Source organism: Micromonospora halophytica (assembly GCF_900090245.1).
Taxonomy (GTDB): Bacteria; Actinomycetota; Actinomycetes; order Mycobacteriales; family Micromonosporaceae; genus Micromonospora; species Micromonospora halophytica.
The window spans coordinates 114,829-170,747 of record NZ_FMDN01000002.1 but is presented as its reverse complement, the minus strand read 5'-3'; the positions used below and the strand labels follow the sequence as shown (position 1 = coordinate 170,747).

Genomic DNA, 55,919 nt, shown 5'->3' with positions numbered 1-55,919 from the left:
CGCTGTTCCGGCCGGCCACGGTCAGCTACTCGGCGGCCGGCGACCGGGCCGCGACCTGGTGGGCCGACGGCGTCGAGGGCCAGGGGTACGCCCAGCGTTTCACCCTGCACGGCCCGGACGGCCTGGTTCTGCCCGCCCGGGTGGCGCTCCCCGGCCGGCACAACGTGGCCAACGCGCTGCTCGCCGTCGCCGCGCTGGTGGCCGCCGGGGTGGACCCGGCGACGGCCGCGGCCGGGGTGGCCGCCTGCGGCGGCGTGCCGGGGCGGCTGGAGCTGGTCAGCGGCGACGCGCCGGTGCGCGGCGTGGTCGACTACGCGCACAAGACCGACGCCGTGGTGGCCGCGCTGGCCGCGCTGCGCGAGATGAGCGGCGGCCGGCTGATCTGCGTGATCGGCGCGGGTGGCGACCGGGACCGGGGCAAGCGGCCGGTGATGGGCGCCGCCGCGGCGGAGGGAGCGGACGTGGTGCTGGTGACCGACGACAACCCGCGCACCGAGGACCCGGCCGCGATCCGGGCCGAGGTGCTGGCCGGGGCGTACGCGGCGGGCACGGCCGCCCGGATCATCGAGGTGCCGGGGCGGCGGGCGGCCATCGGCGAGGCGGTCCGCCTGGCCGAGCCCGGCGACACGGTGGCGCTGCTCGGCAAGGGGCACGAGCGCGGCCAGGAGGTCGGCGGCGAGGTGCACCCGTTCGACGACCGGGTGGAGCTGGCGGCGGCGCTGGGCGCCCGCTTCGGTGACCTGGCGGGTCGCCGGTGATCCCGCTGAGCCTGGCCGAGGTCGCCTCGGCCGTCGACGGGCGGCTGGCCGCCGCCGATCCGGACGCCCGGGTCACCGGTCCGGTGGAGTTCGACTCCCGCAAGGTCGCCGCCGGGGCGCTGTTCGTCGCGTTTGCCGGGGAGAGGGTCGACGGGCACGACTACGCCGCCGCCGCGGTGGCCGCCGGCGCGGTGGCGGTGCTCGGCACCCGCGAGGTGCCCGGGGTGCCGATGGTGCTGGTGGACGACGCGCTGGACGCGATGGGCCGGCTGGCCCGCGCGGTGGTGGACCGGCTGCCGGAGCTGACCGTGATCGGGTTGACCGGCTCGTCGGGCAAGACCAGCACCAAGGACCTGATCGCCCAGCTCACCGTCCGGCTCGGTCCGACGGTGGCGCCGCCCGGGTCGTTCAACAACGAGCTGGGGCATCCGTACACGGCGTTGCAGGCCACGCCGGAGACCCGTTTCCTGGTGCTGGAGAAGGGCGCCCGGGGGATCGGGCATGTGCGCTACCTGTGCGAGGTGGTGCCGCCGCGGATCTCCGTGGTGCTCAACGTCGGGGTGGCGCACCTCGGCGAGTTCGGCTCGGTGGAGAACATCGCCCTGGCCAAGGGGGAGCTGGTCGAGTCGCTGCCGGCCGACGGGCTGGCCGTGCTGAACGCCGACGACCCGCTGGTCGACGCGATGGCCGCGCGTACCGCCGCCCGGGTGGTCCGGTACGGCGAGGCGGCGCACGCCGACGTCCGGGCGGTCGACGTGACCCTCGACGACCGGGGCCGGCCGTCGTACACCCTGGTCACCCCGGAGGGGAGCGCGCCGGTGCGGCTGGGCCTGACCGGCCGGCACCAGGTCTCCAACTCGCTCGCCGCCGCGGCGGTGGCCCGGGAACTGGGGATGGCACCGGCCGAGGTCGCCACGGCCCTGGGCGAGCTGGGGTTGGTCTCCACCCGTCGGATGGACGTCTTCGAGCGGCCCGACGGGGTGACCGTCATCGACGACTCGTACAACGCCAACCCGGCGTCGATGGCGGTGGCGCTGCGCGCGCTGGCCGGCATGGGCCGGGGCGGGCGGACGTTCGCCGTGCTGGGCTACATGGCCGAGCTGGGCGAGTACGAACGCGAGGGACACCGGGAGGTCGGCCGGCTCGCGGCCGAACTCGGTGTCGACCGGCTGCTCGTGGTGGGTGAGCCGGCCGCGCCGATCCACGAGGGCGCGACAGCGGTTAGTGACTGGGGAGGAGAGTCGGTGCTGCTCACCGATCAGGCGGCGGCCGTCGAGGTGCTGCGCAGCGAGCTACGACAGGGCGACGTCGTCCTGGTGAAGGGCTCCCGGTACCGCACCTGGGAGGTGGCCGACGCGCTGCGCGCGGACGCCGCCGGTGAAGGGGTGACGGAGTGAGGGCGGTCATCGTCGCCATCGGCGTGGCGTTCCTGGTCTCGCTGCTGGCCACCCCGATCGCGATCAAGGTGTTCGCCCGGCTCAAGGCCGGCCAGCCGATCCGCTCAAACCTCGGGCTCGCCAGCAATGAGGGCAAGAAGGGCACGCCGACGATGGGCGGCGTGGTCTTCATCCTGGCCACGGTGATCGCGTACGTCGCCGGCCACCTGGCGTTGACCACCCTGCCGGACGCGCAGATCGCCCAGGTGGAGCCGACCATCACCGCGCTGGTGCTGCTGGGGCTGATGGTGTTCTCCGGCGCGGTCGGTTTCATCGACGACTTCCTCAAGGTCCGCAAGCGGCACAGCGGCGGGCTCAACAAGCGCGGCAAGCTCGCCGGCCAGATCCTGGTCGGCGCGGTCTTCGGCGTGGTGGCGCTGTACTTCCCGAGCAGCATGACCGACGCCAGCGGCGCGACGACCAACACCGAGACGGTGGGCAGCACGACGCTGAGCTTCATCCGGGACATCCCGGCGCTGGAGATCGGCAAGATCGCCTCGGTGATCGTGATCATCTTCGTGGTGATGGCCGCGACCAACGGCGTGAATCTCACCGACGGCCTGGACGGCCTCGCCACCGGCGCCTCGGTGATGGTCCTCGCCGCGTACGCGCTGATCGCGTTCTGGCAGTACCGCCACTGGTGCGCCGACCCGAACTACACCGCCAACCCGGACAACTACTGCTACGCCGTCCGGGACCCGTTGGAGATCGCGCTGATCGCCGGGGCGGCCGCCGGGGCCTGCGTGGGCTTCCTGTGGTGGAACACCTCGCCTGCCCGGATCTTCATGGGTGACACCGGGGCGCTCGGCCTGGGCGGCCTGATCGCCGGCATGGCGATGTCCACCCGGACGATCCTGCTGCTGCCGATCATCGGCGGGCTCTTCGTGATCATCACGATGTCGGTGGTGATCCAGATCATCTCCTTCCGGACGACCGGCAAGCGGGTGTTCCGGATGTCCCCCCTGCAGCACCACTTCGAGCTCGCCGGCTGGAGCGAGGTCAACATCGTGGTGCGGTTCTGGATCATCGCGGGCATCGCCGTGGCCATCGCGCTCGGCCTGTTCTACAGCGACTTCCTGGCCAGCATGGGCTGAGTCGGCGCGACGCGCACGGGGGTCCCTCATAGCCGAGGGGCCCCCGTTTCGCATTTCGACACGCCGACCGGGCCGAACGACCGGAACGGGCCCACCGCAACCGCGATGATGGGCACGTGGGGGAGGACAGAACGAACGGCACGACGACGGAGGTCCCGCCCCGGCGGGGCGCGGGCGCGGGGCGTACGACGGACCCGCCGGCGGCGCTCGGCGGCCTGGACGCCGCCGGGAGCCTGGCGGCACTGCGCGGCCTGCTGGCCCGCCCGTTGGCCTCCTACTACCTGCTGCTCTCCAGCGCCGGCCTGCTGCTGCTGATCGGCCTCACCATGGTCTTCTCGGCGACCAGCGTGAAGGACTACGCCGAGGACGGCGACGCCGCCGCCTCGGTGACCAAGCAGGCCATCTTCGCGGTGATCGGCATCGTCGCGTTCTGGGCCTGTCAGCGGCTGCCGGCCAGCACCTTCCGGTCGCTCGGCCGGCCGGTGCTGGCTGCGGCGGTGGTGCTGCTGCTGGTGCTCAACGTGCTGCTGGCCCTGGACTCGCTGTTCAAGATCAAGGCGCTCGGGCCGCTGCGGGCCAACCTGCTCTGGCTCTACCTCGGCCCGATCCAGGTGCAGCCCTCCGAGCTGGCCAAGCTCGCGTTGGTGCTGTGGGGCGCGCACGTGATCGCCCGCAAGGGCGCCGCGCTCGGCTGGTGGAAGGAGTTGGCCACCCCGCTCTTCCCGGTGGTCGGGCTGCTCTTCGTGCTGGTCGGCTACAACGACCTGGGCACCATGCTCTGCCTGCTGGCGATCGTGGTCGGGCTGCTCTGGGCGGCCGGGGTGCGGCTGCGGGTCTTCGCCGTCCTCTCCGCCGTGGGCCTGCTCGGCATCGGCGTGCTGGTGGCGGTGGCCTCGCTCGGCGCAGGTTCCGGCGCCGTCGGCGAGGAGAACTACCGGCTGGCCCGGTTGACCTCGTTCATCAGCTCGCCCGACCCGGCGACCTGCCTGGAGACCGGCTGCTGGCAGCTCGTCCAGGCCCGTAACGCCATCGAGCACGGCGGCTGGTTCGGCGTCGGGCTGGGCAAGAGCAGCGCGAAGTTCGGCTGGCTGCCGGCGGCGCACAACGACTTCATCTTCGCGGTGATCGCCGAGGAACTCGGGGTGGTCGGCTGCACCGTCATCCTGGTGCTCTTCGCCGTGCTCGCCTACACCGGACTGCGCATCGCGCGGCGGGTCGAGGACCCGTTCCGCCGGCTCGCCGCCGCCGCGATCACCGCCTGGCTGGCCGGCCAGGCCGTGATCAACATCGGTGGCGTGATCGGCCTGCTGCCGCTGACCGGCGTGCCACTGCCGTTCATCTCCGACGGCGGCAGCGCCCTGGTCGTCACGCTCGCCGCGGTCGGCATGCTCGCCTCGTTCGCCCGCGCCGAGCCCGACGCGGCGCGAGCCCTGCACGCCCGTCCGCCCGCCCGATGGGTCCGACTAGTGTGGGCCCCGTTGCCGCCGCTTCCCGGCCGGCGCCGCCGGCCGGCGGCGCCACCGGCTGCCCGAGGGTCCGTGCCCCGGTCGCGTGGGCGGCGCGAGGACGACCAGGCCGTGCCGCGCGGCGCCCGGCAGACCCGGGCCCGGGGCGGCTCGGCGAGCGAGAGGAGACGCTGATGGGTCCGCTGCGTTCGGTGGTGCTCTGCGGAGGGGGCACGGGTGGGCACATCTACCCGCTGCTCGCCTTCGCCGACTGCCTGCGCCGACACGACCCGGGCGTCCGGATCACCTGCCTCGGCACGCCCAAGGGCCTGGAGAACGAGCTGATCCCGCCGGCCGGGTACGACCTGCGGCAGATCCCGGCCTACCAGCTGCCCCGGTCGGTCAACATGAGCCTGGTCCGCACCCCGGACCGGATGTGGAAGGCGGCCCGCGCCGCGGGCAAGGTGATCGACGAGGTGCAGGCCGACGTCGTGGTCGGCTTCGGCGGGTACGTCTCCGTCCCCGGCTACCTCGCCGCCTGGCGGCGGGAGATGCCGATCGTCATCCACGAGGTGAACGTGCCCCCGGGCGTGGCCAACCGGCTCGGCATGAAGTTCACCAGGAACGTCGCGGTGGGCTTCCCGCACCAGCCGGCACAGTCCGAGGCGCTGCGCGACGCCCGGGTGGTCGGCGTGCCGCTGCGCCGGGGCATCGCCGCCCTCGACCGGGCCGCTCTGCGCGACGCCGCCCGGGCCCACTTCGGACTCCGTCCCGACCTGCCGGTGCTCTTCGTCGCCGGCGGCTCGCAGGGCGCCCGCTCGATCAACCTGGCGGTCTCCGGCGCGGCCAAGGAACTCGCCCGCAACGGCGTGCAGGTGCTGCACGTGATGGGCGCCCGCAACGAGCCGGTGCCGGTCCCCACCGACCTGCCGGTGCCGTACGTGGCCCTGCCCTACCTGTCCGAGATGGAGCTGGGCTACGCCGCAGCCGACCTGATGCTGGCCCGGGGTGGGGCGATGACCTGCGCCGAGGTGGCCGCGATCGGGCTGCCCACCATCTACGTGCCGTACCCGCACAGCAACCAGGAGCAGAAGCGCAACGCGCTGCCCGTGGTCGAGGCCGGCGGCGGGCTGCTCGTCGACGACGCCGAGCTGACCCCGGCCTGGCTGGAGCGCACGGTGATCCCGCTGATCCGGGACCCGCGCCGGCTGCACGCGATGGGCGCGGCCGCAGCCGCCTACGGGCGGCGCGACGGCGACGTCGCCCTGCTCAACTTCGTCTACGAGGCGGTGGCCCGATGACACCGGCCACCGCGACCGGAAGGTACACCTCATGAACACCGCGCAGTTCACCCCGGCCGGCACGCTCACCGCCGAGGACCTGGGCCGGATCCACCTGATCGGGGTGGGTGGGGTCGGCATGAGCGGCCTGGCCCGGCTCTTCCTCACCCGTGGCCTGCCGGTCTCCGGCAGCGAGCTGCGCGAGTGGCCCTCGCTGGCCGGCCTGCGCGCGCTCGGCGGGGCGATCCACATGAGCCACGAGACGTCGAACCTCGACGGCGTGGACACGGTGGTCTACTCCTCCGCCATCCCGCAGGACCACCTGGAGATGGTCGAGGCCCGTCGGCGTGGGCTGCGGGTGCTGCACCGCTCCGAGGCGCTCGCCGCGGCGATGACCGGTCGCCGTACGGTGGCGGTCGCCGGGACCCACGGCAAGACCACCACCACCTCGATGGTGACCATGGTGCTCCAGCAGGCCGGCACCGACCCCTCCTTCGTCATCGGCGGGGAGATCTCCGAGGTCGGCTCCGGCGCGCACCACGGCACCGGCGAGCACTTCGTGGTCGAGGCCGACGAGAGCGACCGCTCGTTCCTGATCTACCGCCCGTACGTGTCGATCATCACGAACATCGAGGCGGACCACCTCAACACCTACGGGGACCTGGCCAACCTGGAGGCGGCCTTCGCCGAGTTCGCCCGGCTCACCGACCCGGAGGGGTTCATCATCACCTGCGCCGACGACGCGGGCGGGCGGCGACTGACCGAGACGCTGCGCGCCGAGGGCCGCCGGGTGTGGACGTACGGCGAGGCGGCCGACGCCGACCTGCGGCTGAGCGGGATGGCCTCCTCCGCCCGCGGCGTGCGGTACCTCGCCGAGATCGAGGGCCGTTCGCTGGGCGAGATCCGGTTGCCGGTCCCCGGCCGGCACATGGGCCTCAACAGCGCCTCCGCGGTGCTCGCCGCGTACCTGCTCGGGCTGCCGGTCGAGGCGGCCGAGGTGGCGCTGGGCGCGTTCCCCGGGGTGCGGCGGCGCTTCGAGCGCAAGGGGATCGCCGACGGGGTGCTGGTCTACGACGAGTACGCGTACCACCCGACCTCCATGACGCTGGCGTTGCAGACGCTGCGCGAGGTGGCCGGTGACGGCCGGCTGATCGTGGTCTTCCAGCCGTACCGGCTCTACCGCACCCGGGACCTGCAGGCCGAGATCGCCGCGGCGCTGGGCATCGCCGACGAACTGGTGCTGCTGGAGGTCTTCGGCCCGGGCGAGCTGCGCCAGCCGGGCGAGGGCTCGGCCGCGCTGATCGAGGCCGTGCCGCTGGACGCCGCGCACAAGGTCTTCGTCGACTCCTGGGACGACGCCCCGGTCGAGGTGGCGAGGCGGGCCCGCCCCGGCGACGTGGTGGTGACCATGGGCGCGCCGCCGATCTCGCTGATGGGTGACCAGCTCCTCGACGCCCTGCTGGCCCGGACCGGGGGCGCCGCCGCCGGCACGACGGCCCTCGGCGCGGCCGTCGGCCCGGACGGCGCGGCCTCCGCCGCCGGATGAGCCCGGGCCCGGCGCGGGGCCGGACCGCCGGTGCGGACGGCGGCGGCCCCCGGCGCGGGCCGGTGCGCCGTTGGCAGCTCGTCCGCGCCGGCAGCGACGCGGTCCCGCCGTCCGCCCGGCGGTTCATGGCCCGGGCCCGGCAGCGCCGGATGCGGGCCGCCCTGCCGTGGGCGGTGGCCGGCGGTGTGGCCGCCCTTGCCGGCCTGGTCGCCTGGGCGCTGCTCGGCACCGGCCTGTTCGGGGTACGCGAGGTGCGGGTGGTCGGGGCGGACCTGGTCACCCCGGTGCAGGTGCGGGACGCGGCGGCGGTGCCGGACGGCGTTCCACTGGCCCGGGTGGACCTGGCCGCGACCGCCCGCCGGATCGGCGCGCTGGCCCCGGTCGAGCGGGCCGCGGTGACCCGGGACTGGCCGGACACGTTGGTGGTGACGGTGGTGGAACGCACCGGCGTGGCGGCGGTGCCGCAGGGCGACCGGCTCGTCGTCGTCGACGCGAGCGGGGTGGTGTTCCGCACGGTGCCCAGCGCGCCGGACGGGCTGCCGGTGGTCCGGCTCGCCACCCCGGGGCCGGACGACCCGGGCACCCGGGCCGCGCTGGACGTGCTGGCCGTGCTCACCCCGCAGTTGCGCGCGCAGCTCACCGAGTTGACCGTGGAGGGCCTGGCCCGGATCAGCCTCACCCTGCGCGGCGACCGTACGGTGGTCTGGGGTGACGCCACCCGGGGCGTGGACAAGGCGCGGGTCGCCACCGCGCTGCTCGGTCGCAAGGCCGACACGATCGACGTCAGCGCGCCGGACGTGGTGACCTTCAAGTGAGGTCCACCGGGAACGTGAGCCGTCACGCTCCGGGCGGCGACACGCCGGAAAGGTCCTTGGCTCTCGGCGTGGAGGCGCTTACGTTGCCCCGAAGAGGATCAGTGGTTGACATAACTGTAAGCCTCTAGTAGAGGGTGAGGGTTTACCCCTGCACTCCACTGGTGACAGCAGTCGTCGACCGCTGGTCTGGCCTCGCCGTACCCGGTCGGCCGAGCCAATCTCGAAGGGAAAGGACCGGAGATGACACCTCCGCACAACTACCTGGCGGTCATCAAGGTCGTCGGCATCGGCGGTGGCGGCGTCAACGCCGTCAACCGGATGATCGAGGTTGGGCTCAAGGGCGTCGAGTTCATCGCGATCAACACGGACGCGCAGGCGCTGCTGATGAGCGACGCCGACGTCAAGCTCGACGTCGGCCGGGAACTGACCCGGGGGCTCGGCGCGGGCGCCAACCCGGACGTCGGCAAGAACGCCGCCGAGGACCACCGCGACGAGATCGAGGAGGTCCTCAAGGGAGCCGACATGGTCTTCGTGACCTGCGGCGAGGGCGGCGGCACCGGCACCGGCGGCGCGCCGGTCGTGGCCAACATCGCCCGCAAGCTCGGCGCGCTCACCATCGGCGTGGTGACCCGGCCGTTCTCCTTCGAGGGCAAGCGCCGCCAGGTGCAGGCCGAGGCCGGCATAGACGAGCTGCGCAACCAGTGCGACACGCTGATCGTCATCCCGAACGACCGGCTGCTGGCGCTCGGCGACCGCAACATCAGCATGATGGACGCCTTCCGCACCGCCGACCAGGTGCTGCTCTCCGGTGTCCAGGGCATCACCGACCTGATCACCACGCCGGGTCTGATCAACCTGGACTTCGCCGACGTCAAGAGCGTGATGAGCGGGGCCGGCAGCGCGCTGATGGGCATCGGCAGCGCCCGCGGCGAGAACCGCGCGGTGGAGGCCGCCGAGGCGGCCATCTCCAGCCCGCTGCTGGAGCAGAGCATGGACGGCGCGCGGGGCGTGCTGCTCTCCATCGCCGGCGGCTCCGACCTAGGCCTGTTCGAGATCAACGACGCCGCCCAGCTGGTCACCGACGCGGCGCACCCGGACGCGAACATCATCTTCGGCGCGGTGATCGACGACGCGCTCGGCGACGAGGTGCGGGTCACCGTCATCGCGGCCGGGTTCGACGGCGGCACGCCGGCGTACAAGGCGGCCGAGGCGCCGCGCAAGACCAACCAGAACCAGCCGGCGCCGCAGACCCCGCCGGTGACGCCGCCGTCGACCCACCCGGCGCCGCAACAGTCGCCGCGCCGGGTGCTCTTCGACGACGTGGACGTGCCCGACTTCCTCAAGAACGGTTCCTGAGCGCCGCCGATGACCGACCAACCCGCCACGGTACGGCCCGACCGGCGTGCCGAGCTCGCCGCCGGGCTGGCCCGGGTCCGTACCCGGATCGCCGACGCCTGTGCCGCCGCCGGCCGGGACCGCGCCGAGGTCACCATGATCGCGGTCACCAAGACGTACCCGGCCGGCGACGTGGTCGCGCTGGCCGGGCTCGGGGTGACCGACGTGGGGGAGAACCGTGACCAGGAGGCCGCGCCGAAGGCGGCCGAGGTGGCGGCGGCCGGGGTGACCGCCCGCTGGCACTTCATCGGCCAGCTGCAACGCAACAAGGCCCGCTCGGTGGTCCGCTACGCCGACGTCGTGCACTCGGTGGACAGCGTCCGGCTGGCCCGGGCGCTCGACGCCGCGGCGGCCACCGGCCGGGACCGGGTGCTGGAGACCCTGGTGCAGGTGAGCATCGACGGCGACCCGGCGCGCGGTGGCGCGCTGCCCGACTCCGCCGACCCCGACCGGGGCCTGGAACGGGTGGCCGAGGCGCTCGCCGGGGCGGCGGGGCTGCGGCTGTCCGGGCTGATGGCGGTGGCGCCGCTGGGTTGGGAGCCGGAGCGGGCGTTCGCCCGGCTCGCCGAGGTGGCGCAGCGTTTCCGGGAGCGTCACCCGGAGGCGACCGTGCTCTCGGCGGGGATGAGCGGCGACCTGGAACAGGCGATCGCGTACGGCGCGACACATGTCCGCGTCGGCAGCGCGTTGCTCGGAATGCGTCCCACGCTGCGGTAGCCTGACCGCGATAGAAGCAAGTTACATCAGTGTTGTTCAGGAACGGCGTCCCTGTGCTCGGGGGGCCACGGCGGGCGGCCGCGAAACGTCCGTCGGGGGATTGCCGGACCGATCCGGTGGGCATGGAATGTCCATTCGCGATCAAGGCGACACGGCACGGGGGTGCGTGCCGCACGGCGGACGGAAGGGCGCGGGATGGGTGCACTGCGCAAGGCGGGGGTCTGGCTCGGTCTCGTCGAGGAGGACGACGAGCGGGTCTACGACGACGGTGGCTACGACAAGCCGGGCTACCGTGAGTCGCGGTACCGGTCGAGCCGGTACTCCGAGGAGTTCGCCGACGACGATGACGACGACGCGGAGGAGCAGTTGGCGCCGCGGCCGCGGCTGGGTGAGCGGGGCCGGCTGACCGAGCGCTCGGCGAGCCGGGCGGCGGAGGCCGAGCGGGCCGACGACGAGCGTCCGGAGCGCGCCGAACGGTCCAGCGTCCGCTCGATCACCCGCTCCGGCTCGGGGGAGACCTCGGGCGCGCTGACGTACCACACCCGGGACAACCTCGCCCTGGCTCCCCAGGTCCAGCCGCGTGAGCGTGCGGTGGCGGCCGAGGAGGAGCAGCGGTACCAGATCACCACGCTGCACCCGACCACGTACCGGGAGGCGCGCACCATCGGCGAGCACTTCCGTGACGGCGTTCCGGTGATCATCAACCTCACCGAGATGGACGAGGCCGACGCCCGCCGCCTGGTGGACTTCGCCGCCGGGCTCGCCTTCGGGCTGCGGGGTACGATCGAGCGCGTGACCAACCGGGTGTTCCTGCTCTCACCGGCCAACGTCCAGGTCACCGCGGAGGACAAGGCCAAGATCGCTGAGGGCGGCTTTTTCAGCCTGAGCTAGTCCGCCCGACCGAGGGACGTCGCCTGCCGTGTTGTCGATCGTGCTGCAAGTGTTGTACCTGATCCTGTACATCTTCCTAATCGTGCTGTTGGCCCGATTCGTCCTCAGCGCCGTCCTGCAGTACGGTCGCCGGTGGCAACCGGGGCGCGGAGCGTCCGCGGGACTGGAATCCGTGTGGAGCGTCACTGATCCGCCTCTCAAGGCGTTGAGGCGTGTGATCCCTCCACTGCGAATTGGTACCGTGAGCATCGACCTGGCCTCCCTTGTGCTCCTGGTTATCCTGTTCGTGCTGATGGAGTTCGTGTTGAAGCGGTTGATCATCGGCTGAGGCGCCGATGACCTGCCGCTACGCGGCCGCAACTGACCCGAGGAGTTTCGATGCCGCTGACCCCGGCCGACGTCCACAACGTCGCCTTCAAGAAGCCGCCGATCGGCAAGCGGGGGTACGACGAGGAGGAGGTCGACGCCTTCCTGGACGAGGTCGAGCGTGAGCTTGCCCGTCTGATCGAGGAGAACAACGAGCTGCGCGCCCAGGTGGAGCGCGGCGGTCGTGGCGGCGCTCCGGCCGGCCCCGGCGGCGACGCCCGTCTCGCGGCCGAGCTCAACGACGTCAAGGCCCAGCTCGACCGGGTGCAGCGCGACAAGGCCGCGGCCGAGCAGGCTGCGCGGGCGATGCAGGCCGAGCTCGAGCAGGTCCGTGCCAGCGGTGGCCCGGCCAACACCGGCGACGGCGAGCAGCAGGCGCTGCGGGTGCTGATGATGGCCCAGCGGACCGCCGACGACCACGTCTCCGACGCCCGTCGCGAGGCCGACCAGCTCCTCTCCGAGGCCCGGTCGAAGGCCGAGGAGGTCACCCGCGAGGCCCGTGCCAAGGCCGACGCCCTGGAGCGCGACGCCCGCCAGCGGCACCAGGAGGCCATGGGCGGCCTGGACGCCAAGCGCACGGCGTTGCAGAAGCACATCGAGGAGCTCAAGCAGTTCGAGCGGGAGTACCGCACCCGCCTGAAGGCGTACCTGGAGAGCCAGCTGCGCGACCTCGACGGTCGCGGCCAGGGCCTGGAGGCCGAGATGACCCGAACCGAGGGCGGTCGTGCCGTCGGTGGCAACGGGCTGGCCGCCGCGGGCCTCGCCGGCTCGTACGGCGGCGGTCGCTCCGGCGCTCTCGAAGCCGGTCGCTGATTGACGGTCGGCGGCCGTCACCCGACGACCGCCGACCGCGCCACAACTGACCCGAGGCGGCGGGGGTGAGCCCGTGATGGTCGCGAGCCTGGTGCTCATCCTCGTCGCTGTCGTGCTGCTGGTGTTCGGTCTCGCCGACGGCTCCAGCACCCTGTTGATCAGTTCCATCGCGGCCAGCCTGTTGGCCGCCGTCGCGTTGGTGGCCGGCGCCCGCCAGGTGGCCGCCGCCCGGGCGACGGGGGACCGGGCCGGACCGCGCGCCGGCCGGGGCTTCCCGGGTACGTCCCGCAGTTCCGCTGCACCGGCCGCCCAGGCCGTGGCGGAGCCGGAGATCCCCGTCCAGCACGTTCCCACGACGTTCGGCACCGGTGGCGACGGGTGGCGGCAACCGCCCGAGCCGCCGGTGACCGCAGCCGACGGCGTCGGCCCGTGGGAGCCGTACGCCGAGGCGCCGTGGGAGCCGGAGACCGTGGCCACCCGTCGCGCACCGGCCGACGACGACGCCCGGGTGGGGGAGTCCGACGTGGCGTCGGCGCGCTCCGGGGACGGTGATCTCGGCGGGCCCTGGGAGTCGGTCAGTCCCGCGCCGGGGCCGTCCTGGCGCGACGGGCAGGACACCGGGTCGTGGCGGGCCGAGCCGACGGGTGACGTGGGGCCCGACGACGAGCCGGAGGTCCAGTACGTGTCGACCGTCGACGCCGCCCGGGTAGCCCGGCTCGACACCGAGGTGCGGGTGGTCGACGGCCGCCCCCGCTACCACCTCTCCTCCTGCCCGCACCTGTTCGGGCGGGACCATGAGCCGCTGCCGGTCTCCGAGGCGGTGTCGCTGGGCTTCAGCCCGTGCGCGGACTGCGCCCCGGACACCGCCCTGCTCGCCGACGCCCCGCCGAGCTGAGCCGGATGCCGGTCGAGGAGACGCTCACCGTCGCCGTACGGGTCAAGCCCGGGGCGTCCCGTGCCCGGGTCGGCGGCCGGTTCGACGGCCCGCACGGCCCCGCCCTGGTGATCGCCGTGAACGCCCCGGCGGTCGACGGGCGGGCCACCGAGGCGGCCCGCCGGGCGCTCGCCGCCGCGCTGGGCGTACGGCCGTCGGCGGTGTCGCTGCGCGCGGGCGCGGCCAGTCGGGACAAGCTCTTCCACGTCGAGCGGGCCACCGGCGAGGTGGCCGACGCGTTCCGTCGGCTGCGCGACGGATCGGACGCGTGACGGCGCCGAGGGTCGGTCGCCCGTGACGCCCGGGCTCGAGCTCGCGCTGCTGCTCGGGGCCGCCGTCCTGCTGGTGGCCATCGCCGCGGTCCGGTTCTCCACCCGGCTCGGCGTGCCGAGTCTCCTGGTCTACCTGGCGCTCGGCGTGGCGATCGGGGAGTCCGGTCTCGGCATCCGCTTCGACGACGCCGAGCTGACCCGGGTGCTGGGCTTCTGCGCGTTGATCGTGATCATCGCGGAGGGCGGGCTCACCGCGCGGTGGAGCACCCTGCGTCCGGTGCTCGGGCTGGCCGCGGCGCTCTCCACGGTCGGGGTGCTGGTCAGCATCCTGGTGGTCGGCCTGGTGGTACACCTGCTGCTCGGGCTGGACTGGCGGTTGGCCCTGCTCTACGGCGCGGTGCTCTCCTCCACCGACGCCGCGGCGGTCTTCGCCACGCTGCGCCGGCTGCGGCTGCCGCCCCGGCTGGTGGCCGCCTTGGAGGCCGAGTCCGGCATGAACGACGCGCCGGTGGTGATCCTGGTGGTGCTGCTGTCGGCCGGCACCACCGAGGGCCACCCCTGGTGGTACGAGGTGCTCCTGGTCGGCTACGAGTTGGGGATGGGAGCGGCGGTCGGCGTGGCCGCCGGGATCACCGGGCGGTGGGCGCTGCGCCGGGCGGCGTTGCCCTCGTCCGGGCTCTACCCGATCGCCGTGGTCGGTTTCACCGTGCTGGCGTACGCCGCCGGTGCGGTGCTGCACGCCTCCGGCTTCCTCGCCGTGTACGTGGCCGGCGTGCTGCTCGGCAACGCCCGGCTGCCGCACCGGCAGGCGATCCTCGGCTTCGCCGACGGGTTGGCCTGGCTGGCCCAGATCGGGCTCTTCGTGCTGCTCGGCCTGCTGGCCACGCCGGGCCGGCTGTCCGGGGCGGTGCTGCCGGCCGTGCTCGTCGGGCTGGCCCTGCTGCTGCTCGCCCGGCCGCTGTCGGTGCTGGCCGCCGCGCTGCCGTTCCGGATGAACCTGCGCGAGCAGGCGTTCCTGTCCTGGGCGGGGTTGCGCGGGGCGGTGCCGATCGTGCTGGCCACCATTCCGTTGTCGGAGCGGGTGCCGGGGGCGGACCAGCTCTTCGACGTGGTCTTCGTGCTGGTGGTGATCTTCACGTTGTTGCAGGCCGGCACCCTTGCCCCGGCGGCCCGCCGGTTGCGGGTGACGGCGCCGGCCGAGCCGGCGGAGATCCGGGTGGAGACCGCGCCGCTGGAACGGATGCGGGCGGACCTGCTCCAGTTGGAGGTGCCGGCGGGTTCCCGGTTGGTCGGTGTGCACGTGGACGAACTGCGCCTGCCGGTGGGCGCCTCGGTGACCCTGGTGCTGCGCGACGGAACCGGTTTCGTCCCCGGCCCGGACACCCGGTTGAAGATCGGCGACAGTCTGCTGATCGTGGCCGTCGCGGGGGTACGCGACGAGGCCGAGCGGCGGTTGCGGGCGGTCAGCCGGCGCGGTCGGCTGGCCAGGTGGTTTGGCGAGTACGGGGAGGATCGTGACGGCTGATCTGCTAGCGTTCCTTTTGCCCCGATTGGGGCTTACTCAGGGCTGAATAGCGGTGCGATGGTGCGGCACGTTGTCGGACGCCTGTACGTTCCGTATTCTTGCCAATCTCCGGAGTGCGTGGTCCTCGTTGCCACGCGCCCGTTTTGTTACATGGGGGCGCCAGGCCGGTGGCCCCTGCCCGGGCACCGCCGATCGCCGCGCTGAGCGGCTGAGGGAGCTGACGATGGCGAAGCCAGCCGACACCAGGACCGCCGGTCGTAAGCCTGCGCCGAAGGCCACCCGCAGCGCGGCGGAGACCGAGAAGATCCGGGCGGCGCTGGCGGCCCGCCGGGACGAGCTGCGCGCCGAGTACGATCAGACGCTGAGCGAGATCACCGAGCTGCAGCGCGACCGGCTGACCGACTCGGCCGGGGACGACCAGGCCGACACCGGCAGCAAGACGCTCGAACGCGAGCAGGAGATCTCTCTCGCCAACAGCATCCGGGAACGGATCACGCAGGTCGAGCGGGCGTTGGAGCGGCTCGACGAGGGTGGCTACGGGTGGTGCGAGCGGTGCGGGAACCCGATCCCGGTGGAGCGGCTCGCCGCCTTCCCGTCGGCGACCCTCTGCGTGACCTGCAAGCAGCTGGCGGAGCGGCGCTGAGATCCGCTCCCCGCTGACCGCGTAGGACGGCGATCCGTCGCCGTCGGACAAGTCGATGGGGAGTCGATGACCACAGCACCGACCGCCGGATCCGGCACCGCTGAGCCGGGCGGCGGCACACCCCGCCGCCGGGCGGTCGTGGTCCTGGTCAGCATCGCCATGGTGGCCCTGCTGGCCGACCTGCTCACCAAGCACCTCGCACTGCTCAGCCTGGACGACCGGCCGCCGGTGCGGCTGCTCGGCGGCGCCGTCTACCTCACGCTGACCCGCAACAGCGGGGCGGCCTGGAGTATCGGCTCCGACCACACCTGGGTGTTCCCGCTGATCACCATCGGCGTGGTGGGCTGGATCGCCTGGATGGCGCTGCGGCTGCGGTCGCTGCCGTGGGCGGTCTCGCTCGGCCTGGTGCTGGGCGGGGCGCTGGGCAACCTCGTCGACCGGATCTTCCGCGCGCCCGGGTACTTCGTCGGGCACGTGGTGGACATGGTCAGCCTCTTCGACCCGTACGGCCGGGTCTGGCCGGTGTTCAACCTGGCCGACAGCGCCCTGGTGTCCGGGGTGGTGCTGGCCGTGCTGCTGGAGTTGACCGGCCGGCAGCGTGACGGCAGCCGCATCGGCAGGGACGACGGCAAGCGCGCCGAGGCCACGCCGGCCGAGGCCGAGCAGCGGGGGCGGGCGTGACCTCGGTCTTCGCCGCAGGCGGCGACCACCGTTCCCTCCCCGTCCCGGACGGTCTCGACGGCATGCGCCTGGACCAGGCCCTCGCCCGGCTCTTCGGGCTCTCCCGCACCGCGGCGGCGGCCCTGGTCGACGCCGGGGACGCGCTGGTCGACGGCGTCGTGCGGGCCAATTCGCACAAGGTCAAGGCGGGCTCCTGGCTGGAGGTCACGCTGCCGGCCCCGGCCGCCCCGCCGACGGTGGTGCCGCAGGCGGTGCCCGGGCTGACCGTGGTCTACGCCGACGACGACATCGTGGTGGTCGACAAGCCGGTCGGGGTGGCCGCCCACCCGAGCCCCGGCTGGACCGGGCCGACCGTGATCGGCGGCCTCGCCGGCATCGGGCACCGGATCTCCACCAGCGGCGCCGCCGAGCGGCAGGGCGTCGTGCACCGGCTCGACGTGGGCACCACGGGCGTCATGGCGGTGGCCAAGAGCGAGCAGGCGTACACGGCGTTGAAGCGGGCGTTCAAGTACCGCGAGGTGGAGAAGCGCTACCACGCCGTGGTGCAGGGCCACCCGGATCCGCTGCGCGGCACCATCGACGCCCCGATCGACCGGCACCCGCACCACGACTACCGCTGGGCGGTGGTCTCCGGCGGCAAGCCCAGCATCACCCACTACGACACGCTGGAGGCGTTCCCCGCGGCCAGCCTGCTCGACGTGCGGCTGGAGACCGGGCGGACGCACCAGATCCGGGTGCACTTCTCGACGCTGCGGCACCCGTGCGTGGGCGACCTCACGTACGGGGCGGACCCGACCCTGTCCGCCCGGCTCGGGCTGAGCCGGCAGTGGCTGCACGCCCGCTCGCTGAGCTTCCTGCACCCGCGTACCGGTGACCAGGTGACCTTCGTCAGCGAGTACCCGGACGACCTGGCGCACGCGCTGTCGGTGCTGCGCGACTGACGTGCCCGAGCCGACCCGACCCGGGGACGGGCCGCCCGCCGACCCGACCCCGCCACCCGCCGGCCCGGTCCGGCGCGGCCGGCCCGGGTGGCTGGGCACGGCGGCGGTCCTCTGCGCCGGGGTGGTGCTGCTCACCGCGGGCTGGGCCGGACGCCGGGACGAGCCGGTCGGCGACCGCACCGTCGGCGAGGTCACCCGGGTCGGGGTCCGCCAGGGCGACGCGATCCCGGAATACGTCCGGACCGCCGGCGCGGAACTCGCCGCGCTGCCCACGGACGGGCCGTCCGCGTACGCCCTGGTCTCCTTCGACGGCTACCTCGCGCCGGGCAGGCTGCCGGTGCTGCTGGCGGACACGGCGGTCGTCGAGGTGGTGACGCGGGTGCCGCTGCCCGACCGGCAGACCGAGGTGGTGCACCTGCCGGCCCAACTGCTGCCGCAGGACGTCGTCGCCGGCATGTCGGCGCTGGCCGACCGGAAGGACCGGGAGGCCGCCGACCAGCGGACCCGGGCGGCCGGTGCCACCGACGTCGAGCTGCGCCGGGTGTACGACAGCGGGGCGCAGGTCGCGGCCGGGGAGGCGCGGGCCTATCGGAGCGGGTGCGGTTGCGTCTACGCTGCGGTGGTCCGCGCCGATCCGGTGGCGCTGCGCGCGCTGGCCGCCCGGCCCGGCGTCCGCGTGGTCGACCCGGCCCCTGAGGTACGTCGCCTGGACCGGACGGTCTTCACCCCGCCGCTGCCCGAACAGCGGGACGTGGTGCGGCCACCGGTGGACGCCGCGCTGGTCCCGACCGGCCCGCCGGTGGGCGATTCGTCGGAAGCGGCACCGGGCGTGATCGGGTCCTCACCCGCAGCTTCCGTCGGGGCGGGAGCCCCGGCACCCGCTCCGACTTCGTAGGACGTGGTCGCCGGGGGTGGCCGGTCGGGGGTGGGCGAGGATGGCCGACGGGGGATGTGCGCAGACAGGTGTGGTCCGAATAGGGTTTCGTTCGTAGCCTGTCAGGCGGAGATCGATGGCGCGGGGAGGGCGAGCCTTGGACGGCACCGAGACCGGCTGGGGCCGGTCGGCCGAACCGGCACCACGATGGCGCGCGTTGCTCGACCGTGCCCGCCTCGGCGGCCGCACCGCCGAGCAGGCGGAGGCCGACCGCCGGGCGGAGGAGCCGCTGCCGGCGCGGGACCCGCTGCCCCGGCGCGGGTCGGGCAACGGGTGGTCGGGGCGGGCCTCGGCCGCCGTGCCGCCCGCCCAGCCGACGTACGGCGCGGACCCGGGTTACCGCGCGGAGGCGAGCTACCGGGTCGACCCGGCCTACCGGGCCCAGCCCTCCTACCCGCCCGACCCGGGCCACCGCGTCGATCCGGGCCACCCGCCGGAGCCGGTGGCGGAGTCCCGGTACGCGCTGTTGGACAACGGCTACCGACACGAGCCGCCCCCGCCCGAGTCCCGGTACGCGCCGCTGCTCGACGAGGGCTACCGCCCCGGGTACGCGCCGGCCGAGCCGACCTACCCGCAGCAGCCCGGGTACCGGGCCGGGCCGAGCTATCCGGTCGAGCCGGCGTACCCGCCGGAGCCGGCCTACCCGCCCGCGGTGACGGCCGACCGGAGCTACCCGGCGCGGATCGAGCCGGCCCGGATCGAGTGGCGCCCGCAGACCCCGCAGGACGAGCAGGAACGGGCCGCCGGCATCCTCCGCCGGGACCTGGGCACGCCCCGGGTGCTCGCCTTCGCCAACCCCAAGGGCGGGGTGCACAAGACCACCGCCACCGTGCTCGCCGCGGCCACCGTCGGCAGTGTCCGGGGTCGTGGCGTGCTGGCCTGGGACGACAACGAGCTGCGCGGCACCCTCGGGCTGCGCGCCGGCAGCGCCCGGCACGCCCGGACCATCCGGCACCTGATCAGCGACCTGGCGCACATCGAGATCCGCGACGGCGCCGACCTGCTGGAGGCCCTGGACGACTACCTGCGGCACGCCTCCGACGGCTCGTACGACGTGCTGGCCGGCGAGGAGAGCCCCCGCTTCGCCCAGCGGCTGGACCAGTTCACCGTCAAGCGGGTGCTGGAACTGCTGCGCCGCACCCACGACGTGGTCTGCGTGGACACCGGCAACAACGTGGAGAGCGCCAACTGGCGGACGGTGATGCACGCCGCCGACCAGCTCGTGGTGACCACCGTGCCCCGCGAGGACGCCGCGTTCAGCGCCGACTGGATGCTCGACCTGCTGCACGAGGTGGGCATGGGCGACCTGGCCGACAACGCGGTGACCCTGATCTCCTGCCCCACGCCGGGTCGCTCGTCGCTGCAGGACGACCTGGAGCGCCACTTCGCCACCCGGACCAGGGCGGTCGCCGTGGTGCCGTACGACCCGGCGTTGGAGACCGGCTCCTCGATCGAGTATCACCAGCTCCAGCCGGAGACCCGGCAGGCGTGGCTGCGCGCCGCCGCGGTGATGCTGGAGCCGTTCGCCCGCTGAGGGGGGTGTTGGGCCACCGACGCCCCACCGCGCCGCTGCGCCTGAGAAGATCGTCGGGTGAGCCCGGACACCCCCGATCCGCACCGTCCCGACGAGCCGGGCCGCGCCGCTGCGGCACCCGCCGACCCCACCGGCGCCGCCCATCCGCCGGCCCCCGCCGCCGGAACGCCGGCTCCGACCGCCCCGCAGGATCGGGGCGTCCCGCCGACCGTCACGCCCGTCGGCTGGGCCCAGCCCGACGCGCCGCCCGCCTCCGGTACGCCCGCCGGGGCCTGGCCGCCCCCGGGGCTCACCTGGCCGCCGGCGTACGCCGCTCCGGCGCAGCCGCGCGAACCGGTCCGGCGCACGCTCGCGATGGTCGCCGTCACCGTGCTCGGGCTGACCGCGCTGGGAGTGCCGCTCGGCCTGCTCTGGGCCGCCGTCGCCCCGGACACCCCGGTGGTGAAGACCGCCGACGGGGCCGTCTACGGGCAGCCGCAGCCGGAGCAGCCAGTGGCCGCCGACGGCTGGTTCAGCCTGCTCGGGCTCGGCTTCGGGGTGCTCGCCGCGATCGGGCTCTGGGTGGTGTTGCGTCGCCGCCGGGGGCCCGCCGTGCTCGGCGCGACCGCCCTGGGCGGGCTCGGCGCCGCGCTGGTCGCGTGGCAGCTCGGCCGCCGCATCGGGCTGGCGACGTACCAGCGGCTGCTGGAGACCGCACCGGACGGCCAGGCCTTCACCAAACCGGCCGACCTGCGCGCCGGCGGACTGGAATGGTTCGTCGTCCCGTACGGCAGCCTGCTGCTGCCCGCGTTCGGCGCCGCCGTGACGTACACCCTGCTGGCCGGCTGGTCGCGCTGGCCGTCGCTGCGTCCGGAACCGGAGCTGCCCGGGCTCGGCGGCGTGCCGGTGGGCCCGGCCTGGCCCGGGCCGGCCCCGGGGTCCGGCCCCGGTGGCCCGGTCGGTACGGGGCCGCTGGCTGGTCCCGGTGACACCGGACCGACCGGCGGACCGGGTGGGTTCAGTTGGGGGTCGGGGGCGACGCCAGCTCCGACAGCGGCACCGGAACCGCCCGGACCTGGCGCAGCAGAGCCGCCTCGCGGTTGAGCAGCCGCAGCTCGGCGCGCAGCCGCGCGGCGGTGTCGTCGACGGCGAGCAGCCGCTGCCGGTCGGCCACGGTCAGCGCGGCGGTCGCCGCCACCAGGTGTGACAGCACCGTCGGGTCCTCCGGGAGCTGCTCGGAGACCTCCTGCTCGCCGGGGCGGACCAGGGCCAGGTACTGCCGGAAGACCGCGATCACCCGGGCCGCGAGCAGTTCGGTGACCTCGTCGGTGCCGGTCGGCTCGGGCAGCCACTGGACCTCGGCGGTCAGGTACGGCGCGGCGGCGTGGTCGACGTCGGCGATGCGGAACCGCCGCCGGCCCACGGTGACGATGTCGAAGCCGCCGTCGTCCAGCTCGGTGACCTGCCGCAGCTCGGCGGTGCAGCCCACCTCGTGCAGGGTCACCTCGCCGCCGGGGACGGCCCGACCGGCGGCCGGGGCGACCTCCCAGCCGGTGCGGATCGCGACCACACCGAACTCACGGGGTGCCCCCGCGGGCCGCCCGACCAGGTCGCGGATCAGGGTGCGGTAGCGCTCCTCGAAGATGTGCAGCGGCAGCACCAGACCGGGGAAGAGCACCGTTGCGAGCGGGAACACCGGCAGCCGTGCGGTCACATGTCCGAGCGTAGCCCGATCCGTCGCGTCCGGCGTGTCCCGGCTCACCGTCCCGCCGTCCGGGCGGCGAGGGCCGCCTGCGCAGCCGCCGCCTAGACTCGCAAGCGTGTTGAATCGGATCGACCTGCGCGGCGGGGTCCGTGACCCGCGCCGCCTGCTGCCCCGTGCCCAGCTCGACGTCTCCGTGGCCGTCGAGCGGATCCGCCCCCTCGTGGAGGCGGTCCGCGACCATGGGTACCCGGCGATCCGGGAGGCCAGCGAGCGGTTCGACGGGGTCAGCCCGGAGGTGCTGCGGGTCCCCGCCGAGGTGATCGCCGAGGCCGAGGGGACGCTGGACCCGCAGGTGCGGGCGGCGCTGTTGGAGTCGATCACCCGGGCCCGGAAGGTGCACGCCGACCAGCGCCGCACCGACCACACCACCCAGGTCGTGCCGGGCGGCACGGTCACCGAGCGCTGGGTGCCGGTCGACCGGGTCGGCCTCTACGTCCCCGGTGGCCTGGCCATGTACCCGTCGACCGTGGTGATGAACGTCGTTCCGGCCCAGGCCGCCGGGGTGCGCTCGCTGGTGGTGGTGAGCCCACCGCAGAAGGAGAACGGCGGCCTGCCCGACCAACGGGTGCTCGCGGCCTGCGCGCTGCTCGGCGTCGACGAGGTGTACGCCGTCGGCGGCGCCCAGGCGGTGGCGATGCTCGCGTACGGCGCGGCGGTCGACCCCGAGGGCGCTCTGCGGTGCGACCCGGTCGACATGATCACCGGCCCGGGCAACATCTGGGTCACCGCCGCCAAGCGGCTGCTGCGCGGCGTGGTCGGCATCGACGCCGAGGCGGGCCCGACCGAGATCGCCATCCTCGCCGACGACACCGCCGACCCGGCGCACGTCGCCGCCGACCTGATCAGCCAGGCCGAGCACGATCCCCTCGCGGCCAGTGTCCTGGTCACCCCGTCGGTCGCGCTGGCCGACGCGGTCGACACGGAGCTGGCCCGGCAGGTGCCGGCCACCAAGCACGTCGAGCGGGTGAGCACCGCGCTGGGCGGCGAGCAGAGCGGCATCGTGCTGGTGGACGACCTGGAGGCGGGGCTGCGGGTGGTCGACGCGTACGCGGCCGAACACCTGGAGATCCAGACCGAGAACGCCCGGGAGTGGGCGATGCGGGTCCGCAACGCCGGGGCGATCTTTGTGGGCGCCTGGGCGCCGGTGTCGCTCGGCGACTACTGCGCCGGCTCCAACCACGTACTGCCCACCGGCGGCTGCGCCCGGCACTCCTCCGGGCTGTCGGTGCAGTCCTTCCTGCGTGGCGTGCACCTGGTGGAGTACACCCGGGAGGCGCTGCGCGAGGTGGCGCCGCACGTGGTCACCCTGGCGACGGTGGAGGACCTGCCCGCGCACGGCCAGGCGGTCAGCGTCCGGTTCGCGGGGGAGACGCCGTGACGACGCTGGACGACCTGCCGCTCCGCGACGACCTGCGCGGCCTGAAGCCGTACGGGGCGCCGCAGCTCGACGTCGCGGTGCGGCTGAACACCAACGAGAACTCCTACCCGGTGCCCGAGCCGGTGGTCGAGGCGATCGGCAAGGCCCTCGCGGCCGAGCTGCGTGCGCTCAACCGTTACCCGGACCGGGACGCGGTGGCGCTGCGCGCCGACCTGGCGGCGTACCTGGGTCACGGGCTCACCGTCGAGCAGGTGTGGGCGGCCAACGGCTCCAACGAGATCCAGCAGCAGCTGCTCCAGGCGTTCGGCGGCCCGGGGCGCAGCGCGCTCGGCTTCGTCCCGGCGTACTCGATGCATCCGCTGCTGGCGCTCGGCACCGGCACCCGGTGGATCCCGGCCGCCCGTGGGGTGGACTTCGGGCTCACCGTCGACGAGGCGGTGGCCCGGGTCCGCGAGCACGCGCCGGACGTGGTCTTCCTCTGCTCGCCGAACAACCCGACCGGCACCGCGCTGGACCCGGCGGTGGTCGCCGCGGTGCTCGACGTCGCGCCCGGCATGGTGGTCGTCGACGAGGCGTACGCCGAGTTCGCCCGCCCCGGCACGGTCAGCGCCCTGGCGGTGCTGCCCGGCCACCCGCGGTTGGTGGTGACCCGGACGATGAGCAAGGCGTTCGGTTTCGCCGGTGGCCGGCTCGGCTACCTCGCCGCCGACCCGGCGGTGGTGGCGGCGGTGCAGCTCGTCCGCCTGCCGTACCATCTCTCGGCGCTCACCCAGGCCGCCGCCCGCGCGGCGCTGGCGCACCGCGACGCCCTGCTCGGCACCGTCGACGCGATCATGGCGCAGCGGGACCGGATCGTCGCCGAGCTGCGCGCCCGGGGCCACCGGGTGGCCGACAGCGACGCCAACTTCGTGCTCTTCGCCACCGGCGGCGACCAGGCGGTGGCCTGGCGGACCCTGCTCGACGCGGGCGTCCTGGTCCGGGACGTCGGCCTGCCCGGCTGGCTGCGGGTCACCGCCGGGACCCCCGCCGAGACCGACGCCTTCCTCGCCGCAACGGAGAAGCTCCAGTGGGAGCGCGAGAAGTGAGCTTGCGAGCCCCGCAGACGCGACCGAAAGGTAGGCAATGAGTCGCACCGCCCGGATCGAGCGGATCACCAAGGAGACCAACGTCCTGGTCGAGCTCGACCTCGACGGCGCCGGCAGGGCCGAGATCAGCACCGGCGTCGGTTTCTACGACCACATGCTGCACCAGATCGCCCGGCACGGCGGCTTCGACCTCACCGTCCGCACGGTCGGCGACCTGGAGATCGACGCCCACCACACGATGGAGGACACGGCGCTCGCCCTGGGCGCCGCGTTCGACCAGGCGCTGGGGGACAAGGCCGGCATCCGGCGGTACGGTTCGGCCACCGTGCCGATGGACGAGGTGCTGGTCCGGGCCGCGGTCGACCTCTCCGGCCGGCCGTACGTGGTGCACGACGAGCCGGTCCTCGCGCCGTACATCGGCCCGGTGTACCCGACCAGCATGACCCGGCACATCTGGGAGTCCTTCGGCCAGTCGGCCCGGATCACCCTGCACGTGGACGTGCTGCGCGCGGCCCGTCCCGGCGGCCACCCGGACGCCCACCACGTGGTGGAGGCGCAGTTCAAGGCGGTGTCCCGGGCACTGCGCGAGGCCACCGCGATCGACCCGCGCAACGCGGGCGTGGTGCCCAGCACGAAGGGCGCGCTCTGATGAGCGCGAGGAGTGCAGCGCAGCGGAGCCCCGCAGTCGCGAATGAAGGGGAGCGCTGATGAGCGCGAGGAGTGCAGCGCAGCGGAGCCCCGCAGTCGCGAATGAGGGAGAGCTCTGATGGGCCCGGTGCTGCCGACGCTGCTGCTGATCCTGGCCGGGCTGCTGGTCGGTGGGACGTGGTCCCTGCACCGGCAGGGCGCGCCGCGTGGCGCGGTGGTGATCACCGGTCTGCTCGCCGTGCTGGCGACCATCGGCGGGGTGCTCTGGCTGCTGCCCGGGGAGGGTTCATGAGCGGGCTGGTCATCGACAGGCCGAGCGAGGTGGCCCCATGAGCAGGCGGATCGTGGTGCTCGACTACGGCTCGGGCAACCTGCGCTCGGCCGAGCGCGCGCTGGAGCGCGTCGGCGCCGACGTGACCGTCACCGACGACCTGGTTGCCGCCGCCGAGGCGGACGGCCTGGTGGTGCCGGGCGTGGGCGCGTTCGCCGCCTGCATGGCGGGGATCGAGGAGCTCGGCGCGGGGCCGGTGATCGCCGAGCGGGTCGCCGCCGGTCGTCCGGTGCTGGGCATCTGCGTCGGTATGCAGGTGCTCTTCGCGCACGGCGACGAGCACGGGGTGGTCACCAAGGGCCTCGGCCTGCTGCCCGGTGGGGTGACGAAGCTGCCCGCCGAGCGGCTGCCGCACATGGGCTGGAACACCGTCGACGCGCCCGCCGACTCGGTGCTCTTCGCCGGCCTGCCGGCCGACAGCCGGTTCTACTTCGTCCACTCGTACGCGGTGAACGACGTCGCCGGGCTGGTCGCGTCCGGCGCGACGGTCACCACCGCCCACCACGGGACGGACTTCGTCGCCGCGGTGGAGCGGGGCGCGCTGTCGGCCGCCCAGTTCCACCCGGAGAAGTCCGCCGACACCGGTGCCGTGCTGCTGCGCAACTGGCTGGCCACGGTTGACTGAGTCCGTCGCCCGTCGATCTGCCGCCGGGTCCGGCCGGGCCGGGGCACGCGCCGCACGGCGCCGCCCGTCCGCCGGGTCGTCCCGGCCCGCCCTGCCGGGGGCGGTCCGGTGAGCAAGGAGCGGGCGCGTCGACGCGCGGCGCGCGAGGCCGAGGCCGCCCGGGAACGCGTGGCACGCCAGCGCACGGTGGCCCGTCGGCAGCGTCGCCGGGCCCTGGTACGTCGGCTCACGCCGCAGTGGCGGCGGGGCCGTACCGGGCGGCTGGCTCGGCGTACCCGGGGGGAGCGGGCCGCCATCGTGGGGCTGACCCTGGTGGCCCTGTTCGGCATCTGGGCGTTCGTCGACGACCTGGCGCTGCGCCTGGTGCTGGTCGTCCTGCTGCTGCTGGTCCTGCCGGCGATCGTGGTGATCGCGCTGGACCGTCGGATCTGACCGAGGAGAAGAGAGTTGAGCCTCACCCTGTTGCCCGCCGTGGACGTCGCTGACGGCCAGGCCGTCCGCCTCGTGCAGGGCGCCGCCGGCAGCGAGACCGCGTACGGCGATCCCCTGGAGGCCGCGCTGGCCTGGCAGTCCGACGGCGCCGAGTGGATCCACCTGGTCGACCTCGACGCCGCGTTCGGCCGGGGCTCCAACGCCGCGCTCCTGGCCGACGTCGTCGGCCGGCTCGACGTGCGGGTCGAGCTGTCGGGTGGCATCCGCGACGACGCGTCGCTGCGCGCCGCCCTCGCCACCGGGGCCGCCCGGGTCAACATCGGCACCGCCGCCCTGGAGGATCCCGAGTGGTGCGACCGGATCTGCGGCGAGTACGGCGATCGCGTGGCGATCGGTCTGGACGTGCGGGGTCGTACCCTTTCGGCCCGGGGCTGGACCCGCGACGGCGGTGACCTGTGGGAGGTGCTCCAGCGGCTGGACAAGGCGGGCGCGTCGCGGTACGTGGTCACCGACATCACCAAGGACGGCACCATGCGTGGGCCGAACCTGGACCTGCTGCGTGAGGTCTGCGCCCGCACGGACGCCCCGGTGATCGCCTCCGGCGGCGTCTCCGCGCTGGACGACCTTCGGGCGCTGGCCACCCTGGAGCCGGTCGGGGTGGAGGGCGTGATCGCCGGCAAGGCGCTCTATGCCGGGGCGTTCACCGTGGCGCAGGCGCTGGAGACGCTGCGGGCCGTGGCGTGACCGAGGCCGCCGTGCCGGGTGGCCCGACCGTCACCCGGCTCGGTTCGGGCGGCCCCTGGGAGGCGCGGTACGGCTACTCCCGGGTGGTGCGGGTCGGCGACCGGGTGCTCACGGCCGGTTGCACGTCGACGGTCGACGGGGAGGTCGCCCACGTCGGGGACGCCGCCGCCCAGACCGCCCAGGCGTTGCGGATCGCCCTGGACGCGCTGGCCGAGGTGGGCGCGTCGGTGGCCGACGTGGTCCGTACCCGGATGTACGTGGTCGACCGGCGCTACGCCGACGAGGTCGGCCGGGCGCACAACGCGGTGTTCGGCGCGGTCCGTCCGGCGGCGACGATGGTCGTGGTGGCCGGGTTGCTGCACCCCGACCACCTGGTCGAGGTGGAGTTGGAGGCGTACCTGGCCGCCGCCTGAACCGTGCTCCGTGCCGCCCCGTCCCGCCGTGTGCGGGGCGGGGCGGTGTTGCTTCGGGTGGGGTGCTCCGGCTGTGGCGGTGGCCACGTCACGGCCAGATCGATTGTGCACAACTTAATTGCCCGCTACGGTTCTCGCCGTGACCGATGATCTGGTGCTGCGTCGACAGGTGTGCTTCGCGCTCTACGCCGCGTCGCGCGCCCTCACCGACGTCTACCGGCCCATCCTCGACGAGTTCGGCCTGACCTACCCGCAGTACCTGGTGCTGCTGGTGCTCTGGGAGCGCGGCGACGACGCCCCCACGGTCTCCGAGCTCGGGGCCGCGCTGCGGCTGGACTCCGGCACGCTCTCCCCGCTGCTCAAGCGGCTGGAGGCGGCGGGCCTGGTGGTCCGGACCCGCTCGGCGCGCGACGAGCGACGGGTCGAGGTGGGGCTCACCGCCGACGGTGTGGCCCTGCGGCAGCGGATGGACGAGGTGCCGCTGCGGGTCGCCCGCGCCACCGGCCTCGGCGAGGCCGAGCTGATCGCCCTGCGCGACACCCTCACCCGGGTCACCGAGACGATCCACCGACAGAAGGAGCAGTGATCCCCGTGCAGGTGCTCTACACCGCGTCCGCGCTCGCCACCGGCGACGGCCGGGACGGCCACGTCCGTACCTCCGACGGCACCCTCGACCTGGACCTGGCGATCCCGAAGGAGATGGGCGGCGCCGGCGGCGCGGCCAACCCGGAGCAGCTCTTCGCGGCCGGCTACGCGGCCTGCTTCCACTCCGCGCTGCGCCTGGTCGCCCGCAAGGCCAGGGCGGACGTCTCGGGCTCGGTCGTCGAGGCAGAGGTGGGCATCGGCGGAGACGGCAACGGTGGCTTCGGCCTGGCCGTCACCCTCGTGGTGGACCTGCCCGCCGTCGAGCGGGCCACCGCCGAGCAGTTGGTCGAGGCGGCCCACCAGGTCTGCCCGTACTCCAACGCGACCCGGGGGAACATCCAGGTCGCCCGCGTCGTCCGCGAGGCCGCGTCGGCCTGAGCGCCACCGCAGGGCCGTCGACACCTCGGGTACGAAAGGACGAACTCCGATGAGCACCAACCGTGAGATCCACCTGGCCTCCCGCCCCCAGGGCTGGCCGACCGCCGACAACTTCCGCCTCGTGCAGACCGAGGTGCCCACCCCCGGCCCCGGCCAGATCGTGGTCCGCAACCAGTTCATGTCGGTCGACCCGTACATGCGGGGCCGGATGAACGACGTCAGGTCCTACGTCCCGCCGTTCGCGCTCGACGCCCCGCTCGACGGTGGCGCGGTCGGTGAGGTGGTGGCGAGCGAGGCCGACGGGATCAAGCCCGGCGACACCGTGCTGCACGGTCTCGGCTGGCGCGAGTACGCGCTGCTCGACGCGAAAGCGGCCCGCAAGGTCGACCCGAGCGTCGCGCCGGTCAGCGCGTACCTCGGCGTGCTCGGCATGACCGGTCTGACCGCGTACGCCGGGCTGCTCGACGTGGCCGGGATGAAGCCGGGGGAGACCGTCTTCGTCTCCGGCGCGGCCGGCGCGGTGGGCAGCATGGTCGGCCAGATCGCCAAGCTCTCCGGCGCCGGCCGGGTGGTCGGCAGCGCCGGCTCGGCGGCCAAGGTCGAGCGGCTGGCGGCGCTCGGCTTCGACGCCGCCTTCAACTACCACGACGGCCCGGTGCGCGACCAGCTCAAGGCCGCCGCCCCGGACGGCGTCGACGTCTACTTCGACAACGTCGGCGGTGAGCACCTGGAGGCCGCGATCAGCGCGATGAGGCTACACGGCCGGGCCGCCATCTGCGGCATGATCGCGCAGTACAACTCCACCGAGCCGCCGGCCGCCCCGCGCAACCTGGCGCTGCTGATCGGCAAGCGGCTCACCCTGCGCGGCTTCCTCGTCGGCGACCACGGCCACCTGCGCAAGCAGTTCGTCGCGGACATGGCCGGCTGGCTGCGCGACGGCAGCATCTCGTACGACGAGACGGTCGTCGAGGGCATCGAGAACGCCCCGGAGGCGTTCCTCGGCGTGCTGCGCGGCGACAACCTGGGCAAGATGCTCGTCCGGCTCTGAAGCCCGACCCGGTGCGCGGCGGTGGCCGGCCTCACAGGCCGGTCACCGCCGCGTGCGCGTTGGATAGGCTCACCACATGACGGTGGCGGTACGGGTGATCCCGTGTCTGGACGTGGACGCCGGTCGGGTGGTCAAGGGGGTCAACTTCGTCGACCTGCGCGACGCCGGTGACCCGGTGGAGCTGGCGGCGGCGTACGACCGCGCCGGCGCGGACGAGTTGACCTTCCTCGACGTGACCGCCTCCTCCAGCGACCGGGGCACCATGCTCGACGTGGTCCGGCGCACGGCGGAGTCGGTGTTCATCCCGCTCACCGTCGGCGGTGGCGTCCGGCAGGTCGCCGACGTCGACACCCTGCTGCGCGCCGGGGCCGACAAGGTCGGCGTGAACACCGCCGCCATCGCCCGGCCGGAGTTGATCGCCGAGATCGCCGACCGGTTCGGCCGGCAGGTGCTGGTCCTCTCGCTGGACGTGCGGCGGGCCCCCGCGGGCATTACGCCGAGCGGCTTCGAGGTGACCACCCACGGCGGGCGCCGGGGCACCGGCATCGACGCGGTCGAGTGGGCCCGGCGCGGCGCCGAGCTCGGGGCGGGGGAGATCCTGCTCAACTCGATGGACGCCGACGGCACCAAGGCCGGCTTCGACCTGGCGCTGATCCAGGCGGTCCGCGCGGTGGTCGACGTGCCGGTGATCGCCAGCGGTGGCGCGGGCGCGGTGGCGCACTTCCCGCCGGCGATCGGCGCGGGCGCGGACGCGGTGCTCGCGGCCAGTGTCTTCCACTTCGGTGAGCTGACCGTCGGTGAGGTCAAGGACGCGCTGAAGGCCGCCGGTCACCCCACCCGCTGAGCCTCAGCGGCCGGTGCGGCCCTCCGGTGAGCGGCGCGGCGCCGGGATCGACCGGACCAGGTACTCCTGCACCGCGGCGGCGTGGTCGTCCTCCGGCAGGTGCCAGTCGGCGTCGCCCGGTGCGGTGTGCCGGCGCACCAGCACCCCCTGAACGCTGTCCACCGTGGTCCCCACGCCCGCGCTCGGCCTGGTCCGCCAGAGCCGCTCGCCGTCCGGGGTGATCCGGAACCAGCCGTCGCTCACGCTCACCAGCCCCGCACCGACCAGCCGGCGTACCGCCGTCTCGACGTCGTCCCGGTCCGGGATGGCCTGGTTGAGGTGGTCCGCCGTGGAGATGACGTCAGCGAGCCGGACGCCCTCCGGGCGCCGCGAGTCGGCCGCCCGGCGGTGCCGCCCCGCGCCGCTCGCGATCACCAGTGACACGAAGATCCATGCGTCCGTCCAGCGCCATCCGTTCTCCCCCATGCAGGAATGATGCCCGGCGATGTCGGCGGAGGAAACACCTACTTTCCCGCTGGGGCATCGGTGCAGGTCAGGGGAGTGGGGTGCCGGGGTGTGCCGGCCACGGGCCGGGGCGTCACCGTGAAGATCGGGGTGAACACCTGCACCAGCGGGCCGATCGCGAGCGCGTACGCGACCGTGCCGAGGCCGGCGGTGCCGCCGAGCAGCGCGCCGCAGGACAGCACGAGCACCTCGATGGCGGTGCGGACCAGCCGTACCGACCAGCCGGGGCGGCGGGCGACGATCCCGGTCATCAGTCCGTCGCGCGGGCCGGGGCCGAGGTCGGCGCCGAGGTAGAGCCCGGTCGCGGCGCCGTTGGCGACGATGCCGGTGACCAGCAGGCTGATCCGGGCGGGCAGCGGCAGCCCGGTGGGGAGCAGGGCCACGGTGGCGTCCACCGCCAGGCCGATCACCACGACGTTGCTGACCGTGCCGAGTCCGGGCCGTTGCCGCAGCGGGATCCAGAGCAGCAGCACCGTCGCGCCGACCAGGATGCTCGCCGTGCCCACCGAGACGCCGGTCTGCCGGGACAGCCCCTGGTGGAAGACGTCCCACGGGTTGAGCCCGAGCCCGGAGCGGATCATCAGGGCCATGCTCACGCCGTAGAGGACCAGCCCGGTGTAGAGCTGGGTCAGTCGCCGTACCGGCCGGTGCCGGAGATTGCCAATCACTGCCACACATGCCAACCTAGGGGCCAATCCTGGCAAGAATAGAGCCAATATCGGGGAGGTGGCCGTGACCAGTCAGGTGCGTGGCAGCCAATTGGCGCGACTGCTCGGACAGTGGCACGCACTGCCGGGCCGTCGCCGCAGCCCGGACTACGCCGCGCTCGCCGCCGCGGTCCGCGGCCTGCTCGCCGACGGCCGGCTCCCGCTGGGGGTACGCCTGCCGGCCGAGCGGGAACTCGCCGAGGCGCTGCGGATCAGCCGTACCACGGTCACCGCCGCGTACCGGCAGTTGCGTGAGACCGGGCACCTGGCCAGCCGGCGCGGCGCGGGCAGCTGGACGATGCTGCCCGGCACGCACCGGGTCGCCAGCACCGGGCTCTGGACCCCACTGGACGACCGCGACATGATCGACCTCGGGGTCGCCGCGCTGGCCGCCCCGCCCCAGCTCGTCCCGGCGGCCCGGGCCGCCACCGAGGACCTGCCCCGCTACCTCGGCGGCGCCGGCTACCACCCGACCGGGATCATCGAGCTGCGCGAGGCGATCGCCCGGTCGTACACCGATCGGGGGCTGCTCACCAGCGCCGAGCAGATCATGGTGACCAGCGGCACCCAGCACGCCCTCGACCTGGTGCTGCGACTGGCGCTGGCCCCCGGCGGCAACGTCCTGGTGGAGTCGCCCACCTACCCCAACGCGCTGGCCGCGCTCTCGGCCCGCCGGGCCCGGATCGCCACCCACGGCCTCGCCGCCGACGGGGCCGGGTGGGACGCCGACCTGCTGCTGGGCAGCATCCGGCAGACCCGGCCCAAGCTGGCGTACCTGATCCCCGACTTCCAGAACCCGACCGGTCACCTGATGCCCGCCGACCTGCGCGAGCGGGCGGTCGCCACCGCCCACGCGGCCGGCACCGACCTGGTCGTCGACGAGTCCTTCGTGGACCTCCCGCTGGACGGGACCGTGCTGCCCCCGCCCACCGCCGCCTTCGACCGGCACTCCCGGGTGATCTCCATCGGCGGCATGAGCAAGCCGTACTGGGGTGGGCTGCGGATCGGCTGGGTACGCGCCTCCGCGCCCCAGGTGCAGCGGCTCGCCGCCGCCCGGGTCGGGGTCGACATGGCCAGCCCGGTGCTGGACCAGCTCGTCGCGGTGCATCTGCTCGCCGACGCCCCGACCATCGTCGCCGCCCGCCGCTGCCAGCTCGCCGCCCAGCGCGACGCCCTGCTCGGCGCGCTCGCCGAGCGCCTGCCCGACTGGCGGGTCACCGCCCCGCGCGGCGGGGTCACCCTCTGGGCCGAGCTGGACGGCCCGATCTCCAGCGCGCTGGCCCGCGCCGCCGAGGAGGTCGGCGTACGGCTGGCGCCCGGCCCCCGGTTCGGCCTGGACGGGACCCTGGAACGCTTCCTGCGGCTGCCCTTCACCCTGCCCGCGGCCGACCTGGTCGAGGCGGTGGGCCGGCTCGCCGACGTCCGGTACGACCTGGACCGGGCGGCCCGCCCGCAGTGGCGGGAGGCGACGGTCATCGCCTGACGCCCCCTGCCTGCCCGGCGAGCACCGCGCGGGCCCGGCGCCCACCGGCCCGGCGCCCGGTCACCGGCACCGCCCGGACGGGTGCCCTCCGGCCGATCCGGCCCGTCGGCGCGGGGCCGGTGGGCAGACTGCCCGGGTGGGGACATCGGCCCGGAACCGGCTCATCAGCTGGGGTGGGCCCGGCACCCGGGTCACCCGGCTGGAACTCTTCTACGACCTGGTCTTCGTCTTCGCGTTCCTCAACGTCACCACCCTCACCGCGGCGAACCTGACCGCCCAGCGCCTGATCGAGGCGCTGTTCGTGCTGGTGCTGCTCTGGTGGTGCTGGACCGGCTTCGCCGCGGTCGGCAACATCCTCCGCGCCGACCAGGGCGTCATGCCACTGGTCGGATTCTCGATCATGGCGGCGGTCTTCGTGCTCGCGCTGACCACCGGGGTGGCCTTCCGGGACGAGCCCGGCGGGCTCTACGGCCCGTGGGTCTTCTCCCTCGCCTACCTGGCCACCTGGCTGGTCAAGGTGGTCGCGCTCTGGAGCACCGTCGGGTGGGACGGGGCGCCGCGGGCGCGGTCGATGCTGCTCACCGCGCCCACCATGGGCGGCGCGGTGATCATCGTGATCGCCGCGACGGTGCCGCAGTGGTTGGTGCCGGACTCGGCTGTGGAGAACGTCCGGCTCGGGCTCTGGACGGTCGCGCTGCTGATGGAGTACTCCGTCGCGCTCCTGCTGCCCCGGACGGGATGGCGGCTGCGCTCGGTGGGGCACTGGGCCGAGCGACACGCGCTGATCCTGCTGGTCGCGCTCGGCGAATCGGTGATCGCGCTCGGTATCGGCACGACCGACCGCGCCGGCCGCCCCATCGGCTTCCCGATCATCGCCGCGGCGGTGTTCGGCATCGCGATCATCGCGGCGCTCTGGTGGCTCTACTTCGACGTGCTGGCCTTCGCCGTCGAGCAGGTGCTGCACGGCGTACGGGGGCGCGCGCGGATCCCGATGGCCCGGGACGTCTACACCTACCTGCACCTGCCACTGATCGTCGGGATCATCTTCTTCGCCCTCGGGTTGAAGGAGATCCTGGCCGAGGTGACCCAGGATCCCTCCTCCGCCTCCCGGAAGGAGTTCGGTGGGCTGGTCATGCTGGTGCTGTACGGCGGGGTGATCCTCTACCTGGTGGCGCTGGTCGCCATCCAGCTGCGGGTGTTCCGCCGACTCGACCGGGTCCTCGCCACGGCCGCCGTCCTGCTCGTGCTGCTCGTTCCGGCCGCCTACCGGCTGCCGGTGCTGACCACGCTGAGTCTGCTCACCGCCGCAGTGGTGGCCGTGGTGCTGGTCCAGCTCCGGGCCACCCGGGAGGTCCGCCGCCGGGTGCGCGAGACGGCGATGGACGAACAGGCCGCGCTGGAGGCGGAGGCGAACTCCTGGCGCCGCCACCACTTCTGACGGGTGTGCGCCGATCGGTGGCGGGGACGGCACCTGTGAGCCGGACGAGGGTGGCCGTGCCCCGGGGGAGGGACGGGGCACGGCCACCGGGTGCGGTCAGATCTCGGCGAGGGTGCCCTCGTACATCTGGTCGATCTCGGCGGAGAAGTTGCTCTCCACACCCCGTCGCTTGATCTTGAGAGACGGGGTGATCTCGCCGTGCTCGATGGTCAGGTCACGCGGCAGGATGGTGACCTTCTTGATCGTCTCCCACCGGTTGAGCTTCGCGTTGAGCTGTGCGACGTACTCCTCGACCATGGCCTTCGCCTCGGGGGAGGCCACCACGTCGGCGTAGTCCCGGCCCTCCAGCGGGCCGCCGGCCGTCCAGCCCTTGATCGCGTCCGGGTCCAGGGTGACCAGCATCGTGCAGTAGTTGCGGGCCTGGCCGATCACGACCGCCTGCGAGGTGTACGGGCAGATCGCCTTGAACATGCCCTCGATGTGCGAGGGTGCGATGTACTTGCCGCCGGAGGTCTTGACCAGGTCCTTCTTCCGGTCGGTGATGCGCAGGTAGCCGTCGTCGTCCAGGCTGCCGATGTCGCCGGTGCGGAAGAAGCCGTCCTCGGTGAACGCGGCGGCGGTCTCCTCGGGCAGGTTGTGGTACCCGCGCATGACCGGACGGCCGCGGACCAGGATCTCGCCGTCGGTGTCGATCCGGCACTCCAGGTCGCCCATCGCCCTGCCGACCGTGCCGATGCGCAGCCCGTCCGGCGGGTTGACGAAGTTTCCGGCGCTGGTCTCGGTCAGGCCGTACCCCTCGGAGATCGGCAGGTTCGCCGCGGCGAAGAAGGTGGCGATCTCCTTGCTCAGCGGCGCCGCGCCGGAGACCAGCACCCGGATCCGGCCGCCCAGACGGGTCTGGATCTTGCTGAAGACCAGCTTCTCGGCCACCGCGTACTTCAGCTTCAGCCCGATCGGGACCGGACGCCCGGCCTGTTCCAGGGCGACCTTCTCCTTGCCGACCGCGACGGCCCAGGCGAAGATCTTCGCCTTGGCCCCGCCGGCGTCCTGCGCCGTGGTGACCGACTTGTTGTAGACCTTCTCGAAGACCCGGGGCGCGCCGCACATCAGCGTCGGCCTGATCACCGCGAGCATGTCGACCAGCTTGTCCACCCGGCCGTCGACGTAGGTCGGCAGACCGACGTGGGTGGAGCCGCAGATCAGCGTCTTGCCGAACGAGTGGGACAGCGGCAGCCAGAGGTAGTGCACGTCGTCGGCGCGCAGCAGGCTCGTCTCGGCCTGCACGACCGCCTCCCAGCACCAGCCGCCGTGCAGCAGCTCCACGCCCTTCGGGCGGCCCGTGGTGCCCGAGGTGTAGATCAGGGTGGCCAGGTGGTCCGGGCCGACCGGGGCGACCAGCCGGTCGACCAGGTCGGGGTCGGCCGCCAGCGCCGTCCTGCCGCGCTCCTCCAGTTCGGCCAGGGTGAGCTGGGGTACGGCCGCGGCCGGGTCGGCGGCGCCGTCGAAGAGCACCACATGGGTCAACGCCGGCAGGTCGGCGCCGGCGATCTTCGCCGCCTGGGCCGGGTTCTCCGCGAACAGCACCACGGAACCCGAGTCGGCGATGATGTAGGTCGCGTCCTCGGGTTCGGTGGTGGGGTAGACGGTGGTGGTCGCGCCGCCCGCGCACATGATGCCGAAGTCGGCGATCACCCAGTCCAGCCGGGTGTTCGCCAGGATCGCCACCGGATCCTCCAGCCCGACACCCAGGCTGTTCAGGCCGGCGGCGACCGCCTTGGCCCGCTGGCCGACCTGTTCCCACGTGAGCCAGACCGGCCCGGAGTCGTCCGCGTTCGGGTGGGCGAAGGCCTGGCCGTCGGGAGTCGCGGCCACGCGCTTGAGGAACATGTCGGGGATGGAACGGTACGGTACATCGAGAGCCATCGCTGTAGCCGCCTTCAGGGGGTGGATGACGTGACGGGGGTCACGCGCTCTGCGGTTACCGAAGAGTATTGCCTGCACCCGGGCGTCGGCTACCCCCCGAGCCTGTGAGCCGGCTGAGTCCCGCGAGGTGGACCGGTCAGTCGTACCGGGTCGCCCGCAGTGACCAGTCGTAGGTGGCGCGGATCCAGGCCCGGCGGACGGCGAGGAACGGCGCGAGCGACGGATCCCCGGCGAGGGTCGCCTCCCGGTCCAGATAGTGGGCCAGGGCGTCGTTGAACCGGTCGGCCGCCGCGCGGAAGGCGGCGTCGGAGTCCAGGCCGTGCTGCGCCGCGATCACCGTCACCAGGTTCTGCGCGTCGGCCTCGACGCGTCGCTCCTTGCGGTGCGAGAACAGGTCGTTGCACCAGCAGACCAGGTCGGCGGAGAGGTCGTCGAGGGCGAACACCTCCGGGTCGACCCGCCGCCGGGCCGTGGGCAACCCGTCGTACGCGAGGTCGGTGAGCGTCATGCTGGGGCGGGCGCCGCCGGTGTGCCGCCGCATCTGCACGTACTCCGCCAGGTCGGGCACCCGCCGGTGCTCCCGGTTGGCCGCCTCCCAGAGCAGGGCGAGCAGGTACTCCCGCAGTTGGCTGACCAGCCGCAGCAGCAGGGCGGGACAGCCCTGGTCGCGGACCCGCCGGCAGACGTCGTGCAGCGCCATGCCGAGCGGGCCGGCGTCGGGCGGCGTCGGCGCGCCCGGGTCGCCGAGCCGGTCGAGCACGTCCAGCAGGGCGCCGACCGTCGGGGCGAGCCGGGTCGGCTGCGCGCCGAGGCCGTCCTCGTCGCAGGCGTCGTCCATGACGAACAGCCAGGTGACCAGGTCGGCCAGGAGCCGGAGCCGGTCGGTCGGCGCCTGCGGGCAGGCCCGGCCGACGAGTTCGGCGGCGGCGGCACGGCGCAGCCGGCGCCACCGGGGGCCGTCGTCGACCAGGCCCAGCCGGCGGGCCCAGTCGAGGCTCTGGGTGGCCACCTCGTCGGTGTCCGGGTGTCGACGCGCGGGGAAGGGCGGCTCGTGCAGTGCCGACACGGCCGTGCTCCGCATGGTGGCCCCCTGTCCGGCCGGCCGGGTCGGCCGACGCGTGCCAGAGGGTACGGAAAATGCATCGGTGGGGATCAGTGTGTACGGAAGGAGGGTCGCGAGGACCCGTGACCGATTCCGCACATGGCGCGAACTGTTGGCGCGACGTCATCCGTCGGGTACTCGGCGTGATCGCCGGGTCGGGTCAGAAGCCGAATCGGGCGGTGCGGAGCCGGTCGGCCGGGGCGGTGGGGCCGTCGATCTGCACCCGGGCCACCCGCTGCCGGCCGGAGAGGAAGAGCGCCAGTTCGCCCGGGGCGCCCACCAGCCGCAGCCGGTCACCGCCGCGGCCCACGGTCAGCTCGCCGTACCCGGGGGCCTGCACCAGCACGTCGGCCGGGAACCGGCGCAGCGCCCGACGCGCCAGCAGCCCCGCCGGCTTCCACAGCCGGCCCTGCAGCCCGGCCGGCAGGTTCCGCGGCAGCCACCCCGACCGGGCCCGCCGGACGTCCTCGTGATGGATGAAGAACTCCAGGGTGTTGGCGAGCTCGTCGGTGAGCGGGTTGCTCAGCGGGCTCCACAGCGGCGGCCGGCGTACCCGCCCGACCAGGTCCGCCCAGGGCAGCGCCGCGACGCGCAGGCGGACCCGCTCGCCGTACCCCCGCAGCGGCGGCAGCACGATGCCGCCGGCGGCGTCCGGCCGACGCTCCCGTACCACGAGGTGCGCGGCGAGGTCACGGGTCGTCCACCCCTCGTTGAGCGTCGGTGCGTCCGGGCCCAGTTCCAACATGAGATCGGCGAGCGCCTCGCGCTCCGATCGGGCGTACCGCGGCATGAGAGGGATGGTAGGCCGCCCTGCCCGCATCGGCCCGTCGAGCGCGCGGCACCGGGCGGGGATCGGACGCGACGGTACGGACGTGACGGCGGACATACCCGTTCCGGGTCGGCGCAGCCGGCGCGGACCGGTAAGGATGAACAGACACGAGGTGGCTCACGGCGGGGGAGAGCGTGGCGGGCAGGACGAGTCGGGACGTGCTCGGGCGAGGGCTGGCGGTCCTCGGCCGGGCGATCCGGGAACAGCCACGGATCTTCGCGGTGGCGGTGACCAGCAGTGTGCTCTTCGGCGTCATGGTGATCGCCAGCGCGTACGTGGTGGGCGCGGTGGTCGGCGAGGTGGTGGTGCCGTCGATCGCCGACGGCTCCGTCGCGGTCGGCGCGCTCGCCCTGGCCGCGGCGGCGTTGTTCGGCATCAGCGTGCTGCGGGTGGTCGCCATCTTCGGCCGTCGCCTCGGCGCCGGCTACATGCAGTACCGCCTCCAGGCGGCCTACCGGCGCCGGGTCACCCGCCGCTACCTCGACCTGCCGCTGGCCTGGCACCAGCGCAACGCCACCGGGACGCTGCTGTCCAACGCCAACTCCGACGTCGAGGCGGCCTGGTACCCGATCGCCCCGCTGCCCTTCGCGGTCGGCACGCTGGTGATGCTGGTCGGCGCGATCGCCTCGCTCTTTCTCACCGACTGGGCGCTGGCCCTGGTCGGGCTGGCCGTGTTCCCGGCGCTCTTCGCGCTCAACGTGGTCTACTCCCGGCGGATGGCGCCCCGGCAGGCCCGCGCGCAGCGGTTGCGCGCCGAGGTCAGCGGCATCGCCCACGAGAGCTTCGACGGCGCGCTGGTGGTCAAGACGATGGGCCGCGAGGCCCAGGAGACGGTCCGCTTCTCCGCCCGCGCCGGTGAGCTGCGTGACGCGCTGATCTCCGTCGGCCGGCTGCGCGGCGTCTTCGATCCGCTGCTGGAGACGCTGCCCAGTCTCGGCACCCTGGCCGTGCTGGTGGTCGGCGCGGTCCGGCTGCGCCACGGTGCGATCGGCGTCACCGAGCTGGTCAGCGTCGCCTTCCTCTTCACCGTCCTGGCCTTCCCGGTGCGGGCCATCGGCTGGGTGCTGGCCGAGCTGCCGCGCAGCGTCGCCGGCTGGGACCGGGTCCGCCGGGTCCTGGACGCCACCGGCGAGATGCCGTACGGCGACCGCCGGCTCGACCCGGACCCGCCGGCGCCGGCCTCGCTGGCCTTCCACGACGTGCACTTCGCCTACGAGCCGGCCGAGGCGCACCTGCCCGGTGTCGCGGTCCTCGGCGAGGTCTCCTTCACCGTGCCGGCCGGGAAGACGGTCGCCCTGGTCGGGCCGACGGGCGCCGGCAAGTCGACGGTCGCCTCGCTGGCGGTACGCCTGGTCGATCCGCGCGCCGGCACGGTCACCCTGGACGGCGTGGACGTCCGCGACCTGAGCGCCGAGTCGCTCACCTCCACGGTCGCCCTGGTCGCCCAGGTGCCGTTCGTCTTCGACGACACCGTCCGGGCCAACATCACCCTGGACCGGCCGGGCATCGGCGACGACGACGTCTGGGCGGCGCTGCGGCTGGCCGAGGCGGACGGTTTCGTCGCCGCGCTCCCCGACGGGCTGGACACCCTCGTCGGTGAACGGGGCACCTCGCTCTCCGGCGGGCAGCGGCAACGCCTCACCCTGGCCCGCGCGCTCGCCGGGCGGCCCCGGCTGCTGGTCCTCGACGACGCGACCAGCGCGGTCGACCCGCGGGTGGAGGCGGCCATCCTGGCCGGTCTGCGCGCCCCGGCCGGCGGGCAGGGCGCCGCCGCCTCGATCCTGGTGGTCGCCTACCGCCGGGCGACCATCGCGCTCGCCGACGAGGTGATCTACCTGGAGCAGGGGCGGGTGCTGGCCCGGGGCACGCACCGCGAGCTGCTCGCCACCGTGCCCGGGTACGCCGACCTGGTCACCGCGTACGAGCAGGCCGAGCGGGAACGCGAGCAGACCCGGACGTACGAAGAGGTCACCCCGCTGGCCTCCGGCCTGGAGATCGAGGTGGACCGGTGAGCGCGAGGAGTGCAGCGGAGCGGAGCCCCGCAGTCGCGAACGGAGAGTGGCACCGGTGACCAGTGGTGAGCCGCAGCGGCCGGAGGCCACCGAGTCCGCCTGGCGGACGATGCGCCGTGGGCTCGCGCTCTCCCCGGAGTTGCGCGTCGGCCTCGCCGGAACGTTGGCCCTGGCCCTGGTCTACATGGTGGGCCGGGTGGCCGTACCGGTGGCGGTGCAACGGGGCATCGACGACGGCCTGACCGTCGCCGGCGGCCCGGATCTCGGCGTGGTCGGCGCGGTGGCGGTCGCCACCGCCGCGGTGCTGGTGGTCACCACCATCTGCGGCTACCTGATGATGCGCCGGCTGTTCACGGTCAGCGAGACCGCGCTGGCCAACGTCCGCACCCGGGCGTTCCGGCACGTGCACGACCTGTCGATGCTGCACCAGCAGTCCGAGCGGCGCGGTTCGCTGGTCTCCCGGGTCACCAGCGACGTCGACCAGATCACCCAGTTCCTCCAGTGGGGTGGCGTGATCCTGATCGTCAACCTCGGGCAGCTCGTGGTCACCACCGCCGTCATGCTGGCGTACTCGTGGCGGCTGACCCTCGTGGTGATCGTCGCCTTCGCTCCGGCGGTGCTGGTGATCCGGGCGCTGCAACGCCGGCTCGGCGCGGCGTACGGGGTGGTCCGGCAGCGGACGGGCGCCCTGCTCGGCACCATCGCCGAGAGCGTCGTCGGGGCCCCGGTGATCCGCGCGTACGGGATTGCCGGGCGGACCTCCCGGCGGCTGGACGACGCGATCGACGCCCAGCGTACGGCCCAGCAGCGGGCCATCCGGATCAGCATCATGGGCAGCTCCGTCGGGGAACTGGCCGCCGGGGTGGCGCTCGCCGGGGTGGTGGTGCTCGGGGTGCTGCTCGGGGTGGACGGCTCGCTGTCGGTGGGCCAGCTGACCGCGTTCCTGTTTCTGGTGACGCTCTTCATCCAGCCGGTGCAGATCGCCACCGAGGTGCTCAACGAGGCGCAGAACGCGATCGCCGGCTGGCGGCGGGTGCTCGACGTGCTCGACGTCGCGCCGGACGTGGCCGACCCCGGGGAGCAGGGGCGGGAGCTGCCGGACGGCCCGCTGGACATCCGGTTCGCCGGGGTGAGCTTCGCCTACCCGGGTTCTCCGCCGGTGCTGCACGACGTGACCCTGGACATCCCGGCGAAGAGTCGGGTCGCGGTGGTCGGTGAGACCGGCAGCGGCAAGACCACCTTCGCGAAGCTGCTGACCCGGTTGATGGACCCGACCGAGGGCACGGTCCTGCTCTCCGGGGTGCCGCTGGACCGGGTGCGCTTCTCCTCGTTGCGGTCCCGGGTGGTGATGGTGCCGCAGGACGGTTTCCTCTTCGACGCCACGGTCGGGGAGAACGTCCGCTTCGCCCGGCCCGAGCTGACCGACGAGCAGCTCACCGTCGCCTTCACCGAGCTGGGGCTGGCCGACTGGCTGGACGGGCTGCCGTCGGGCCTGGACACTCCGGTCGGCGAGCGGGGCGAGGCGCTGAGCGTGGGGGAGCGGCAGCTCGTCGCGCTCGCCCGGGCGTACGTGGCCGACCCGGACCTGCTGGTGCTCGACGAGGCCACCAGCGCCGTCGACCCGGCCACCGAGGTGCGCCTGCAACGCACCCTGGACGCGGTCACCCGGGGCCGGACCACCCTGGCCATCGCGCACCGGCTCTCCACCGCCCAGGCCGCCGACGAGGTGATCGTGGTGGACCGGGGGCGGATCGTGCAGCGCGGGCCGCACGACGAGCTGGTCCGCGACCCGGACTCGGTCTACGGCCTGCTCTACGCCTCCTGGCTGGAGCAGACCCGCTGAGCGGCCGGACCTGCTCCCGCTGACCTGGGCGGGGTATCCCTGGCGCGCCGGCTGCGGGAGCGCGGTGGTGGGGCCGGCGGTCACCGTACGTGCCGGTGTGGTTCGCCTTGCCACCCCCGCCCGGGACCCTTTGCTCTGCACCCACGGACGCGCCAACCACCGAACGTGGCGGCTCGTTGCCCGCCGCCGCAGAAACTGGGCGGCGAATTACCTGGTGAGCGCGGTGGTGCGTCGGTGGCAGCAGAGCAAAGGACGCTGACCACTACGGCGACCTCCTCCGCTGCGGTTACCGACGGTCATCAGCACAGTGCGTCACCGGCTCCTGCACCAGGTTGGGCGTGTGGGCCCGGGCGAGGGACAGTTCGCGGTGGACGTACCCGCCTGATTGCCCTAGGGGGCGAGTTAGGTAGGCCTAACCTGTGTTGGAGGTGGCCCCGTGGGACCGAGCCCCGCCGAGGGCATCGCCGTGGTGCTGGACGTGCTCGACCTGCCCCCGGCCGCGGGCGCGCCGTCGCGCTGCTGGCCGACCTCACCGACCCGGCGGAGCTGTCCCGGCTGCTGCACCCGATGCTCCGCCCCCGCCCGGCGGTCACTCGCCCGGACCCCGGCCGGCCGGTTAGCCCAGGTCGCCGGTGAGGTAGCGCTGCACGGTCGGGCCGAGCGCCGCCACCAGGATCTCCGGCTCGGCGGAGGCGACCGGCTCCAGCCGGATCACGTAGCGCATCATCGCCAGGCCGATCATCTGGCTGGCCACCAGTGAGCCGCGCAGCGGCAGCTCGGCCGGCGCGATGTCCAGGTGGTCGAGGACCCGGCGCAGCACCTGGGTGACCAGGAACTCGCGCATCAGTCGGGCCGTCCACTCATTGTTGGCCGCCGAGCGGAGCAGGGCCACGGCCGCCGCGCCGGCCGGTGAGTCCCACACCCCGATGAACAACCGGATCAGCCGGTCGCCCACCTCGTCCGGCGCACCGGCCAGCACGGCGGGGAGCAGCTCCGCCGGGTCGACCGGGATGTCGACGGTGGCCCGGAAGAGCTGGTCCTTGCTGCCGAAGTAGTGGTGCACCAGCGCCGGGTCGACGCCCGCGGCCGCCGCGATCACCCGGATCGAGGTCGCGTCGAACCCGCGCTCGGCGAAGGCCGTGCGGGCCGCCGCGAGGATCGCGTCCCGGGTGTCGGGGTTGCCGGGGCGTCGCCCGGTGCGCCGCGGTGTCATCCGTTGCGCCTGCGCAGGGTCGCCGCCGCCAGCACCAGGGCCACCACGGCCGAACCGGCCACGATCGCCACGTCCCGCCACATCGTGCCGGTCGGTTCGGCGTGCACGCCGACCTCCTGCAGGGCCTCCACCGCGTACGACAGGGGGAAGGCGTCGCTGACCACCTGGAGCCAGCCGGCCATCTCCCCGCGCGGCACGAACAGGCCGCAGAGCAGCAGCTGCGGCAGCACCACCACCGGCATGAACTGCACCGCCTGGAACTCGGTGCGGGCGAAGGCACTGCACAGCAGCCCGAGCGCGACCGCCAGCACCGCGTTCACCGCGGCGATCATGACGACCAGCCAGACGCTGCCGGCGGTGTTCAGGCCGAACAGCCAGTACGCCGCCGCCGAGGCGATGGTGGCCTGCACCGCGCCGGCCAGGCCGAACGCGATGCCGTACCCGAAGAGCAGGTCGAGCTTGCCCAACGGGGTGGTGAGCAGGCGCTCCAGCGTCCCGGTGGTGCGCTCGCGGAGCATCGCGATGCTGGTCACCAGGAACATGATGATGAACGGGAAGAAGCCGAGCATCACCAGGGCCACCCGGTCGAAGAGCGACGGCTGCCCGGGTGGGGCGGGCTGGTCGACGTACATGAAGTAGACCAGGGTGAGCAGCACCGTCGGCACCACCACGAGCAGCGCCACGGTACGCCGGTCGTGCCGCAGTTGGCGCAGGATGCGCCCGGTGGTGACGGCCAGGATCCTCGCGCTCATGATTCCTCCCCGGTGGGCCGGTGGCCCGTCTCGCTCTCGCGGATCAACCGGAGGAACGCCTCCTCCAGGTCGTCGACGCCGGTGTGCGCGCGGATGGCGTCCGGGGTCTCGTCGGCGATCAGTCGGCCCTGGCGGATCAGCAGCAGCCGGTCGCAGCGGGCCGCCTCGTCCATCACGTGGCTGGAGACCAGCAGGGTCGTCCCGGTCGCCGCCATGGCGTGGAACCGGGCCCACAGGTCGGCCCGCAACACCGGGTCCTGGCCGACGGTCGGCTCGTCGAGGACGACCAGTTCCGGCTCGCCGACCAGGGCGCAGGCCAGTGAGGCGCGGCTGCGCTGCCCGCCGGAGAGGGTGCCGACGAGCTGGGTGGCCGCCCCGGCCAGCCCGACGTCGGCGACGGCCCGGTCGGCGTCGGCCGCGCGCCGGCCGTGCAGCGCGGCGAAGTAGCGGGCGTTCTCCCGCACGGTCAGGTCGGCGTAGACGCTCGGCGCCTGGGTGAGGTAGCCCACCCGGTGCCGCAGCTGCGCCGTGCCGGCGGGTGCGCCGAGCACGGTGACGGTGCCGGTGGCGATCGTCTGCACCCCGACCACCGCCCGCATCAGGGTGGTCTTGCCGCTGCCGCTGGGTCCGAGCAGTCCGGTGACCGCACCGCGCGGCACCGCGCAGCTGATCCCGTCGAGGACCCGCCGCCGGCCACGGTCCACGACCAGGTCGCGGACCGTTATCGCGTCGTCCATCGCCCACCTCCCGAAAAACTCACCGAGTGTTGAACTCAACGCTAGATGAGTTGCCTGCCCGCGCGCAACGAGCGACTTCGAGCGCACTCGAACCGGAGGCCTGCGGCGCGTGGACCCGGCACTCGGGAGAGAGGCCTCTCCGTGGGCGAGGCGGCTGCCCGGGTGGGACCGGCGAAAGGTGCCCCGAGGCAGGAATGCGAACGGTCGGGCACTAGCCTTCGGAGCGGACACCGGGTCCGTCAACGGGCATTGCGGCCTGATCGGACGTGCGGCACGATGGCGAAGTGGATCACGCTCCGTTGCCGAAGGGCGGTTTCCTCGACGACTGGGCGACCCGGCTGCGCGAGGCCGCCGAGCGGCCCGTCGTCGGCATCCTGCTGCGCGGGAGCCACGCCCGACGGGGCGCCACCGTGCACAGCGATGTCGACCTCGACGTACTCGTCGACGACCACCGGCCCGTCCCGACCCAGGGCGGGACGGGCCGACCCGACGCCATCCCGTACGCCGTCCGGCAGGCGTACCTCGCCGAGGTGGACGGCCGGTTGGTGCACCTGTCGGTCGCCGCCCGCGACGTGCGGTCCTGGATCGACCGGCTCGGCGAGCCGGCCGACTGGGCGTTCGGCCTGCCGGTCGCCGCGCCGGCCCGGCTGCTCTGGGCCGAGAAGGACTGGCGGACCCGGATCGACCTGCCGGTGCTCTGCCAGCCGGCCGACCAGCCCCGGCTGGAGGAACTGGTCGCCACGCTGGGCAAGGTGGCCTCCGCCCGATCCGTCGACGACCACCTCGGGGTCCGGCTGGCCGCCGCCGACCTGGCCCGGCTCTGCCCCTCGGTGCTGCGCCCGGCCAACCCGGGCGTACGGGTCGTCTCCCGCCGGGGCGCCTTCACCGCCGCCCTCGCGCTGCCGGTCGCCCCGGCCGGCTACCGGGACGACATGCTGCTCTGCCTCGGACTGCGCCCCGGATCCGTCGGCCAGCTCGGCGCCGCCGCCGCCCGCCTGGTGGCCGGGGTCGTCCCGCTGGTGCGTCCGTACGCCGACCGGATCGCCGAGGTCGCCGGGCCGGACCTGGCGGCCGCGCTCGTCGACGGCCGGTTGGACCGCTACGTCGCGCAGCTCGGCCGGGCGGCCCGCCGGGGCGGGGACGGCTCGCAGGTGCCCGCCCCCCGTACGGGACAATGGCTCACTGTGCCCGTACCCGAGTCCCCCGTGACCGACGGCGGCCCCGCCGAGCCGGTCCGCCCCTCCCGCCTCGACCCGGCCATCGCCGCCCGGCTGCGCCGCACCCCGGACGGCCTGGTGGCTGCCGTCGTCCGCCAGCACGACACCGGTGAGGTGCTGATGGTCGCCTGGATGGACGACGAGGCGCTGCACCGCACGCTGACCACCGGCCGGGCGACCTACTGGTCACGCAGCCGCCAGGAGTACTGGGTCAAGGGCGCCACCTCCGGCCACCACCAGTACGTCCGCTCGGTGGCCCTCGACTGCGACGGCGACGCGCTGCTGGTCAGCGTCGAGCAGGTCGGCGCCGCCTGCCACACCGGCGAGCGCACCTGCTTCTTCACCGAACTGCCGGTCACCGCCGAGGGAGCCGGCCCCCGGTGAGCGCGAGGAGTGCGGCGCGGCGCAGCCCCGTGGTCGCGAACGAAAGGCAGGCCCAGCGATGACCGACGGCACGCTCAGCCCGGACCTCGGCGCCTTCACCGAGCTGGCCGCCCGGTGGCGCGTGGTGCCGGTGACCCGGCGGCTGCTGGCCGACGCGGAGACGCCGGTCGGCGTCTACCGCAAGCTCGCCGGCGGCCCGGGCACCTTCCTGCTGGAGTCCGCCGAGCAGGGCGTGGGCTCGGCCGGGACGGCCTGGTCCCGGTACTCGTTCATCGGGGTGCGCAGCAGCGCCACCCTGGTCGAGCGGGACGGGGTGGCCGGCTGGACCGGCACCCCGCCGGCCGGCGTGCCGATCTCCGGCGACCCGGTGCGGGTGCTGCGGGAGACCGTCGAGGCGCTCGCCGGCCCGGTCCAGGACCCGGGCGGCGCACTGCCGCCGCTGACCGGCGGCATGGTCGGCTACCTCGGGTACGACCTGATCCGGCGGTTCGAGCGGCTGCCCGAGCTGACCGAGGACGACCTCGGGGTGCCGGAGCTGGGCATGATGCTCGCCACCGACCTGGTGGTGCTCGACCACTACGACGGCTCGGCGATCCTGGTCGCGAACGCGGTGCTGCCCCCGCTGGACGACCCGGACCGGGAGCGCGCCGTCACGGCGGCGTACCACCACGCGGTGGGGCGGCTGGACGCGATGACCACCGCGCTGTCCCGACCGATTCCACCCATGATCTCGACGGTCGACCGCCCACCGGCCGGCGAGGTGGTCAGCCGGACGCCCGAGGGCGGCTACCGCAAGGCCGTCGACGAGGCCAAGGAGGCGATCCGGGCCGGCGAGTGCTTCCAGATCGTGCTGGCCCAGCGCTTCGAGCGGGACACCCACGCCGACCCGCTGGACGTCTACCGGGTGCTGCGCACCACCAACCCCAGCCCGTACATGTACCTGCTGCGCTTCGACGGCTTCGACATCGTCGGCTCGTCCCCGGAGGCGCACCTCAAGGTCACCGCCGGGGCGGACGGCGAGCGGCGGGCGCTGCTGCACCCGATCGCCGGCACCCGCCCGCGTGGCGCCACCCCGGACGCCGACGCCCGGCTCGCCGCCGAGCTGCTCGCCGACCCGAAGGAGCGCTCCGAGCACGTGATGCTGGTCGACCTGGGCCGCAACGACCTGGGCCGGGTCTGCCGGGCCGGCACCGTGCAGGTGCCCGAGTTCGCCACCGTCGAGCGGTACAGCCACGTCATGCACATCGTCTCCACGGTGGTGGGCACGCTGCGCGCGGACCGGACCGCCTTCGACGCGCTCGCCGCGACCTTCCCGGCCGGCACGCTCTCCGGCGCACCGAAGGTGCGCGCCATGGAGATCATCGAGGAGTTGGAGCCGGTACGGCGTGGCCTCTACGGCGGCACGGTCGGGTACTTCGGCTTCGGCGGCGACCTGGACATGGCGATCGCCATCCGGACCGCGCTGATCCGTGACGGGCGGGCGTACGTGCAGGCCGGCGCGGGGGTGGTGGCCGATTCCGATCCGGTCGCCGAGGACCGGGAGACCCGGGACAAGGCCGCCGCCGTGCTCGCCGCCATCGCCGCCGCCGAGACCCTGCGGCCGGCCCGGTGAGCGCGTCGGCCACTCCCGCCGCCGGTCCGTCCGCTCCGCCCGGCGGTGCTCCCGCCCGCCGCCGGCGCGAGCTGACGTACGCGGTGCTGCTCTGCCTGGCCGGCGCGGGTCTGGCCTTCTGGGCGGCGACCCGAACCTGGTCGGTGGAGGTCACCCCCCGGGGATCGCTGCCGGCGACCCGGCAGGACCGCTCCGGGGCGGACCTGCTGCCCTGGCTGTCGGCGCTGGCGCTGGTCGCGCTGGCCGGCGGTGGCGCGGTGCTGGCCACCCGGGCCCGCCTCCGGCGGCTGCTCGGCGCGCTGCTGGCGTTGCTCGGCCTGGCCGTGGCGGCCGGCGGCGGCTACGGGCTGGCCGCCGGCCTCGACGGCGAGGTGAGTCGGCGGTGGCCGGCGCTCTGTCTGCTCGGCGGGGTGCTGGCGGCCCTCGGCGGCGGACTGACCGCGCTGCGCGGCGACCGGTGGCCGGCGATGGGCGCCCGCTACGAGCGTCGAACCCGGCCGGAAGCGGCGCCCGACGGCCGGCCGGCGACCGAGCGGGGCACCCGGGAGGCGTGGGACGCGCTCGACCGGGGCGAGGATCCGACGGTCAGCTGACCGGCTGCCGGACCTCGCGACGGTCCCGGGCGGCCGCGCGCGCGGCGGCCAGCTCGGCGACGAGGCGGTCCAGTTCGGCGCGCTGGTCGGCGCGGGCCCGGTCGGCGCAGACCGCCTCCCACGCGTTGCCCCGCGCGGTACGCATCCGGCCCTCGCCCACCACGGCGCGTTCGAGGGTGTGCACCACACCGACGGCGAGCGACGCGACGGTCCGGGAGATGGTGGTGATGTCGAGGGTCGGGTTCGGTCCCGTAGTGCTCATGGCGGTCACCCCACACGAGAAGTCCGACGGTCGGCAGGCGCGTCTTCGAGTCTGCCCTGGTCCCAGGCTGCCCGGCTGACGTTTCGCCGTGGTGACCAGCGGATCAACTGTCCATCGGGGCGAACGACCTCGGTAGGGCCGTTCATCCTTGAGCTTGGTCACAGCATCGACGGCAATCGCGGTGATGCGCGCGGCGGGCCGACGTGGTGTCATGGCTCATGGGCGTTGGTCGATGGGTCCGGAGTGCCCGCGCGGCGGGCGCAGGTGACGCCGGTCGACGGGCGCGGTCGCGCTGCGTGATCCACTGTTCACCGGAAGTCGGCCATCATGCCACAGCCCAATCCGTGAGGAGCGCCATACCCCCGGCACCTGACGCCAGGTGGCGCCCCCTAGCATCGGCCCATGACACCCGGAGAGGGGAGTCCGTTGGTGACTGCTGAGCATGCGCACGCGGAGGGGGACGGGGCCGGTCCGGCAGCGTCCGGAAGCGTGCTCGACGAGATCCTGGCCGGCGTCCGCGAGGACGTCGCGCGGCGACAGGAACAGGTTCCGCTGGAGCGGATCCGGGAACTGGCCGCCGCCGCGCCTCCGCCGCTGGACGCGTACGCGGCCCTGCGCAAGCCCGGGGTGGCGGTGATCGCCGAGGTCAAGCGTTCGTCGCCGTCCAAGGGTCGGCTGGCCGAGATCGCCGACCCGGCCGACCTCGCCGGCCAGTACGCCTCCGGTGGTGCCCGGGCGATCAGCGTGCTGACCGAGGGGCGCTGGTTCGGCGGCTCGCTCGACGACCTGGCCGCCGTCCGGGCCGCCGTGCAGGTCCCGGTCCTGCGCAAGGACTTCGTGGTCTCCAGCTACCAGGTCCACGAGGCCCGCGCGCACGGCGCCGACCTGGTGCTGCTGATCGTCGCCGCGCTGGAGCAGAACGCGCTGGTCGGCCTGCTGGAGCGGATCGAGTCGCTCGGCATGACCGCGCTGGTCGAGGTGCACACCGAGGAGGAGGCCGACCGGGCCCTGGAGGCCGGCGCGCAGGTGATCGGGGTCAACGCCCGTGACCTGCGTACCCTGGAGGTCGACCGGTCCGTCTTCGAGCGGATCGCGCCCGGCCTGCCCAGCAGTGTCGTCAAGATCGCCGAGTCCGGCGTGCGTGGCCCGCACGACCTGATCCGGTACGCCTCGGCCGGCGCCGACGCCGTCCTGGTCGGGGAGGGTCTGGTCACCCAGAAGAGCCCGCGCGAGGCGGTCGCCGAACTGGTCAACGCCGGCAACCACCCGGCCACGCCCCGCCCGGTGCGCTGACCCCGACACCGCGAGAGGATCACCGCCATGAGCGCTGACGTTTCGGCCCCCTCCGGTCAGGTTCCCGACGCCGCCGGCCACTTCGGCCGCTTCGGCGGCCGGTTCGTGCCGGAGGCGCTGGTCGCGGCGCTCGACGAACTGGACGCGGCGTACCGCAAGGCGATGACCGACGAGAGCTTCCTCGCCGAGTTCGACGCCCTGCTGCGCGACTACGCCGGCACCCCGTCGCTGCTGTACCCGGCCCACCGGTTCTCCGCGAAGGCCGGCGCGCGGATCCTGCTCAAGCGGGAGGACCTCAACCACACCGGAGCGCACAAGGTGCGCAACGTGCTGGGCCAGGCGCTGCTCACCAGGCGGATGGGCAAGAAGCGGGTCATCGCCGAGACCGGTGCCGGCCAGCACGGCGTGGCCACCGCCACCGCCGCCGCCCTGTTCGACCTCGAGTGCGTGGTCTACATGGGTGAGGTCGACACCGAGCGGCAGGCGCTCAACGTGGCCCGGATGCGGATGTTGGGCGCCACGGTGATCCCGGTGACCACCGGCTCGCGCACGCTCAAGGACGCGATGAACGAGGCGATGCGGGACTGGGTCGCCAACGTCGACGACACCCACTACCTGATCGGCACCGCCGCCGGCCCGCACCCGTTCCCGGAGATGGTCCGGGACTTCGTCCGGGGCATCGGCGAGGAGGCTCGCCAGCAGTGCCTGGACCTCACCGGCGCGCTGCCGGACGCGGTCGCGGCCTGCGTCGGCGGCGGCTCCAACGCGCTGGGCATCTTCCACGCCTTCGTGCCCGACACCGGCGTGCGGCTGTACGGCTTCGAGGCCGGCGGCGAGGGGGTGGAGACCGGGCGGCACGCGGCCAGCATCACCGGCGGCACCTCCGGCGTGCTGCACGGCACCCGCACGTACGTGCTGCAGAACGCCGACGGCCAGACGATCGAGTCGCACTCCATCTCGGCCGGCCTGGACTACCCCGGCGTCGGCCCGGAGCACGCCTGGCTGCACGACAGCGGCCGGGCCACCTACCTGCCGGTGACCGACGCCGAGGCGATGGCCGCGTTCGAGCTGCTCTGCCGTACCGAGGGGATCATCCCGGCGATCGAGAGCTCGCACGCGCTCGCCGGCGCCCTGACGATCGCCCCCCGGCTCGCCGAGGAACTGGGCCGGGAGCCGGTCATCGTGGTCAACCTCTCCGGGCGGGGCGACAAGGACGTGCACACCGCCGGCGAGTACTTCGGCATCCTCGACAAGGAGCAGTGAGATCGTGAGCCGGATCGGGGTGGCCTTCGACAAGGCCCGCGCCGACGGGCGGGCCGTGCTGGTCGGCTGCATGCCGGCCGGCTTCCCGACCGTCGAGGGCAGCATCGCCGCGATGACCGCCATGGTCGAGGCGGGCGTGGACGTCATCGAGGTGGAGATCCCGTACTCCGACCCGGTGATGGACGGGCCGGTGATCCAGAGGGCCAGCGACATCGCCCTGGCCGGCGGCGTGCGTACCGCGGACACCCTGCGCATCGTCGAGGCGGTCGCGGCGACCGGCGCGCAGGTGGTCACCATGACCTACTGGAACCCGATCGAGCAGTACGGCGTCGACACGTTCGCCCGCGACCTCGCCGCCGCCGGTGGCACCGGCCTGATCACCCCCGACCTGATCCCCGAGGAGGCCGGTGAGTGGCTGGCCGCCTCGGACACGCACGGCCTGGACCGGACCTTCCTGGTCTCGCCGTCGTCCACCGACGCCCGGCTGAAGATGACCGTCGAGCACTGCCGGGGCTTCGTCTACGCCACGGCGATCATGGGCGTCACCGGGGCCCGGGCGCAGACCTCGCAGGCCGCGCCGGTCCTGGTCTCCCGGGTCCGTGAGGTCACCGACCTGCCGGTCGGCGTCGGGCTCGGCGTCGGCACCGGCGCCCAGGCCGCCACGGTCGCCGGGTACGCCGACGGCGTCATCGTGGGCAGCGCCCTGATCCGCTGCCTGCTCGAAGCCTCGGACCAGGCGGCCGGGCTGGCCGCCCTGCGTGCGCTCAGCGCCGACCTCGCCGAGGGCGTGCGCAACCCCGCCCGCTGACTGACCGGCACCCGGCCGTCCCGCCCCGGGCGTGGCCCGACCCACGGCCGCCGCGCCGCCCCGCTCTGCTGCCGCCGACGCGCCACCCTGTCCCGCTCCCGGAGCGCCTCCTCTGCAGGATCGCGCTTGATCCGGGAAACGGTGGCCGCACGGCGCGATCGAGGCCACCACTTCCCGGATCGGGCGTGATCATGGCGGCTCCGGGCGCAGGTCGCGCAGCACTCCGGAGCGGCCGGCCAGCGCGTCGGCCACCGAGGCCCGGGTCACCGGCGTGACCTCCGCCGGCAACGCCCCCGGACGGTGCCAGGCCAGCGCGTACCCGGCCGGTGGACCGGCGTCGTGCCGCGTGCGGACCCGGGCGCGGAAGACGTGCACCAGCACGTCGCGTGGCGACCCGGACGCGGCCGGCCGCCCACACGGCGTATCGGTCAGGTGGTAGATCCCCACCAGGTCGGTCACCTCGACCGACCGGCCGGTCTCCCGCCGGACCTCGTCGGCCACCGCGCCGCTCGGGCACGCCGGGCGGCGCAACCGCCCGCCGGGCAGGGCCCACCGCCGCCCACCCCGGCAGAGCAGCACCCGGCCGGCGTCGTCGGTCACGACCGCCGCGACCGCCCAGGTGAGCCCGGTCATACCCGAAGAGGGTACGGGCCGGTGAACCGGGTGTCATCCGGCGCGCGTCACCACGCGGACGGGGGTGCCGCGAACGCGGTCCGCAACGGTAGCCTGTGCACCCGTGACCCTCGCCTCGTCGATTCCCCAGGCAGCCCTGCCGAGCCCGACCACCGCTGTCTGGCAGCTCGGGCCGGTGCCGATCCGGGCATACGCGCTCTGCATCATCCTCGGCATCGTGCTGGCCTGCTGGCTCACCGAACGTCGACTGCGCCAGCGCGGGGTGGCCCCCGGCGCGGTGCTCGACATCGCGGTCTGGGCGGTCCCGGCCGGCATCATCGGCGCGCGGATCTACCACGTGATCACCTCGCCGGAGAAGTACTTCGGCGCCGGGGGCGAGCCACTGAAGGCGTTCTTCATCTGGGAGGGCGGCCTCGGCATCTGGGGCGCGGTCGCCGGCGGCGCGGTCGGCGCGTGGATCGCCGCCCGGCAGCTCGGCATCCCGTTCGCCGTGGTGGCCGACGCGCTCGCCCCGGGCCTGCCGCTGGCCCAGGCGGTCGGCCGGCTCGGCAACTGGTTCAACAACGAGCTCTACGGCGGCCCGACCACGCTGCCCTGGGGGCTGGAGGTCCACAAGATGGACTCCGCCAACCCGGGTCAGGCACAGCTCGACGAGGCCGGCAACCCGATCCTGCTGCCGGGGCTCTACCACCCGACCTTCCTCTACGAGGCGATCTGGAACGTCGGCGTCGCCGCCCTGGTGCTCGTCCTCGACCGGCGCCTCAAGCTGGGCAAGGGTCGGGCGTTCGCGCTCTACGTGATGGGCTACACCGCCGGCCGGTTCTGGATCGAGATCATGCGTACCGACGAGGCGAACCGCATCCTCGGCGTACGGCTCAACGTCTGGACCGCCGGGCTGGTCTTCATCGGCGCGCTGATCTACTTCCTGCGGGTCCGTGGCCCCCGCGAGTACCTGATCCCGGTCGGCGCCCCCGCCCCGGTCCCGCCGCCCGGCGGGGACGTCTCCCAGGTCGACCTCTCCCGTGCCGAGCACGGCGCGCGGGCGGCCGCGCCGGAGGGCTACCGGACGGTGAGCGAGGAGCAGTTCCGGGCGTACCAGGAGACGGGCGAGGTGCCCGACGAGCCTGCGGCCGGGCCGCCCGCGGCGGCCGACGAACCGGCGGCGACCGCGGACGACGCGGACGACGACGTACCGCAGCGGGACGACCGGGCCGGCACAGCCGGCACCCGTCCCGCCGACCGGGACAGCTGAGCGGGCCGGGGCATGCGTACCGCGGTGGTGGTCGGGGCCGGGCTCGGTGGCCTGGCGGTGGCCGGCGCGCTGGCCCGCTCCGGCTGGCAGGTCACCGTGCTCGAACGGGCGGACCGGGTCCGCCCCGAACCGACTGCCGTGGTGCTCTGGCCCAACGGGGTCCGTGCGCTGCACGCCCTGGGCCTCGGTGCGGGCCTCGACGCGATCGCCACCGCGCTGCCCGACGGCGGGGTACGCCGCCCCGACGGTCACTGGCTGGTGCAGCCGCGCCCCACCCCCGCCGACCGGATGCCGGTGGTGGTGCACCGGGAGGACCTGCACGATGCCCTGATCGCCGGTCTCGGCGACCGGGTGGAGCTGCGTACCGGGGTGGCCGTGGACACGGTCCGGGTCCGCCCCGGCGAGCGCCCGGCGGTCGGCGCGGGCCGCCACCTGGTCGAGGCCGACCTGGTGGTCGCGGCCGACGGCACCGACAGCGCGGTACGCCGCCAGCTCGCCCCCGAGGCGGCCGTGGTCAGCTCCGGATCCGCCTGCTGGCGGGCGGTGATCCCCTGGTACCGGGCACCGAGGCTGGCGGCCGACCAGCCGCTCGGCGGGGAGGTGCTGGGGGCCGGCTACCGCTTCGTGGCCGCCTCGCTGGGCGAGCGTGGCTCGTCCGGCGCGTCCCGCCGGGGCGGCATCTACTGGGTGGCCACCGCCGCCGGCGCGCCCCGCCCCGAGCCGCCGGAGACCCAGCTCGCCCTGCTCAAACGCTGGTACGCGGGCTGGCCCGCCCCGGTCGGCGAGCTGCTCGACGCCACCGAGCCGGCCGACCTGGTCCAGCAGGAGGTCCGGGAGCTGCGGCCGCTGCCCCGGGTGTACGGCTTCCCGGCCGGGCCGGGTGGGGTGGTGCTGCTCGGCGACGCGGCGCACGCCATGCCGCCGCACCTCGGGCAGGGCGCCTGCCTCGCCTTCGAGGACGCGGCCACCCTGTCGTCGTTGCTGCGGGAGTCCCGGTTGCCCGACGCCGTGCAGGCGTACGACCGGCTGCGCCGGCCCCGCGTGGCCACCGTGGTCCGGCAGACCCGCCGGATGTCGGCGGTCCTGCAGGCCCGTGGCCGGCTGGCGCTGCGTGCCCGCGACGCCGCCCTGGGCACGATCAACCCCCGCCTGCTCTCCAGCGCCGCGTCGGCGGCCGCCCAGTGGCGCCCCCCCACCCCCACCCCCTGACCGCCCCACGCTGTCTCGCCCTCGCGTCGTTGGTCATGAAGTTGTAGTCACGACACGAGGCGGGTGGCAACAACTTCATGATCAACGAGGTGGGCGTGGGGGACGGCGTTCAGATGAGGGCGGTGGGTTCGGCGATGCAGGCGGTGCCGACGCGGCGGAACCCGACGCGCAGGTAGACCCGGGCGATGTCCTCGCTGCCGGCGGAGAGGAAGATCAGATCCGTGCCGGCCGCGAGCAGTTCGCGGGCGAGGGTGGCGGTGACCGCCGCGCCCAGGCCCCGGCGGCGGGCGGCCGGCAGGGTGGCCACCCCGGCGATCTCGGCCACGTCGCCGACCCGCATCGCCATCCCGCTCGCGAGGGTGCCCTCGGTGGTCGTTGCGGCCAGCGCCGACAGGCGGCGCCCGTCGGCGATCCGGGCCCGCTCCTCGTCCAGCGCGGCCACGTCCAGCTCGGTCACCGCGGCGTCCCGCTCGGTCGGTCCGGCCTCGCCGCGCGCGGTGCCGGCGGCGGCGAAG

General features: G+C 74.1%; 57 protein-coding genes and 1 pseudogene (2 of these 58 only partly in view). 46 read left to right on the top strand and 12 right to left on the bottom strand.

The window, feature by feature from the left end:
* The 21 genes from GA0070560_RS03445 to GA0070560_RS03345 all read left to right on the top strand — a co-directional run.
* Positions 1-758: the end of a UDP-N-acetylmuramoyl-L-alanyl-D-glutamate--2,6-diaminopimelate ligase gene (locus tag GA0070560_RS03445; protein ID WP_091291248.1), read on the top strand. It extends 766 nt beyond the left edge of the window; 758 of the gene's 1,524 nt are visible here — the last part of the coding sequence; its start codon lies off the left edge, out of view; it ends in the stop codon at positions 756-758.
* Positions 755-2,155 carry a UDP-N-acetylmuramoyl-tripeptide--D-alanyl-D-alanine ligase gene (locus GA0070560_RS03440; protein WP_091291246.1) on the top strand — a complete coding sequence of 467 codons (1,401 nt, stop codon included), beginning with the start codon at positions 755-757 and terminating at the stop codon, positions 2,153-2,155. Before GA0070560_RS03445 ends, GA0070560_RS03440 begins: the two co-directional genes overlap by 4 nt.
* On the top strand, positions 2,152-3,288 hold the full coding sequence (gene mraY, locus GA0070560_RS03435) for a phospho-N-acetylmuramoyl-pentapeptide-transferase (protein ID WP_091291243.1): 1,137 nt from the start codon (positions 2,152-2,154) through the stop codon (positions 3,286-3,288). Before GA0070560_RS03440 ends, mraY begins: the two co-directional genes overlap by 4 nt.
* Positions 3,289-3,521: 233 nt before the next feature.
* A complete protein-coding gene (locus tag GA0070560_RS03430) occupies positions 3,522-4,928 on the top strand; it encodes an FtsW/RodA/SpoVE family cell cycle protein (RefSeq protein ID WP_091291900.1) in 1,407 nt (468 codons plus the stop codon).
* Positions 4,928-6,034: an undecaprenyldiphospho-muramoylpentapeptide beta-N-acetylglucosaminyltransferase gene (murG, locus tag GA0070560_RS03425; protein WP_091291241.1), complete on the top strand. Its 1,107-nt coding sequence runs from the start codon at positions 4,928-4,930 to the stop codon at positions 6,032-6,034. The genes GA0070560_RS03430 and murG overlap by 1 nt, the downstream gene beginning before the upstream one ends.
* A 31-nt stretch (positions 6,035-6,065) precedes the next feature.
* On the top strand, positions 6,066-7,559 hold the full coding sequence (gene murC, locus GA0070560_RS03420) for a UDP-N-acetylmuramate--L-alanine ligase (protein WP_091291238.1): 1,494 nt from the start codon (positions 6,066-6,068) through the stop codon (positions 7,557-7,559).
* Entirely contained in the window at positions 7,556-8,374 is an 819-nt protein-coding gene (locus GA0070560_RS03415) for a cell division protein FtsQ/DivIB (RefSeq protein ID WP_091291236.1), read from the top strand. Before murC ends, GA0070560_RS03415 begins: the two co-directional genes overlap by 4 nt.
* 240 nt (positions 8,375-8,614) lie before the next feature.
* Positions 8,615-9,730: a cell division protein FtsZ gene (ftsZ, locus tag GA0070560_RS03410; RefSeq protein WP_091291233.1), complete on the top strand. Its 1,116-nt coding sequence runs from the start codon at positions 8,615-8,617 to the stop codon at positions 9,728-9,730.
* 9 nt (positions 9,731-9,739) lie between these two features.
* Positions 9,740-10,486 (top strand): YggS family pyridoxal phosphate-dependent enzyme, encoded by a 747-nt coding sequence (locus tag GA0070560_RS03405; protein ID WP_091291230.1) that lies wholly within the window; start codon positions 9,740-9,742, stop codon positions 10,484-10,486.
* Between the two features lie 195 nt (positions 10,487-10,681).
* A complete protein-coding gene (locus GA0070560_RS03400; RefSeq protein WP_091291227.1) occupies positions 10,682-11,377 on the top strand; it encodes a cell division protein SepF in 696 nt (231 codons plus the stop codon).
* Positions 11,378-11,405: 28 nt separating this feature from the next.
* Positions 11,406-11,705, top strand: a complete 300-nt coding sequence (locus tag GA0070560_RS03395) for a YggT family protein (RefSeq protein WP_088975238.1) — start codon at positions 11,406-11,408, stop codon at positions 11,703-11,705.
* Between the two features lie 50 nt (positions 11,706-11,755).
* Positions 11,756-12,556 carry a DivIVA domain-containing protein gene (locus tag GA0070560_RS03390; protein WP_091291225.1) on the top strand — a complete coding sequence of 267 codons (801 nt, stop codon included), beginning with the start codon at positions 11,756-11,758 and terminating at the stop codon, positions 12,554-12,556.
* Between the two features lie 76 nt (positions 12,557-12,632).
* On the top strand, positions 12,633-13,451 hold the full coding sequence (locus GA0070560_RS30010) for a hypothetical protein (RefSeq protein ID WP_245675360.1): 819 nt from the start codon (positions 12,633-12,635) through the stop codon (positions 13,449-13,451).
* 5 nt (positions 13,452-13,456) lie between these two features.
* Entirely contained in the window at positions 13,457-13,762 is a 306-nt protein-coding gene (locus GA0070560_RS03380; protein ID WP_091291220.1) for a DUF167 domain-containing protein, read from the top strand.
* 22 nt (positions 13,763-13,784) lie between these two features.
* Complete coding sequence (locus GA0070560_RS03375) at positions 13,785-15,287, top strand: potassium/proton antiporter (RefSeq protein ID WP_091291218.1); 1,503 nt, start codon at positions 13,785-13,787, stop codon at positions 15,285-15,287.
* A gap of 223 nt (positions 15,288-15,510) precedes the next feature.
* Positions 15,511-15,930 carry a TraR/DksA family transcriptional regulator gene (locus tag GA0070560_RS03370; protein ID WP_091291216.1) on the top strand — a complete coding sequence of 140 codons (420 nt, stop codon included), beginning with the start codon at positions 15,511-15,513 and terminating at the stop codon, positions 15,928-15,930.
* A gap of 66 nt (positions 15,931-15,996) precedes the next feature.
* Positions 15,997-16,611, top strand: a complete 615-nt coding sequence (lspA, locus tag GA0070560_RS03365) for a signal peptidase II (RefSeq protein ID WP_091291214.1) — start codon at positions 15,997-15,999, stop codon at positions 16,609-16,611.
* The gene (locus GA0070560_RS03360) at positions 16,608-17,552 is read left to right on the top strand and encodes an RluA family pseudouridine synthase (protein WP_091291212.1); all 945 of its coding nucleotides are present in this window, start codon (positions 16,608-16,610) and stop codon (positions 17,550-17,552) included. Before lspA ends, GA0070560_RS03360 begins: the two co-directional genes overlap by 4 nt.
* 1 nt (position 17,553) lies before the next feature.
* Positions 17,554-18,447 carry a hypothetical protein gene (locus tag GA0070560_RS03355; RefSeq protein WP_245675334.1) on the top strand — a complete coding sequence of 298 codons (894 nt, stop codon included), beginning with the start codon at positions 17,554-17,556 and terminating at the stop codon, positions 18,445-18,447.
* Between the two features lie 115 nt (positions 18,448-18,562).
* On the top strand, positions 18,563-20,020 hold the full coding sequence (locus GA0070560_RS03350) for an AAA family ATPase (protein WP_091291210.1): 1,458 nt from the start codon (positions 18,563-18,565) through the stop codon (positions 20,018-20,020).
* Between the two features lie 57 nt (positions 20,021-20,077).
* On the top strand, positions 20,078-21,103 hold the full coding sequence (locus tag GA0070560_RS03345) for a hypothetical protein (protein WP_091291208.1): 1,026 nt from the start codon (positions 20,078-20,080) through the stop codon (positions 21,101-21,103).
* On the opposite strand, the gene GA0070560_RS03340 is transcribed toward GA0070560_RS03345, so the two are convergent.
* Positions 21,018-21,713, bottom strand: coding sequence for an LON peptidase substrate-binding domain-containing protein (locus GA0070560_RS03340; RefSeq protein WP_091291206.1), 696 nt, complete (start codon positions 21,711-21,713; stop codon positions 21,018-21,020). The two genes, GA0070560_RS03345 and GA0070560_RS03340, sit on opposite strands and share 86 nt — an antisense overlap.
* Before the next feature lie 106 nt (positions 21,714-21,819).
* Between GA0070560_RS03340 and hisD the strand changes: the two genes are divergently transcribed.
* The 12 genes from hisD to hisF all read left to right on the top strand — a co-directional run bounded on the left by hisD (position 21,820) and on the right by hisF (position 30,335).
* The gene (gene hisD / locus GA0070560_RS03335) at positions 21,820-23,142 is read left to right on the top strand and encodes a histidinol dehydrogenase (RefSeq protein WP_091291203.1); all 1,323 of its coding nucleotides are present in this window, start codon (positions 21,820-21,822) and stop codon (positions 23,140-23,142) included.
* Positions 23,139-24,227: a histidinol-phosphate transaminase gene (locus tag GA0070560_RS03330; RefSeq protein WP_091291201.1), complete on the top strand. Its 1,089-nt coding sequence runs from the start codon at positions 23,139-23,141 to the stop codon at positions 24,225-24,227. Before hisD ends, GA0070560_RS03330 begins: the two co-directional genes overlap by 4 nt.
* 37 nt (positions 24,228-24,264) lie before the next feature.
* Entirely contained in the window at positions 24,265-24,876 is a 612-nt protein-coding gene (gene hisB, locus GA0070560_RS03325) for an imidazoleglycerol-phosphate dehydratase HisB (protein WP_091291199.1), read from the top strand.
* Positions 24,877-24,993: 117 nt separating this feature from the next.
* Positions 24,994-25,167, top strand: a complete 174-nt coding sequence (locus tag GA0070560_RS28560) for a hypothetical protein (protein ID WP_170839260.1) — start codon at positions 24,994-24,996, stop codon at positions 25,165-25,167.
* Positions 25,168-25,204: 37 nt separating this feature from the next.
* Positions 25,205-25,831 carry an imidazole glycerol phosphate synthase subunit HisH gene (gene hisH / locus GA0070560_RS03320; protein WP_091291197.1) on the top strand — a complete coding sequence of 209 codons (627 nt, stop codon included), beginning with the start codon at positions 25,205-25,207 and terminating at the stop codon, positions 25,829-25,831.
* Between the two features lie 108 nt (positions 25,832-25,939).
* Entirely contained in the window at positions 25,940-26,263 is a 324-nt protein-coding gene (locus GA0070560_RS03315) for a hypothetical protein (RefSeq protein ID WP_091291196.1), read from the top strand.
* Positions 26,264-26,278: 15 nt separating this feature from the next.
* Positions 26,279-27,007: a bifunctional 1-(5-phosphoribosyl)-5-((5-phosphoribosylamino)methylideneamino)imidazole-4-carboxamide isomerase/phosphoribosylanthranilate isomerase PriA gene (priA, locus tag GA0070560_RS03310; protein WP_091291194.1), complete on the top strand. Its 729-nt coding sequence runs from the start codon at positions 26,279-26,281 to the stop codon at positions 27,005-27,007.
* A complete protein-coding gene (locus GA0070560_RS03305) occupies positions 27,004-27,420 on the top strand; it encodes a RidA family protein (protein WP_091291192.1) in 417 nt (138 codons plus the stop codon). Before priA ends, GA0070560_RS03305 begins: the two co-directional genes overlap by 4 nt.
* 139 nt (positions 27,421-27,559) lie before the next feature.
* Positions 27,560-28,006 (top strand): MarR family winged helix-turn-helix transcriptional regulator, encoded by a 447-nt coding sequence (locus GA0070560_RS03300; RefSeq protein WP_091291190.1) that lies wholly within the window; start codon positions 27,560-27,562, stop codon positions 28,004-28,006.
* Positions 28,007-28,011: 5 nt separating this feature from the next.
* A complete protein-coding gene (locus GA0070560_RS03295) occupies positions 28,012-28,443 on the top strand; it encodes an organic hydroperoxide resistance protein (RefSeq protein WP_091291896.1) in 432 nt (143 codons plus the stop codon).
* 49 nt (positions 28,444-28,492) lie between these two features.
* Positions 28,493-29,491 carry an NADP-dependent oxidoreductase gene (locus GA0070560_RS03290; protein ID WP_091291188.1) on the top strand — a complete coding sequence of 333 codons (999 nt, stop codon included), beginning with the start codon at positions 28,493-28,495 and terminating at the stop codon, positions 29,489-29,491.
* A 76-nt stretch (positions 29,492-29,567) separates the two neighbouring features.
* Entirely contained in the window at positions 29,568-30,335 is a 768-nt protein-coding gene (gene hisF, locus GA0070560_RS03285) for an imidazole glycerol phosphate synthase subunit HisF (RefSeq protein ID WP_091291186.1), read from the top strand.
* A 3-nt stretch (positions 30,336-30,338) separates the two neighbouring features.
* On the opposite strand, the gene GA0070560_RS03280 is transcribed toward hisF, so the two are convergent.
* Both GA0070560_RS03280 and yczE read right to left on the bottom strand, forming a co-directional pair.
* The gene (locus GA0070560_RS03280) at positions 30,339-30,800 is read right to left on the bottom strand and encodes a hypothetical protein (protein ID WP_091291184.1); all 462 of its coding nucleotides are present in this window, start codon (positions 30,798-30,800) and stop codon (positions 30,339-30,341) included.
* Between the two features lie 38 nt (positions 30,801-30,838).
* Positions 30,839-31,513 (bottom strand): membrane protein YczE, encoded by a 675-nt coding sequence (gene yczE / locus GA0070560_RS03275; RefSeq protein WP_091291182.1) that lies wholly within the window; start codon positions 31,511-31,513, stop codon positions 30,839-30,841.
* Between the two features lie 58 nt (positions 31,514-31,571).
* Here yczE and yczR point away from each other — a divergent pair, with 58 nt between their 5' ends.
* Both yczR and GA0070560_RS03265 read left to right on the top strand, forming a co-directional pair.
* Positions 31,572-33,029 carry a MocR-like transcription factor YczR gene (gene yczR, locus GA0070560_RS03270; protein ID WP_091291180.1) on the top strand — a complete coding sequence of 486 codons (1,458 nt, stop codon included), beginning with the start codon at positions 31,572-31,574 and terminating at the stop codon, positions 33,027-33,029.
* A gap of 136 nt (positions 33,030-33,165) precedes the next feature.
* Positions 33,166-34,467: a low temperature requirement protein A gene (locus GA0070560_RS03265; RefSeq protein ID WP_245675333.1), complete on the top strand. Its 1,302-nt coding sequence runs from the start codon at positions 33,166-33,168 to the stop codon at positions 34,465-34,467.
* A gap of 96 nt (positions 34,468-34,563) precedes the next feature.
* Here GA0070560_RS03265 and GA0070560_RS03260 read toward each other — a convergent pair whose 3' ends face one another.
* The 3 genes from GA0070560_RS03260 to GA0070560_RS03250 all read right to left on the bottom strand — a co-directional run bounded on the left by GA0070560_RS03260 (position 34,564) and on the right by GA0070560_RS03250 (position 38,282).
* A complete protein-coding gene (locus GA0070560_RS03260) occupies positions 34,564-36,390 on the bottom strand; it encodes an AMP-dependent synthetase/ligase (RefSeq protein ID WP_091291178.1) in 1,827 nt (608 codons plus the stop codon).
* Between the two features lie 136 nt (positions 36,391-36,526).
* The gene (locus GA0070560_RS03255; RefSeq protein WP_091291176.1) at positions 36,527-37,471 is read right to left on the bottom strand and encodes a terpene synthase family protein; all 945 of its coding nucleotides are present in this window, start codon (positions 37,469-37,471) and stop codon (positions 36,527-36,529) included.
* A 181-nt stretch (positions 37,472-37,652) separates the two neighbouring features.
* Positions 37,653-38,282 (bottom strand): TIGR03085 family metal-binding protein, encoded by a 630-nt coding sequence (locus tag GA0070560_RS03250; RefSeq protein ID WP_091291175.1) that lies wholly within the window; start codon positions 38,280-38,282, stop codon positions 37,653-37,655.
* Positions 38,283-38,455: 173 nt separating this feature from the next.
* Between GA0070560_RS03250 and GA0070560_RS03245 the strand changes: the two genes are divergently transcribed.
* The gene (locus tag GA0070560_RS03245) at positions 38,456-40,333 is read left to right on the top strand and encodes an ABC transporter ATP-binding protein (protein WP_091291173.1); all 1,878 of its coding nucleotides are present in this window, start codon (positions 38,456-38,458) and stop codon (positions 40,331-40,333) included.
* Between the two features lie 109 nt (positions 40,334-40,442).
* Positions 40,443-42,176 (top strand): ABC transporter ATP-binding protein, encoded by a 1,734-nt coding sequence (locus tag GA0070560_RS03240; protein ID WP_091291893.1) that lies wholly within the window; start codon positions 40,443-40,445, stop codon positions 42,174-42,176.
* Between the two features lie 616 nt (positions 42,177-42,792).
* On the opposite strand, the gene GA0070560_RS03235 is transcribed toward GA0070560_RS03240, so the two are convergent.
* Genes GA0070560_RS03235 through GA0070560_RS03225 form a run of 3 tightly spaced genes read right to left on the bottom strand, consistent with a single transcriptional unit; the run spans position 42,793 to position 44,878 of the window.
* On the bottom strand, positions 42,793-43,389 hold the full coding sequence (locus GA0070560_RS03235; protein ID WP_091291171.1) for a TetR/AcrR family transcriptional regulator: 597 nt from the start codon (positions 43,387-43,389) through the stop codon (positions 42,793-42,795).
* A complete protein-coding gene (locus tag GA0070560_RS03230; RefSeq protein ID WP_091291169.1) occupies positions 43,386-44,141 on the bottom strand; it encodes an ABC transporter permease in 756 nt (251 codons plus the stop codon). Before GA0070560_RS03230 ends, GA0070560_RS03235 begins: the two co-directional genes overlap by 4 nt.
* Positions 44,138-44,878 carry an ABC transporter ATP-binding protein gene (locus GA0070560_RS03225; protein WP_091291167.1) on the bottom strand — a complete coding sequence of 247 codons (741 nt, stop codon included), beginning with the start codon at positions 44,876-44,878 and terminating at the stop codon, positions 44,138-44,140. The genes GA0070560_RS03230 and GA0070560_RS03225 overlap by 4 nt, the downstream gene beginning before the upstream one ends.
* Positions 44,879-45,144: 266 nt before the next feature.
* Between GA0070560_RS03225 and GA0070560_RS29875 the strand changes: the two are divergent.
* From GA0070560_RS29875 to GA0070560_RS03210, 4 genes and pseudogenes are all read left to right on the top strand, one after another.
* Positions 45,145-45,873: pseudogene (locus GA0070560_RS29875) on the top strand (phosphoribosyl-AMP cyclohydrolase); the annotation flags it as partial.
* Positions 45,874-46,062: 189 nt separating this feature from the next.
* Complete coding sequence (gene hisI / locus GA0070560_RS29270) at positions 46,063-46,479, top strand: phosphoribosyl-AMP cyclohydrolase (protein WP_425412600.1); 417 nt, start codon at positions 46,063-46,065, stop codon at positions 46,477-46,479.
* Between the two features lie 58 nt (positions 46,480-46,537).
* Entirely contained in the window at positions 46,538-48,091 is a 1,554-nt protein-coding gene (locus GA0070560_RS03215; protein WP_091291163.1) for an anthranilate synthase component I, read from the top strand.
* Positions 48,088-48,684 (top strand): Trp biosynthesis-associated membrane protein, encoded by a 597-nt coding sequence (locus GA0070560_RS03210; protein WP_091291161.1) that lies wholly within the window; start codon positions 48,088-48,090, stop codon positions 48,682-48,684. The genes GA0070560_RS03215 and GA0070560_RS03210 overlap by 4 nt, the downstream gene beginning before the upstream one ends.
* On the opposite strand, the gene GA0070560_RS03205 is transcribed toward GA0070560_RS03210, so the two are convergent.
* Positions 48,677-48,946, bottom strand: coding sequence for a hypothetical protein (locus GA0070560_RS03205; RefSeq protein ID WP_091291891.1), 270 nt, complete (start codon positions 48,944-48,946; stop codon positions 48,677-48,679). The two genes, GA0070560_RS03210 and GA0070560_RS03205, sit on opposite strands and share 8 nt — an antisense overlap.
* Positions 48,947-49,435: 489 nt before the next feature.
* On the opposite strand from GA0070560_RS03205, the gene trpC reads away from it, so the two are divergent.
* From trpC to trpA, 3 genes are read left to right on the top strand one after another with little or no spacing between them, the layout of a single operon-like run.
* Positions 49,436-50,239 (top strand): indole-3-glycerol phosphate synthase TrpC, encoded by an 804-nt coding sequence (gene trpC / locus GA0070560_RS03200; protein WP_170839284.1) that lies wholly within the window; start codon positions 49,436-49,438, stop codon positions 50,237-50,239.
* Positions 50,240-50,266: 27 nt separating this feature from the next.
* Complete coding sequence (gene trpB / locus GA0070560_RS03195; protein ID WP_091291157.1) at positions 50,267-51,502, top strand: tryptophan synthase subunit beta; 1,236 nt, start codon at positions 50,267-50,269, stop codon at positions 51,500-51,502.
* 4 nt (positions 51,503-51,506) lie between these two features.
* Entirely contained in the window at positions 51,507-52,310 is an 804-nt protein-coding gene (gene trpA / locus GA0070560_RS03190) for a tryptophan synthase subunit alpha (protein WP_091291155.1), read from the top strand.
* Between the two features lie 189 nt (positions 52,311-52,499).
* Here trpA and GA0070560_RS03185 read toward each other — a convergent pair whose 3' ends face one another.
* The gene (locus GA0070560_RS03185) at positions 52,500-52,943 is read right to left on the bottom strand and encodes an NUDIX hydrolase (RefSeq protein ID WP_091291153.1); all 444 of its coding nucleotides are present in this window, start codon (positions 52,941-52,943) and stop codon (positions 52,500-52,502) included.
* Between the two features lie 103 nt (positions 52,944-53,046).
* Between GA0070560_RS03185 and lgt the strand changes: the two genes are divergently transcribed.
* Positions 53,047-54,195: a prolipoprotein diacylglyceryl transferase gene (lgt, locus tag GA0070560_RS03180; protein WP_091291151.1), complete on the top strand. Its 1,149-nt coding sequence runs from the start codon at positions 53,047-53,049 to the stop codon at positions 54,193-54,195.
* A 12-nt stretch (positions 54,196-54,207) separates the two neighbouring features.
* A complete protein-coding gene (locus GA0070560_RS03175) occupies positions 54,208-55,404 on the top strand; it encodes an FAD-dependent oxidoreductase (RefSeq protein WP_091291149.1) in 1,197 nt (398 codons plus the stop codon).
* Between the two features lie 109 nt (positions 55,405-55,513).
* On the opposite strand, the gene GA0070560_RS03170 is transcribed toward GA0070560_RS03175, so the two are convergent.
* On the bottom strand, positions 55,514-55,919 hold the 3' portion of the coding sequence (locus GA0070560_RS03170) for a GNAT family N-acetyltransferase (RefSeq protein ID WP_091291147.1). It continues 437 nt past the right edge of the window; 406 of the gene's 843 nt are visible here — the last part of the coding sequence; its start codon lies beyond the right edge, outside the window; it ends in the stop codon at positions 55,514-55,516.

Excerpts from the sequence above, each read along its gene's own strand:
- hisB (WP_091291199.1), top strand. The coding sequence starts at position 24,265 with ATGAGTCGCACCGCCCGGATCGAGCGGATCACCAAGGAGACCAACGTC.
- GA0070560_RS03240 (WP_091291893.1), top strand. The coding sequence starts at position 40,443 with ATGCGCCGTGGGCTCGCGCTCTCCCCGGAGTTGCGCGTCGGCCTCGCC.
- GA0070560_RS03415 (WP_091291236.1), top strand. The coding sequence starts at position 7,556 with ATGAGCCCGGGCCCGGCGCGGGGCCGGACCGCCGGTGCGGACGGCGGC.
- GA0070560_RS03185 (WP_091291153.1), bottom strand. The coding sequence starts at position 52,943 with ATGACCGGGCTCACCTGGGCGGTCGCGGCGGTCGTGACCGACGACGCC.
- GA0070560_RS03280 (WP_091291184.1), bottom strand. The coding sequence starts at position 30,800 with ATGGGGGAGAACGGATGGCGCTGGACGGACGCATGGATCTTCGTGTCA.
- GA0070560_RS03400 (WP_091291227.1), top strand. The coding sequence starts at position 10,682 with ATGGGTGCACTGCGCAAGGCGGGGGTCTGGCTCGGTCTCGTCGAGGAG.
- GA0070560_RS28560 (WP_170839260.1), top strand. The coding sequence starts at position 24,994 with ATGGGCCCGGTGCTGCCGACGCTGCTGCTGATCCTGGCCGGGCTGCTG.
- GA0070560_RS03215 (WP_091291163.1), top strand. The coding sequence starts at position 46,538 with ATGACCGACGGCACGCTCAGCCCGGACCTCGGCGCCTTCACCGAGCTG.
- hisH (WP_091291197.1), top strand. The coding sequence starts at position 25,205 with ATGAGCAGGCGGATCGTGGTGCTCGACTACGGCTCGGGCAACCTGCGC.
- murC (WP_091291238.1), top strand. The coding sequence starts at position 6,066 with ATGAACACCGCGCAGTTCACCCCGGCCGGCACGCTCACCGCCGAGGAC.
- GA0070560_RS03250 (WP_091291175.1), bottom strand. The coding sequence starts at position 38,282 with ATGCCGCGGTACGCCCGATCGGAGCGCGAGGCGCTCGCCGATCTCATG.
- trpB (WP_091291157.1), top strand. The coding sequence starts at position 50,267 with ATGAGCGCTGACGTTTCGGCCCCCTCCGGTCAGGTTCCCGACGCCGCC.
- GA0070560_RS03380 (WP_091291220.1), top strand. The coding sequence starts at position 13,457 with ATGCCGGTCGAGGAGACGCTCACCGTCGCCGTACGGGTCAAGCCCGGG.
- GA0070560_RS03235 (WP_091291171.1), bottom strand. The coding sequence starts at position 43,389 with ATGACACCGCGGCGCACCGGGCGACGCCCCGGCAACCCCGACACCCGG.
- GA0070560_RS03350 (WP_091291210.1), top strand. The coding sequence starts at position 18,563 with ATGGCGCGGGGAGGGCGAGCCTTGGACGGCACCGAGACCGGCTGGGGC.
- GA0070560_RS03290 (WP_091291188.1), top strand. The coding sequence starts at position 28,493 with ATGAGCACCAACCGTGAGATCCACCTGGCCTCCCGCCCCCAGGGCTGG.
- GA0070560_RS03230 (WP_091291169.1), bottom strand. The coding sequence starts at position 44,141 with ATGAGCGCGAGGATCCTGGCCGTCACCACCGGGCGCATCCTGCGCCAA.
- lspA (WP_091291214.1), top strand. The coding sequence starts at position 15,997 with ATGACCACAGCACCGACCGCCGGATCCGGCACCGCTGAGCCGGGCGGC.
- GA0070560_RS03405 (WP_091291230.1), top strand. The coding sequence starts at position 9,740 with ATGACCGACCAACCCGCCACGGTACGGCCCGACCGGCGTGCCGAGCTC.
- GA0070560_RS03205 (WP_091291891.1), bottom strand. The coding sequence starts at position 48,946 with ATGAGCACTACGGGACCGAACCCGACCCTCGACATCACCACCATCTCC.
- hisF (WP_091291186.1), top strand. The coding sequence starts at position 29,568 with ATGACGGTGGCGGTACGGGTGATCCCGTGTCTGGACGTGGACGCCGGT.
- GA0070560_RS03390 (WP_091291225.1), top strand. The coding sequence starts at position 11,756 with ATGCCGCTGACCCCGGCCGACGTCCACAACGTCGCCTTCAAGAAGCCG.
- GA0070560_RS03370 (WP_091291216.1), top strand. The coding sequence starts at position 15,511 with ATGGCGAAGCCAGCCGACACCAGGACCGCCGGTCGTAAGCCTGCGCCG.
- GA0070560_RS30010 (WP_245675360.1), top strand. The coding sequence starts at position 12,633 with ATGGTCGCGAGCCTGGTGCTCATCCTCGTCGCTGTCGTGCTGCTGGTG.
- ftsZ (WP_091291233.1), top strand. The coding sequence starts at position 8,615 with ATGACACCTCCGCACAACTACCTGGCGGTCATCAAGGTCGTCGGCATC.
- GA0070560_RS03260 (WP_091291178.1), bottom strand. The coding sequence starts at position 36,390 with ATGGCTCTCGATGTACCGTACCGTTCCATCCCCGACATGTTCCTCAAG.
- GA0070560_RS03225 (WP_091291167.1), bottom strand. The coding sequence starts at position 44,878 with ATGGACGACGCGATAACGGTCCGCGACCTGGTCGTGGACCGTGGCCGG.
- GA0070560_RS03175 (WP_091291149.1), top strand. The coding sequence starts at position 54,208 with ATGCGTACCGCGGTGGTGGTCGGGGCCGGGCTCGGTGGCCTGGCGGTG.
- murG (WP_091291241.1), top strand. The coding sequence starts at position 4,928 with ATGGGTCCGCTGCGTTCGGTGGTGCTCTGCGGAGGGGGCACGGGTGGG.
- GA0070560_RS03255 (WP_091291176.1), bottom strand. The coding sequence starts at position 37,471 with ATGCGGAGCACGGCCGTGTCGGCACTGCACGAGCCGCCCTTCCCCGCG.